This is a genomic window from Rhizobacter sp. P5_C2, assembly GCF_054049715.1.
Map to the genome: position 1 here is coordinate 1 of NZ_JBFULV010000043.1, position 54,450 is coordinate 54,450.

Genomic DNA, 54,450 nt, shown 5'->3' on the forward strand with positions numbered 1-54,450 from the left:
GCGCTGAGCAGCGGCGCGGTGCGGGCGCTCGGCGCCGCGGCCGTTGCCGCGCTGACGACCGACGAGATCGTCGCGATGAGCACCGCCCAGTTCGCCGCATTGACCAGCGCGCAGGCAGCCGGGCTCGACGCCACCCAGGTGGCGGCGATGGAGACGCAGGACCTGCGAGCCCTCAGCACCGCCGCCTTCCACGCGCTCGGCAGCGACCAGCTCGGAGTCTTGAGCACCCACCAGTTCGCCGCGCTGACGACGGCACAGATCGTCGCGCTGGGCACCGACCAGATCGCCGGGTTGAGCACCGACCACATCGCCGCACTGACGACCGCGCAGACGGTGGCGCTGGAGACGGCCGACATCGCCGCGATGTCGCTGCAGCAAGTGGCCGCGATCACGCCGGAGGATCTCGGCGTGATGACGGGCGCGCAGATCTCGGCGCTGCTGTCGGTGACGCCGATCGTGCTCGACCTGGCCGGCACCGGCATCCACACGAGCGCGGCGAGCCAGGGCGTGAGCTTCGACCTCGCAGCCACCGGCAGCGCATCGCGCAGCGGGTGGGTCGCGGAAGGCTCGGCGCTGCTGGCGCTGGACCGCAACCACGACGGCGTGATCAACGACGGCGGCGAGCTGTTCGGCATCGGCACCCGGCTGGCCGACGGCACGCGCGCGGCGAACGGCTATGCCGCACTGGGGCAGCTGGACGGCAACCACGACGGCGTGATCAGCGCCGCCGATGCCGCTTTCAAGGACTTGCGCGTGTGGGTCGACGCGAACCACGACGGCAAGACGGATGCGGGCGAGCTGAAATCGCTGGCGGACGTGGGGGTCGTGTCGCTGGACCTGCATGCGCTCACGGGCCGCCAGGTCGACCACGGGAACCTGCTGGGGCTGGTGTCGAGCGTGACGATGAGCGACGGCTCGCAGCACCAGATGGCGGATGTGTGGTTCGCGAAGGAGAAGGTCGCGGCGCCGACCGTGCAGTTGAACGAGTTGTTGGCGGCCCCGGCCGGCGAGGTACTGGCGCATGACGCCGCGCACCCGGCGACCGCGGTCGCCTCGGCACCGGCCGCCCACCTGCCCAACCCGGCCCTCAGCGCCGAACAGCATCGGCTGCTTGCCGAAGACGCCCAGCGCAACGGTCCGTTGATTTAAATCCCCCGCCGGTCAAGCAGCGGGTCTGGCGAAAGCCGAACGCTGGTGGGGAAGTTCGCGCAGGCGCATGCCCGCATGGGCGAAGGCTACCGGCAGGGTTACGCCGCCTTCACCGCGGCGGGCTTCGACCTCGCGGCCGGCGAGCTGCAGGCGCAGCGGCTGGTGGACGCGGTGGCGGTGTTTCGGTTGCCGGCGGTGGCTTGAGGCACCGCGTGCAGCAGCGTACTCAGTACATGTCCGCCAACCGCAAGGTATGCGCATTGCGCGAATCATCCACCGCCCGCACCACATGCCGCTCGTCGGCAATGGTCTGGAACAGGTCGATGCCCTTGGTCGCCTTGCCGCCTGAATCCTGGTCGCCGCGGTACGAGATGGTCGAGCGGGGTTGCCCGTTCATCATCTCGCCGTTGCACAGCGACAGGAACTCCCACGACGCCATCCGCGCCCCGGCCGCCCACGCGTCGCCGTCCTGGATGTCGCCGTCGTCGACCGCCCTGCACATCACCGACATGTAGCCGCTGTCGACCCCCGGCGCGAAGTTGGCCGGGTTCACATCCGAATGCGGGCAGTAGTAGCAGTCGATCGGCACCATCTTGAAGAGGCGGATCAGCGATTCGAGCATCGGCACCGAGTGGTACCAGAAGGTGTTCGTCTCGCGCTGCAGGTTGCCGCGGTGGTTGTATTCCAGCGTGTGGCCTTCGCGGCGCATCACGTTGGTCGACACGATCATCAGCCCGTTCTTCTTCAGCAGCGGCCGGATCCCCGCCAGCACGTGCATCGGCGAGAACACGTGGTACAGCACGCCCGACAGGTTGATGAAGTCGAAACCGCCCTCGTCCTTCAGCTTCACGCTCAGGTCGTACAGCAGCCCGATCTGCTTGAAGTCGAAGTTGACGCCGTAGATCGTCTTGATCGCGTTCATCTTCTTCTCGCAGTGCGGCAGCGCGTCGGTCGCCAGCACGCGCTTCGCGCCCTGGCGCGTCATCAGCGTCGGGATCAGGCCCTCCATGCTGCCGATGTCCAGGCAGTCCATGCCTTGCAGGTTCGCGTTGCGCAGCAGCATGCGCGGCATCATCGGCACGCGCGGCATGTGCGTGCCCTTGGTGATCAGCCCCGGCGCCAGCTCGACGTTGTAGTACCACCAGTCGTTGGCCACCGATGCGATGAGTTCGTCGTGCATGTTCTCGTCTCCTGGTTTGTTGGAAAGGCTGCTTGGTTCAAGCGGGTGCCTGCACCTGCCCGACGATCACCGCCGGGTTCCCGGCGATCACCGACAGCGGCGGTGCATCGAACTTCGGCGGCACCACCGTGCCGGCCGCGATCACGCTGCCGCGCCCGATGCGGCAGCCTTTCAGCAGCGTCACGCGGCTGCCGATGAACACCTCGTCCTCGATCACCACCGGCCGCGGCTGCTGGTCCGGCAGGTGCCGCTGGCCGAGCGCCAGCTGGTGCGCGTTGGAGTCCATCACCTGGAACTCCGAGCCGATCAGGCAGCGCCGGCCGATGTGGATGGCCGCGCCCTCGGACACGATCACCGCGCGGTTGTTGATCGTCGTGCCATCGCCGATCTCGATCAGCGATTGCGGCGTGCGCGCCTCGATGTAGCTGCACGAGTAGCTGCCCGGCGAGCGCGGCACGCCGAACACCACGGTGGGTGCCAGGCGGATGCGGCCTGCGCCCTTGAAGACGGTCGGCGTCAGCAGGTTGACGACGCGCGCGGCACCGTCCTGCGCCGCGGTGACCTCGACGGCCGCCTTGTCCGACACATGGAAGAAGTAGTGCACCAGCAGCGCCCGCACCCAGGTCTCGAGCTCGAACGGGTTGCTCTTCGAGATCCAGGTCTTGTAGCGATCGAGCTTCAGCATCATCGCGGCGTGCTCGGGGGCGTGCTCAGAAGCCGTGTGTCGCGAGGAAGTCGTTCCACGCGGCGATGAAGCGCTCTTCGGCGCCGGCCGTGCCCGCCGCCAGCTCGGGCAGCAGCGCGCAGAACGGCTGCATGTCGGGCTGGCTGCCGTAGCGCACGTTCAGCGCCGGCTGGATGATGCGGCAGCACTGCTGCAGCAGTTCGGTGCTCAGGCGGCCGATGCGGTGCCCGCCGACCGCCAGCGCGACGAAGCCCAGGTGCGCGCCCTTCATGAACGGGCTGTTGACGTTCGACGAGTTCTGCCCCGCGCTGATGCGGAAGTAGCCCAGGTGGTCCTGGATGTGGCACAGCGGGCGGCGGATGCTGGCCGCCACGAACGCGCCCAGGTCCCACAGCCCGGCATACGACACGTCGCCGAGCGCCGGCTTCAGCAGCAGGTCGGCGCAGTCGGCGCGAAAGATCGCGTTCGAGAACTCGCCGAAGTAGTTCTTGCACTCGGCCACCGTGCTCATGAACATCACGTCGTCGCTCAACGCGATCATCCGGCTGGCGTTGTGGGCGATCGCCGCCGGCACCGGCTGCCCGGTCATCGGATGGCCCAGCTCGTTGGCCACCCAGCGCCGGCTGACCGAGCACGAGAAGTTGGCCGACGCATGCGCCACCAGGTGGCGCTCGTAGAACTCGGGGTACATCACGTCGTCGTCGAGCATCACGTGCACCAGCTCGGAGCGGCCGTCCCACAGCCGCACCAGCTGCTTCAGGTTCTCGTACGCGCCGTTGCGCGGGCCCTCGTGGAACTCGATGTCCAGGCCCGCCAGCAGCGGCTTGTAGGGCTCGGAGAAGAAGACCTCGCGGAATTCGCCGTGCGGGCTGTCGTCGGAAATGATGACCTTCTGCGACGGCCGCGTCTGGTAGCGCAGCGAGTTCAGCAGGTCGAGGATGTAGCGGGTCTTGTAGGCGGGGATCAGCGTCGTGATGTTCATCGCGTTCAGCCCAGTGCCGCCACCGCGTTCACCGCTTCCTGCACCGCGTGGATCACCTGCTCGGTCTGCTCCACGCTCTGGGTCGGCCCGATCGGCAGGCTCAGCACCTGCGCGTGCATCGCCTCTGAAATCGGCAAGGCCCCTCGCTCGAGGCCCAGCGTGGCATACGCCGGCTGCAGGTGCGGCGCGACCGGATAGTGGATCACCGTGCCGATGCCGGCATCGGCCAGCCGCTTCGCGAGGGCATCGCGCTGGCGGTGCCGCACGACGAACAGGTGCCAGGCCGGCTCGGCCCAGGCCGGCACCACCGGCAGCACCAGGTCGAGCCCGGCCAGGCCTTGCAGGTAGCGCTGCGCGACCGCGGCGCGGTGCCTGTTGTCGGCTTCGAGCTTCGGCAGCTTGACGCGCAGCAGCGCGGCCTGCAGCTCGTCGAGCCGCGAGTTCCAGCCGATCACCTCGTTGTGGTACTTGACCTTCGAGCCGTAGTTGCGCAGCTCGCGCAGGCGCGCTGCGACGCCTTCGTCGTGCGTCGTGACGGCACCGCCGTCGCCGAGCGCGCCGAGGTTCTTGCCGGGGTAGAAGCTCCAGGCCACCGCATCACCGTGCGCGCCCAGGCGCTCGCCCTTGTAACGCGCGGCATGCGCTTGCGCACCGTCCTCGACGACCTTCAGGCCGTGACGGCGCGCGATCTCCAGAATGGGGCCCATGTCGGCCGGCTGGCCGTACAGGTGTACCGGCATGATGGCCTTGGTGCGCGGCGTGATGGCCGCCTCGAGCCGCGCCGGGTCGATGTTGTGCGTGCGCTCGTCGGGCTCGACCGGCACCGGCGTCGCGCCGACGTGCGTCACGGCCAGCCAGGTCGCGATGTAGGTGTTGGACGGCACGATCACCTCGTCACCGGCGCCGATGTCGAGCGCGCGCAGCGCGAGGCTCAGCGCCTCGAGCCCGTTGGCCACGCCCACGCAGTGCGCCGCGCCGCAGTAGGCCGCGTACTCCTGCTCGAAGCGCTTCAGCTCGTCGCCCATGATGTACCAGCCCGAATCGAGCACGCGCTCGAAAGCGGCCACCAGCTCGGCACGCTGCTGCAGCTGCACGGACTTCAGGTCGAGGAAGGGAACCATGTCAGATGCTCACCTTGAGAGGGTCGGGCAGGAAACGGGCATAGCGCTTCATCGCCTCACGGATCGCCGCGTTCGCCAGCGTGTACTCGATCTCGACATCGTCCTGCGAGACCCGCTGGGCGCCGAAGCGCTCGTGGAAGGCGCAGACGCGCTCATTCGCGAGGTTGACCTGAAAGTGCGCATTCGTAAAGCCCAGGGTATAGAGGGCATACGCGTAGACCATCAGCGCCGACTCGATCGCGGCCGACGACGGTGCCGCGTCCGACAGGATCCAGCTGCCCCAGCAGAAGCTGCCGTGGCCGTCGATCACGCGGGCGTCGTAGAGCCGCACGGTGCCGAGCTTGTCGCCGGCCAGGCTCTCGATCACGAAATAGGCCTCGCCGTCGCGCTGGGCGTAGGCGGCCAGCCAGGCCTGCTGGTCGGCCAGCGCGCCGGAGGTGCGCGACAGGTGGCGCGACTTGGTCTCGTCGGTGCGCAGCCCGAGGATGAACTCGGCGTCGGCGACCGCGGCATCGCGGAACACCAGCGTCTTGCCCTGCAGCCGCGCCGCCTTGCCCAGCCGCGGCGCGGTCATGCCGAAGCGACCAGGTCGGTGAAGACGCCGTAGTCGCGGATGTAGTCCGCCGCGTCGTAGTAGTCGGAGGCGAACACCATCAGCATCGCGTCCGGCGAGTACTTGTACTGCACGCCCCAGGTCATCGGCGGCAGGTACAGCCCGCGCTGCGGCGAATCGAGCACCACCTCGACGCGGCGCTTGCCGTCGTCGGCCACCACCGCGCAGCTGCCGCGCAGGCAGATCAGGAACTGGTGGCAGCGGTGGTGCGCATGCTCGCCGCGGATCTCGCGGCTGGGCACGCCGAACACCATGAAGTAGCGCAGCGGCTTGAACGGCACGTGGCGGTCGAACTCGCCGACCGTCAGGTCGCCGCGCAGGTCGTGGATCACCGGGAAGTGGTGCACCGTGACGCCGTGCACCGGCGTGGTCTCGATCTTGAAGCCGTTGGCGGCGCTCGGCAGGTGCAGCGCGCTCGCCGGGCCCTTGTCGGTGTCGACATAGCCGACGATCGCGGCCGGGTTGCCTTCGACGATCGCGCCCGGGGGCACCGAGCGCGTGACCACCGAGCCGGGGCGCACGACCGCCTTCGCGGCGATCGTCAGGCCGCCGTAGATCGTCGAGTTGGCTCCGATCCAGGCCTGGCGGCGCACCGTCGTGCCGACCGGCTCGTGGCCTTCGGCCTCGACGAACACGACGTTGGCGCCGATCTGGCAGCCGGCCTCGATGACCACGCCGCGGCAGATGTGGGCGCCGCTCTTGACGACGCAGTCGCCGTGCACATGGGCTTCCGGGTCGATGAAGGCCTGCGGATGCAGTGCGTGCGGTGCCAGCAGGCTGGTGTCGTTGGTTCCCATGGTGTCGGTGTCTTTCCGCGTGGTCCGGATCAGAGGAAGGTCATTGCAGCCAGGCGCCGATGCCCAGCCCGAGCGAGCGCAGCAGCGCATTCGCCTGCTCGCCGTCGTACAGCGCATTGACGTAGGCGACGCGCAGGCCGTAGTGGTCGCCCTCGGCGGCCATCACGTCGAACAGCGAACGGCGGCCGAGCTGCTGCCATTGCTGCAGCGTGAAGTTGCGCACCCGGTCGCTGTCGCGCAGCACCGAGATCACGCGCTGCGCGCGGTCGAAGGCGGAGGTGGCCTGCTCGTGCACCTCGCTCATGCGGAAGCGCCGGCCTTCCAGCGCGTCGGCGCGCTGCAGCCTGGCGGCCTCGGCACGCTTGCGCGCGGCGGCGCTGGAGTAATCGTTGCTGGCGTTGTAGAGCGGGATGTTGAAGCTCACGCCGGCCGACCAGTTGGTGCCGTCGCCGGCGCCCTTGGCCTTGCTGCCGCCCACCGTCCAGTTGACCTGCGGCTTCTGGCCGGCCACCACCGCGCGGGCGTAGCTGTCGGCCGCCTCGGCCTGCTGGTCGAGCTGGGCGATCTCGGCGGCGCGGTCGGCCTGGGCCAGCAGCTCGTCGAGCTTGGGCACGTCGAGCAGCACCGACGACAGGCCTTCGGTCGGCGGCAACCCGTCGCCGACGAAGCGGCGCAGCTTGACCTCGATCTGGCGCACCATCGACAGCGTCTGCACCTGCTGCAGGTCGGCCTGCTGCTGGTTCTTCTGCGCCTGCACCAGCTCGCTGGTGCGGCCCTTGTCGGCGCGCACGATGGTTTCCAGCGCCTCGACCAGGCAGCTCATCTTGCGCGAGTACTGCTGGTAGACCTGCGCCTGCATGCGGTAGCGGCTGCGGTCGAGCGCGAGCGACACGGTCGTCAGCGCGACCTGCTCCTGCGCGCTCAGCTGGCCCTGGCGCGCGGCCTCGGCCAGGTGGCTGCGCCAGTCGGTCAGCTGGGTGATGCGACCGCCGTCGAACAGCGGCGCGCTGATGCTGACGCCCAGGCGGGCCTGGTTGCCGCTGAGGGATTCGGTGTTGGGGGCCGACGTGCCGACGCGGCCCAGCGTGCCGGTCAAGCCGGCCTGCGGGCGGCTGGACATGCGGGTCTCGTCGACATCGGCCGCGGCCGCCTCGGCCAGCAGCCTGGCCGCGCCGATCGACTGGCTGCGCCGCACGGCCTCCTGGACCATCGATTGCAGCGACGCGCGCGGCCCGCCGGCATCGCCCGCCACCGGCCTGCCGCCGTAGCTGACGCTGGACTCCACACCTTCGTCATCGATGCAGCGGGCAACCGCAGGCAGCGCGACGGCGGTGGCCACCAGCACGCCGGCAAGGCGCAGGGTGTAGGACAGGCGGACGGTCATGACACGGGACTCCAGGAACGACCGCAGCTGCGGCACCCTGGAAGTACACCGCGGCAGGCCCGTGAGCGATGTCCGGAAAATGACCGGCTTTCGCTGCCAGTTCCGTTCGCCTGTCGCTTTGGACCGTAGACGGGCCGAAGAGCCGCCTCCTAAGCTGCGCGATCAATTCAGCCCCAGGACCCGCGGATGAGCACCAGGAACACAGAAGGCGATGCCGGCGACAACACCCTGACCGGCACCGCAGGCAGCGAGCAGTTCGACGGCGGCAAGGGCAGCGACACCTGCATCTACGCGGCGGGCGGCGGCCAGGACACCATCGCCGCCACCTACGACACCGCGGGCAACAAGGTCGACACGCTGCAGCTCAATGGCATCGCGTCCGCCGACCTGCAGTTCAGCCGGTCCGGCAACGACCTGGTGATCGGCTTCAAGGGCACGACGAGCGACAGCATCACGGTGAAGCTCTTCTTCCTCGGCAACGATCCGTACAACGATTTCAACCCGCTGCAGCGCATCACCTTCATGAGCGCGAACGGCAGCACCGCGCAAGACCCGCTCGACGGGCTCTCGATCGCGTCGATCATCACGGCCCTGACCACCGGCGGCAGCGGCGACGACGACCTGCGCGGCACCGCCGGCGCCGACACGCTGATCGGCGGCGCCGGCAACGACACCCTCACCGGCGGCGCCGGCAACGACGAATACCGGTTCAACCGCGGCGACGGCAAGGACCTGATCGCCGCCTCGTACGACTTGAGCAGCGCCCACACCGACACGCTGGCGCTCGGCACCGGCCTGTCGCGCAACGACCTCAGCTTCGCGAGCACCGGCAGCGGGGGAACCTCGCTGCTGATCCGCTTCGCCGGCTCGACCGACGAGATCACCGTCGAGAAGTTCCTCTACAACGACAGCGCGGTCAACACCTACGGCCCGTTGCAGTCCATCACCTTCGCCGACGACAAGGTCACCACGCTGAAAGGCGACTCGACGGCCCCGATGGACGTCGCCGCCATCCTGAAGGCGCTGTACGCCGGCACCGCCGGCGCGGACAACCAGCACGGCACCAGCGGCAACGACTCGATCACCGGCCTGGCCGGCGGCGACCTGATCGACGGGCGCGCCGGCGACGACACCCTGGTGGGCGGCGCGGGCGACGACACGCTCAACGGCGGCACCGGCAACGACGCGTACGACTACACCCGCGGCGACGGCAACGACCTGATCAAGCTGCAGAGCGACAGCAACGCCAACAAGAACAACATCCTGCACTTCGCCTCGGGCATCACGGCCGACGACGTCTCGCTCACCCGCTCGGGCAGCTCACTGCTCATCGGCATCAAGGGCGCCGGCACGATCCCGGCGAGCACGATCACCGTCGAAGGCTTCTCCTTCACCGCCGGCACCGACAACGGCTACAACCCGCTGCAGCAGATCATCTTCGACGGCACGCAGACCACCTGGACCTTCGCGATGCTGCAGGCCGCCGTGGCCGCGGCCGGCTCCGGCGGCACCAGCAACAGCCCCACCACCGGGGCGGACCAGCTCACCGGCACCACCGGGGCCGACACCCTGACCGGCGGCACCGGCAACGACACGATCACCGGCGGCCTGGGCGATGACACCTGTGTCTACCGCGCGGGCGACGGGCAGGACACGCTCCTCTCGACCCACGACACCACGCCCAGCAACACGCTGCAGCTGAACGGCATAGCGGCCACGGACCTGCTGCTGAGCCGCAGCGGCAGCGACCTCGTGATCGGTTTCAGCGGCAAGCCCGGCGACAGCATCACGGCGAAGCTCTTCTTCTTCAACGACGATCCGTACAACGACTACAACCCGCTGCAGAAGATCACCTTCATGAGCGCGGACGGCAAGACGCCCCAGACGCCGATCGCCGACTACGACATTGCCGAGCTGATCACGAAGATGAACACCGGCGGCACCGGCAACGACCGGCTGGTGGGCACCTCCGGCAACGACGTGATCTCCGGCGGCCTCGGCAACGACACCCTCATCGGCGGCAAGGGCAACGACAYGATCGAGTTCACCGTCGGCGACGGCCGGGACCTGATCACCTCGCTGACGCAGGACACGCAAGCCGACCGGCTGGACGTGCTGGAGATCCACACATCCCCCGTCGTGGGCGCCTCGAAGGTCACCGCCAACTCGCTGACCTTCGGCACCTCGGGCACCTCGCTCGTGATCAAGGTCGGCACGAACGGCGACCAGATCACGGTCGACAAGTTCCTCTACCAGGACGACACCGGCAACGGCTACAACCCGCTGCAGAAGATCGAGTTCGACGACGAAACCAGTCTCGATGTCGCCGGGATCCTCGCGCAGCTGTACAAAGGCAGCAGCAGCGCCGACACACTGCGCGGCACCGCCGGCGCCGACACCATCACCGCGCTGGCGGGCAACGACACCATCGATGGCCGCGGCGGCGACGACCGGATCGAGGGCGGTGCCGGCAACGACCTGATCGACGGCGGCAAGGGCAACGACAGCTACTGGTTCGGGCTGGGCGAGGGCGCGGACACGCTGCTGGGGGTCTACGACGACGCCAGCGGCAAGAGCAACACGCTGGTCTTCAGGGCGGGCATCGTGGAGAGCGACGTCAAGCTGACCCGCTCGGGTTCGGACCTGGTCATCACGCTGAACGCGTTCACCGCGACGAACAAGGAGTCGTTCACCGTCAAGAACTTCTCGTTCGCACTGAACAGCGATTCGACCTACAACCCGCTGCAAGCCATCACCTTCGACGGCGTCACGACGGGGACTGATGCGAAGGGCGACCCCATCAAGGCCAGCTGGACCCTCGCCGACATCCAGGGCAAGGTCGTCGCCTCGGGCAGCACGGGTTCGACCTCCGGCGACGACAGCGCCCAGACCCTCAAGGGCACCGATGCCGACGACCGGATCGACGGCGGCAAGGGCAACGACACCATCGACGGCGGCAAGGGCAACGACACCTGCGTGTTCGAGCAAGGCGACGGCTCGGACACGCTCTCGCTCAGCCGCGACACCACGGTCGGCCGGACCGACACGCTCGAGCTGAAGTACCTCCAGAGCAGCGAGGCCACGCTCACGCGCAGCGGCTCCGATCTCGTCATCGGCACGCCCACTGCCGGCGACCAAGTCACCGCGAAGGGCTTCTTCCTGCTCAACAACCCGTACAACGCCTACAACCCGCTGCAATCCATCGCCTTCAAGGACGCGACCAAGGACATCGCCTGGATCGTCGAGCAGACCGACACCGGCACGGGCGGCAGCGACAAGCTGGTCGGCACCACCGGTTCCGACACGCTGATCGGCCACAAGGGCAACGACACCCTGATCGGCGGCAAGGGCGACGACGTCTACCAGTTCAGCGTCGGCGACGGCCTGGACGTGATCACCGTCGATGCATCGGACAACACCGTCGGCCGCAACGACACCTTGCACATCGTCGACCCGCTCCTGTCGGCCGACAAGCTGGTGCTCGAAACCTCGGGGACCTCGCTGATCATCGGCCTCAGCGGAGACGCCACCGACCAGATCACCGTCGAGAACTTCCTGTACGGCGACACGGCGTCCAATCCGTACAACCCGCTGCAGACCATCAGCTTCGACAGCGCCGACAGCCACGGCAAGTTCAGCCTCGACCTCAGCGGCATCCTGGCGAAGCTGTATGGCGGCACCTCGGGGACGGACATCCTGCGCGGCACCGTCGACGCCGACAGCATCAGCGGCAGCTACGGCAACGACACGCTGGACGGCCGCGCCGGCAACGACACCTTGAAAGGCGGTGCGGGCAACGACACCCTCACCGGCGGCACCGGCGACAACACCTACGAGTTCGCGAACGGCGACGGCCAGGATTCGCTGATGGGCTACCGCGACACCGCGCCGGGCAAGAACAGCAGCTTGCAGCTCGACGACTACACCACCGACGACATCGTGCTGACGCAGTTGAAGGGTGCGCTGATCGTCGAGTTCAACAAGGTCGACAAGAGCAACACCGACAAGATCACGGTGAACAATTTCGACTTCACCGGCAGCGGCAGCGACTACAGCCCGGTGCAGAACATCGCCTTCAGCGGTTCGACCACCCCCTGGGGCATGGCCGACATCCTCGACCACATCACCGGCGTCGCGTCGACCGGCGACGAGGACGACAACCGGCTGGGCGGCACGGTGGGCAACGACACGCTGACCGGGCTGGACGGCGACGACACGCTGACCGGACTGGCCGGCAAGGACCTGCTGACCGGCGGCCTCGGGGACGACTCCATCAACGGCGGGCTGGGCGACGACACCTACGCGTTCAACAAGGGTGATGGGCAGGACACCCTGGCCGCGGGCGGGAACGCGACCGACACCAACACGCTCGCGTTCGGATCGGACGTCGCCAGCAGCGACCTGGCGTTGACCCGGATGGGAACCTCGCTGGTCATCTACCTGAACAAGACCGACACCGACAACACCGACCAGATCACGGTGGAGGACTTCAGCTTCAGCGCCGGCGACGGCAACACCTCGAGCCCGCTGCAGACCATCACGGTGGGCGGCGCCACCTGGGATCTCGCCACGATCCGCGGCAAGGTCGGCGGGATCAAGCGCACCGGCACCGACGGCGACGACACGGTGCGCGGCGCGGACCTGAACGACTCGCTCTACGGGGGCGCGGGCGACGACACGCTGTTCGGGTACGACGGCAAAGACACGTTGATCGGCGGAGCCGGCGACGATGTGATGTACGGAGGCGATGGCAACGACACGCTGTTGGGTCAGGGGGGGAACGACGTCCTCGACGGTGGCAAGGGCAATGACCAATATTTTTACTTCGGCGACGGGCAGGACACGCTGGCCGCCAGCGGCGACACGACCGACGAGGTCAATACGCTGGGCATCTCAAACAACAGCATCAGCAGCAGCAGCGTGCTGGTGACCAGGAAAGGAACGTCGCTGGTGATCTACATGGACAAGGACGACCTTGATGACACCAACCAGATCACGGTGGAGGACTTCAGCTTCAGCGCCGACGACGGCAACACCTCGAACCCACTGCAGATCATCCAATGGAGCGGCCACGGCTCCGACTGGAACCTCGCCAAGATCCGCACCGAGGTCTCCGGGCTTGATCGCATCGGCACCGATAGCGCGAACACCCTGCGCGGCGGAGACCTGAATGACACGCTCTCGGGCGGAAAGGGCGACGACACCCTGTTCGGCTATGGCGGCAATGATGTTCTGTGGGGCAGCAGCGGCAATGACCTGATCAACGGTGGCGACGGCGATGACACCTACAACTTCACTCCTGGGGATGGGGACGACGTCCTCGTCGACAGCGGTGGCGATGACACCTTGGACACCGACGTGTCGAAACGCCAAGTGTTTTTCAAGCAGGACGGCAACGATCTGGAAGTCTACGTTTACGGCGGCGCGGACGACTCCACCGCTGGAATCATCTGGATCGATGACTGGTACCTGGGTACCGCCCACCAGATCGAAAGCATTCTTGCAAAGGTCTCTGGCAAGACCGTGACCCTGAGTTCCACCGATGTGGCGTCTTTGGTCACCGCGATGGCGGATTTCGACCTGCCGGATACAGCCGGGGACCTTTCCACGACGACCGGCTACAACGACGTCCTGACAGCCATGAACAAATACTGGAAAAGCTAGGCGCATCGCACCATGACCATGGCCCACGACGCCGCACCGGCGCAGCTGCCCGCCCCCGCCCGCCCCGCCGACAGCGGCTTGGCCTGCCTGTTGATGATGGCCCGCCTGCACGGCGTGGCCGCCGACGGCGAGCAGCTCGCGCACGAGTTCGTCGACAGCGGCCGCAGCTTCGGCACGGCCGACATCCTGCAGGCCGCAGCACAGCTGCAGCTGAAGGCCAAGGCCGTCCGAACCACGCCCGAGCGGCTGGCCACCACCGCGCTGCCCGCCGTCGCCTGTGCGGCCCCTGCAGCAGACACCGCCGGCGCCGCCTCGCCGCACTACTTCATCATCGCGAAGGTCGACGGCGACCGGGTGCTGATCCACGACCCCGCGGTCGGCCGCCCGGAACTGCTGAGCCACGACGAGCTGCGTGCCCGTTGGTCCGGCGAGCTGATCCTGTTCGCGTCGCGCGTCTCGGCCGGCCGCGAATGGGGCAAGTTCGACTTCACCTGGTTCATCCCGTCGGTCGTGCGCCACCGCCGGCTGCTCGGCCAGGTGCTGCTGGTCAGCCTCGCGCTGCAGCTGTTCGCGCTGGTCACGCCGCTGTTCTTCCAGGTGGTGATGGACAAGGTGCTGGTGCACCGCGGCTTCACGACGCTCGACGTGATCGCGATCGGCCTGGGCACGGTGATGGTGTTCGAGGTCGCGCTGACGGCCTTGCGCAGCTACGTGTTCGCGCACACCACCAGCCGCATCGACGTCGAACTCGGCGCGCGGCTGTTCCGCCACCTGCTGGCGCTGCCGCTCGCCTACTTCCAGGCACGGCGCGTCGGCGATTCGGTGGCACGCGTGCGCGAGCTCGAGAACATCCGCAGCTTCCTGACCGGCAATGCGATCACCGTGGTGCTCGACCTGCTGTTCTCGGTCGTCTTCATCGCGGTGATGCTGTGCTACAGCGGCTGGCTGACGCTGATCGTGCTGGCCTCGCTGCCGTGCTACCTGCTGCTGTCGCTGGCCCTCACGCCGCTGCTGCGCGCGCGCCTGGCCGAGAAGTTCAACCGCGGTGCCGAGAACCAGGCCTTCCTGGTCGAGACGGTGAACGGCATCGACACCGTCAAGTCGATGGCGGTGGAGCCGCAGTGGACGCGCCGCTGGGACCAGCAGCTTGCCGCCTACGTGTCGGCGAGCTTCCGCACCACGACGATCGCGAGCCTCGCGCAGGGCGGCGTCTCGATGGTGTCGAAGGCGGTGACGCTCGCGACGCTGTACTTCGGCGCGCGGCTGGTCATCGACGGCAGCATGTCGGTCGGCCAGCTCGTCGTCTTCAACATGCTGGCCGGCCAGGTCGCGCAGCCGGTGATGCGGCTGGCCCAGCTGTGGACCGACTTCCAGCAGACCGGCGTGTCGATGCAGCGCCTCGGCGACATCCTCGACACCCACACCGAAAGCGGCGGCGCGCGCGGCAGCCTGCCGCGCGTCAGCGGCCGCATCACCTTCGACGACGTGCAGTTCCGCTACCGGCCCGACCGCGCGCCGGTGATCGAGAGTCTGTCGATCGACATCGCCGCCGGCGAGGTGATCGGCATCGTCGGCCGCTCCGGTTCGGGCAAGAGCACGCTCGCGAAGCTGCTGCAGCGGCTGTACGTGGCCGAGCGCGGGCGCGTGCTGATCGACGGCATCGACCTGTCGACCATCGAATCGAGTTCGCTGCGCCGCCAGATCGGCGTGGTGCTGCAGGACAACATGCTGTTCAACCGCAGCATCCGCGAGAACATCGCGCTGGCCGATGCGGGCGCGCCGCTCGACGCGGTGATCCAGGCCGCGACGCTGGCCGGCGCGCACGAGTTCATCACCGCGCTGCCCGAGGGCTACGACACGCTGGTCGGCGAGCATGGCTCGACGCTGTCGGGCGGGCAGCGCCAGCGGCTGGCGATCGCGCGCGCGCTGATGGGCAACCCGCGCATCCTGGTGTTCGACGAGGCGACCAGCGCGCTGGATGTCGAATCCGAGCGCATCGTGCACGACAACATGAAGGCGATCTGCCGCGGCCGCACCGTGATCATCATTGCGCACCGCTTGTCGGCGGTGCGCGATGCCCACCGCATCGTCGTGATGGACGAAGGCCGCATCGTCGAAGCCGGCCCGCATGCCGAGCTGCTGCAGCGCGAGGCCGGGCACTACGCGCGGCTGCACCGGCTGCAGCGCGGATGACGCCCCGCCCCCTCCGCAAGAAGGAATGCCGACCATGAAGACGCCCGTCCGCCTGCTGGCCTTCGGCGACCTGCTGCGCCGCTACGGCCGCGCGTCGCGGCTCGCGTGGGGCGCCCGCGCCGAGCTGGCGCCGCCGCGCCGGCTGCCGCACGAACTGCAGTTCCTGCCGGCCGCGCAATCGCTGCAGGAGACACCGCTGTCGCCGGCGCCGCATGTCGCGATCGGGCTGCTGCTCGGCTTCGCCGCGCTGGCGGTGGCCTGGGCCTGCATCGGGCGGCTCGACATCGTCGCRGTCGCGTCCGGCAAGGTGGTGCCGGCCGAAGGCAGCAAGCTGGTGCAATCGCTGGAGCCCGGCACGGTGCGCGCGATCCGCGTGACCGAAGGCCAGGCGGTGCGTGCCGGTGACCTGCTGATCGAGCTCGACCTGACGGCCACCCAGGCCGACCTCGACCGCACCGAAGGCGACCTGGCCGCGGCGCGGCTGCAGATCGCGCGCGGACAGGCGCTGCTCGACGCGGTGGCCAGCGGGCACGACGCGCCGCTGCAGCGCCCGCCGTCGGTCGGCGACGGCGACTTCGACGAGGCCCGCCGCATGCTGGCCGGCCAGATCGGCGAGCACCTCGCGCGGCTGGCCCGGCTCGACGCCGAGATGGCGCAGCGCGAGGCGAGCCGCCGCTCGACGCTCGAATCGGTGCACAAGCTGGAGCAGACCGTGCCGCTCGCGCGCCAGCGTGCGGCCGACCTGAAGGACCTGGTCGACAGGAACTTCGTTTCGCGGCACGGGTATCTCGACCGCGAACAGGCGCGCATCGAGCAGGAGGCCGACCTGGCCGCGCTGACGAGCCGCGTGGCCGAGGTCGACGCCAGCCTGCTGCAATCGCGCCGGCAGCGCGAGCAGCTGATCGCCGAGGCGCGGCGCGGCGCGCTCGACGGCATCACCGCGGCGCAGCAGAAGGCGGCGGCGCTGGAACAAGACCTGCGCAAGGCGGCCTCGCGCCGCGATGCCCAGCGGCTGCTCGCGCCGGTCGACGGCACGGTGCAGCAGCTGGCGGTGCACACGGTCGGTGGCGTCGTGACGGCGGCGCAGCCGCTGATGCTGGTGGTGCCGCGCGACATGCCGCTGGAGGTCGAGGCGATGATCGAGAACCGTGACATCGGCTTCATCGTGCCGGGCCAGTCGGCCGAGGTGAAGGTGGAGACGTTTCCGTACACGCGCTACGGCGTGCTGCACGCGCGCGTGGCGTCGGTGTCGAGCGATGCAATCAACGACGAGAAGCGCGGGTTGGTCTACTCGACGCGGGTGCGGCTGGACAAGGGCACGATCGAGGTCGACGGGCGCACGGTGGCGCTGAGTGCGGGGATGTCGGTGTCGGCCGAGGTGAAGATCGGCACGCGCCGGGTGATCGATTTCCTGCTGTCGCCGCTCATCGAGCACGCCGGCGAGAGCATGCGGGAGAGGTGAGCGGCTGGTTCTGGCGCGGCAAAGGCGTGAGCGGGGAGGCTGTGGCTCGCCGTCAGGTGCGGTCATCGCCCCTGGCGGGGCAATGACTACCCTCCGCTGACTGGTTTCATGGCCCGTCGCCGAAACTCCCTCCACTCACTTCGTTCGTTGTGGTCAAACAGTCGGTGACAGTCAGTTCACGATCGCGCTGCGCGCGGGGCCATGAAACCAGCCAGCTCCGGCGCCCCCTCCTTATTGGCGCTCCACAGCCTCCCCGCCCACGCCTTTGTGGCACCACCGCTTTTTGGGAGAGGTGACAAGCGAACAAGTGGGGGTTGAATCCCGGGTTGTCACCCGGGCTACGGGGGCCAAGCGAGCGGTCAGGTAGCCCGGATGCAATCCGGGGATCAACCTTCACTTTGGTGGTCAACCCCCAAAGGAGCACGGCGGTGTCGCAAAGGCGCGTGGGGGGAGGCCGTGGAGCGCCAATCAGGGCGGGTCGCCGGAGCTGACTGGTTTCGTGGCCCGCGTGCGCAGCACGCTTCGTGAACTGACTGTCGCCGACTGTTTGACCACAACGAACGCAGTGAGTGACGGGAGTTTCGGCGACGGGCCGCGAAACCAGTCAGCGGAGGGAAGTTCTCGCCCCGCCAGGGGCGAGGACCGACCCGACCGGCGCGCCACGGCCTCCCCCCACGCGCCTTTGCCACGCACCATCCAGCGAACCAGAATCACCGTTCGCGAAACGCCTCTTTCGACTTCAGCATCGGCCGCAGCAAGAAGCTCAGCACCGAGCGCTCGCCGGTGCGCACCTCCACCGAGCCCGTCATGCCCGGCAGCACCGTCAGCGGCTTGCCGCGCTCGCGCAGCGTCGAGCGGTCGGTGCGCAGCATCACGCGGTAGTAGGTCTGGTCCGGCGCGGCGGCCTTCTCGGTGTCGCCGAGCGCGTCCGGGCTGATGTACTCGATCTTGCCCTTCAGCCCGCCGTAGGTCGTGTAGTCGTAGGCCGCGAGCTTGACCTCTGCGGTCTGCCCGACCCGCAGGAAGCCGATCTCCGACGGCTTCACGCGCGCCTCGATCAGCACGCGCGAGGTGATCGGCACGATCTCCATCATCGCGGCGCCCGGGCTCACGACGCCACCCACCGTCACCGAGCGGATGTTCTTCACCAGCCCGCGCACCGGCGATTTCAGCACCGTGCGGCGCAGCACATCCTGCCGGCCGGCGAGCTGTTCCTCGATCTGCGCCAGGTCGGTCTGCACCCGCACGAGCTCGGTGCTCGCGTCCTGGCGAAAGCGGTTCACCCGCTCCTGCGATTGCAGGTGCAGGTCGTTGACCTGGCGGCGCAGCCGCATCACCTCGACCTCGGACATCAGCCCCTTCGCGGACATCGCCTCCGAGACGCCCAGCTCCTTCATCACCAGCTCGATGCTGCGGCCGTTCGAGCGCACCGCTTCATCGAGCCCGCGCTTGCGCGCGTTGAACGCATCGGTCTCCGATTCGACGACGCTGGACAGCGCCGACACGTCGGACGGGAACTGCAAGGCCCGGCCGTTCGCTTCGGCCGTCAGCCGCGCGACGGTGCCGCGCAGCGCGGCGCGCTTGACCTGGGCCTCGTTCTGCTGTGATTCGAAACGCGTCGGGTCGAGCTGCGCCAGCTCCTGCCCCTCCTGCACCTGCATGCCTTCGCGCACGAACAGCTCGCGCAGGATGCCGCCTTCGAGGCTCGCGATCACCTGCTCCTTGCCGTCGGGCACCACGCGGCCGTCGGCACGCGTGATCTCGTCGACGCGCGCGGTCGAGGCCCACGCGATCGCGACGATCACCGCGACGGCCATCAAGTACAGCGTCCAGGTCGCGCGCGACATGTCGTCCATCACCTGCGCGGCGCGGACCTCGCTGAGGAACTTGGCGTCGCCGGATTTCAGCTCGGCTTGTTGTTTCTTCTTGCCGAACATGGTCAGACCGCCGCCTCACGCTGAACGGGCTGCGAGGCCGGATGCAGATGCAGGTTGCTCGGCCCGTTGCCCTCCGGCGTCGCCGTCGCCGCCGGCTTCGCGCCCGACAGCGCCGCCAGTACCTGTGCCTTCGGCCCGTCGAGCACGACCTTGCCGCCGTCGACCACGATCACCCGCTGCGCCAGTTCCAGCACCGCCGGGCGGTGCGTCACCATGATCAGCGTGCGCTTGCCCGCCGCTTCATTCAGCTGGCGCAGGAACATCACTTCCGATTGCGCGTCCATCGAACTGGTCGGCTCGTCCATCAGCAAGATCTGCGGCTGCGTCGCGAGGCAGCGCGCCAGCGCGACCAATTGCCGCTGCCCGCCCGACAGCAGCCCGCCCATCTCGCCGACCGACAGCTCCCAGCCCTGCGGGTGCGACGCGACCACGCGGTCGAGCCCGGTCACGCGGGCCACCTCGGCCAGCCGTGCCGGGTCGACCGTCGCGCGGCCGAGCATCACGTTCTCGCGCAGCGTGCCGTTGAAGAGCCGCGGCTCCTGCGACACGAAGCCGACCTTCGCGCGGAAGTCGGCCGGATCGATCTGCCGCAGGTCGATGCCATCGACCTCGACCATGCCCTCGGTCGGCTGGTAGAGCCCCGCCAGCAGCCGCAGGATCGTCGACTTGCCGCTGCCGATGCGCCCGAGGATCACGACGCGCTCGCCCGGCTCGAACTTCAGGTTGATGCCCTTCAGCACCTTCGGCGCCGCGCCGTCGCCTCCCGTCGCCGGGTACGCGAAGTTCAGCTCGTGCAGGCCCAGCTTGCCGGTGATGCGGTGGTTCGCGATGTAGGTCTTGCCGCTCTCGCGCTCCACCGGCAGCGACATCATCTGGTCGAGCGCGGCCATCGCGGCGCGTGCGCCCTGGTAGCGCGTCGCGAGGCTGACCACGCTGCCCAGCGGCGCGATCGCGCGGCCGGCGAACATCACCGCGCCGATCAGCGCCCCGCCGCTGACCGCGCCCTCCTTGATCAGGTACACGCCCCACACCAGCATCACCAGCGTGATGGCTTGCTGCGCGGCGGCCGAGATGTTGTTGGTGAGGCCCGACAGCGCCCGCGCGCGCAGCGACGATTCGGCCGCGGCCGCGGTGGCATCTTCATAGCGGCGCAGGAACTGGCCTTGCGCGCCGGCCGCCTTCAGGTCTTCCAGCCCTTCGACCGCCTCGACCAGCACGCCCTGCAGGTCGGCCTGGAAATGCATGTTGGCGGCCATCGAGCGGCGCAGCGAACTCTGGATCGCCCAGGCCATGCCGAGGATCAGCGGGATCGCGAGCACGATCACCCAGCCGAGCGGCCCGCCGATGATGAAGACCATCGCGACGAACAGCGCGATGAACGGCAGGTCGCTGACGGCCGACAGCGTCGCACCGGCAAAGAAATCGCGCACCAGCTCGATCTGCGCCAGGTGGTGCGCGTACGAGCCGGCCGAGGCCGGGCGGTGCTCCATGCGCACGCCCAGCGTCTGGCGGAACAGCAGCGAGCCGATGATCAGGTCGGCCTTCTTGCCGGCCGCGTCGATCAGGTGGGTACGCAATTGGCGCGCGACCAGGTCGAACACCAGCGCCAGCGCCGCGCCGGTGGCCAGCGCCCACAGCGTGACGAAGGCCTGGTGCGGGATCACCTTGTCGTAGACCACCGAGGTGACGATGCCGGTCACCATCATCAGCACGTTGCTGAGCAGCGCCGCCAGCAGCGCCGAGCGGTAGTACGGCAGAAAGCGGCGCATCGTGCCCCACAGCCAGTGGCTGTTCGGGTCGCGCAGCGCCTCGTTGTGCTCGGCGTTCGGCGCCTGCACCTTGGGCGACGCGACGAACGCGATGCCGGTGTATTCGCCCGCCAGCTCGGCCTCGCTCGCCTTGCAGGTGTGCGATTCGGGGCCCGGCATCACCACGTCGTACGAGTCGGCCGAGAGGCGCTTGACGACGATGCAGGCGTCGCCGTTGCGCAGCAGCAGCACGGCCGGCAGCAGCAGCGCGTGGATCTCGGAAATCTTGCGCTGCACCAGCCCGGCATTGAAGCCGGCCTCGCGCATCGCGCGCACCGCCTGGTCAGGCCCGAGCGCGCCGGCCAGCGGCATGCCGGCCAGCAGCGACGCCGCCGAGCGCTCGCGGCCGTGGTGGCGCGTCAGCCAGACGATGGACTGCAGCAAGGCATCGTCCGGCGGCGCAGCGGCAGCGCCGCTGGCTCCGGGTTCGATGAAAGGCTCTTGCCGGTCCATGGGTCAGGAATGCTCGGGTTCAGCCGCGGTGCTGCAACGCGAGCCGCTCGAACTCGGTCTCGATATCGCGCACGAGGCCCGGCACGTCGAACAGCTTCGACTGTCGGCCGTGCTCGGCCAGGTAGCGCTTGTACGACGCGATGCGCGCCGGGTTGTGGCCCAGCTGCACGCCCAGGCGCTCGTAGTCGTCGATCGAGTTCGTGATCAGGTCGGGCAGGCCGACGGCGGACAGCAAGCTGCCGGCCATGCGCGCGATGTAGGTGCGGCCGGCGCAGGTGAGGATCGGCAGGCCCATCCACAGCGCGTCGCTCGCGGTCGTGCCGGCGTTGTACGGGAAGGTGTCGAGGAACAGGTCGGCCAGCGGGAAGCGCGCCAGGTAGTCGGCCGGCATCACCCGCGGCGCGAAGATCAGCCGCTCGCGCGCGATGCCGAACGCATCGGCCTGGCGCAGCATGTTCTCTTGCGACCATTCGTTGTCGGCCAGCAGCCACAGCACGCTGCGCGGCACCTGCTGCAGCATGCGCATCCAGCTGGCGAACACCGGCTCGGTGAACTTGTGGTTGTTGTTGAACGAGCAGAACACGAACGCGTCTTCCGGCAGCCCGTACTGCGCGCGCGTCGGCACCGCGCCGCTCTCGCGCTGGCGGTCGCTGACCTGGTAGCAGTGCGGCACGTACAGCGGCTTCTCGGTCATGTAGGGCAGCAGCTCGGGCGGCATCACGAAGCGGTCGGCCAGGATCCAGTCGACGCCCGGCAGGCCGGAGGTGGCCGGCAGGCCGAGGTAGCTGACCTGCACCGGCGCCGGGCGGTGGCCGAGGATGGCCGGCCGCGCGCCGTTGGTGATGCCCTGCAGGTCGACCAGCACGTCGATGCCGTGCTGCGCGATCAGCTGGGCGGCGGTCGCGTCGTCGACGCCGCCGAGCGGCACGAAGACGTCCATGGATTTGCGCAGGCGGGCGCGCAGCGGCGTGCCGTCTTCGCGCGACCAGCAGAAGCCGTGCACCTCGAAGCGGCTGCGGTCGTGCAGCTCCAGCAGTTCGGCCGTCAGCAGCCCGACCGCGTGCATGCACAGGTCGCCCGACAGGTAGCCGACCCTGATGCGGCCGGTGCGCGGCGGGCGGCCGGCATGCACCGGCACGGCCGGCGGCTTCGGCACGCGGGTGTGCACGAAGCGCTGGGCGGCCATCAGCTGCACGGCAGGGTCGTCGCTCAGGCCGAGCGTGGCCAGCGGCGAGGTGCCTACCATCAGCTGGTTCGGCGTGACCTCGCCCACCGCCTGGTAGACCGGCCATTCGCACTGCTTCTGGCGGATGTGCACGTAGTGCTGCAGCACGTCGGACTGGTCGGCCTTCAGTTCGAGGCTCTTCACCAGGCTGGCTTCGGATTCGGCGAAGCGGCGCTGCATTTCCAGCAGCCGCGCCAGGTTGTTCAGCGCATGCAGCCGGATCTCTTTCAGGCCCTGTGGGTTCGATTCGGTGATGTCGACGACGGCGCGCCATTCGGCCAACGCCTCTTCGGGGCGGCCGAGGTGCTCCAGCTGGTGGCCCAGGTTCAGGCGCGCCTGCGGGAAATCGGCATGGAAGGCCAGCGCCCGGCGGTAGGCCTGCTCGGCCTCGGCATGGCGGTTCAGCAGCCCGAGCACGGTGCCCCAGTTGAAGCAGGCGACGTGGCGCCACGGCGATTCGGTGTGGGCGATCCAGTTTTCGTAGAGCTGCGCCGAGGCCTCGGCCAGGCCGCGCTGGGCGAGCTGCTGGGCGCGGTCGAGCAGCTCGTTGAGCTGCATCCCGCCGGAACGGGCATGCGCGATTTCGCGCTCCACCTCGGCGGGGGTCGCGGCGGCGGTGGGCGAGGCGGGGCGGTTGTCCATGCGTGGGGCGTGCGTTGGGGCCGGAGGATATCGGTTCGCCCCATTGTGGGCAGGGCCGGCCCCGGCCGGTCAGGGCAATAAGCGCAGGAATACCGCTCACTTCGCGCCGTGCCCCCGCTGGCCGGTCGGCGCCGGGCTCTCCCTAGGGAGCGAGGGCATGGGGTTTTCGTGAGCCGTGTCACGGTTCTTGCAGCGCCCGGGGGCACAATCGTTCGACCCGACCCTTGCGATGACCCCTTACGGAGAGCTGCCCATGGCCCAAGACGACAAGTCCACCAAGAAGTCCCCCCGGAAGTCCGCCCCCGACCACGCCTTCTCGAACACGCTGAAGACGCTGAAGACCGGTTCGGGCAAGGCCGGGCAGTATTTCTCGCTGCCGGAACTGGCCAAGACCCACCCCAACGTCAACCAGCTGCCGATCTCGATCCGCATCGTGCTCGAGTCGGTGCTGCGCAACTGCGACGGCAAGAAGGTCACGGCGGAGCACGTCGCCCAGCTCGCCGACTGGCAGCCGACGGCCGAGCGCGTCGACGAGATCCCGTTCGTCGTCGCCCGCGTCGTGCTGCAGGATTTCACCGGCGTGCCGCTGCTGGCCGACCTGGCCGCGATGCGCAGCGTCGCCGCGGCGATGGGCAAGAACCCGAAGACCATCGAGCCGCTGGTGCCGGTCGACCTGGTCGTCGACCATTCGGTGATGGTCGACTACTACGGCACGAAGAACGCGCTCGACCTGAACATGAAGCTCGAGTTCCAGCGCAACAACGAGCGCTACGAGTTCATGAAATGGGGCATGCAGGCCTTCGACACCTTCGGCGTCGTGCCGCCCGGCTTCGGCATCGTGCACCAGGTGAACCTCGAATACCTGGCGCGCGGCGTGCACCAGAAGGACGGCATCTACTACCCCGATTCGCTGGTCGGCACCGACAGCCACACGACGATGATCAACGGCATCGGCGTGGTCGGCTGGGGTGTCGGCGGCATCGAGGCCGAGGCCGGCATGCTCGGCCAGCCGGTCTACTTCCTGACGCCCGACGTGGTCGGCCTGGAACTCACCGGCCAGCTGCGCGAAGGCGTGACGGCCACCGACCTGGTGCTCACCGTCACCGAGCTGCTGCGCCGCGAGAAGGTGGTCGGCAAGTTCGTCGAGTTCTTCGGCGAAGGCACCAGCACGCTGTCGCTGCCCGACCGCGCGACCATCGCCAACATGGCACCCGAGTACGGCGCGACGATGGGCTTCTTCCCGGTCGACGGCAAGACCATCGAGTACTTCAAGGGCACCGGCCGCACCAAGGCCGAGATCGATGCGTTCGAGAGCTACTTCAAGGCGCAGGGCATGTTCGGCGTGCCGAAGTCGGGCGACATCCACTTCTCGAAGGAGGTCTCGCTCGACCTGTCGACGGTGACGCCGTCGCTGGCCGGCCCGAAGCGCCCGCAGGACCGCATCGAGCTCGGCAAGATGAAGAGCGAGTTCACCGAGCTGTTCAGCAAGCCGACCTCGGCCAACGGCTTCAACCAGCCGGCCGAGAAGCTGCACCAGGTGTTCACGACCAAAGACGGCCTGGAAGTGCGCAACGGCGACGTGCTGATCGCCGCGATCACCTCGTGCACCAACACCTCGAACCCGGCCGTGCTGCTGGCCGCCGGGCTGCTGGCCAAGAAGGCGGTGGAAGCCGGCCTGACGGTGGCCAAGCACATCAAGACCTCGCTCGCGCCCGGCTCGCGCATCGTCACCGAATACCTTGAGAAGACCGGCCTCACGCCCTACCTCGACAAGCTCGGCTTCAACCTGGCCGGCTACGGCTGCACCACCTGCATCGGCAATGCCGGCGACCTGACGCCCGAGCTGAACGAGCTGATCACGAAGAACGACCTGGTGTGCGCCGCGGTGCTGTCGGGCAATCGCAACTTCGAGGCGCGCATCCATCCGAACCTGAAGGCGAATTTCCTGGCGTCGCCGCCGCTGGTGGTGGCCTACGCGATCGCCGGCAACGCGACGCGCGACCTGATGACCGAGCCGGTGGGCAAGGGCAAGGGCGGGCGCGACATCTACCTGGGCGACATCTGGCCGAGCGCCGACGAGATCGCCAAGCTGATGAAGTTCGCGATGAACGCCGATGCCTACCGCGACAACTACGAGAAGATCGACCGCAAGCCCGGCAAGCTGTGGGAGAAGATCAAGGGCGTGAAGGGCGAGACCTACACCTGGCCGCACAGCACCTACATCGCGAAGCCGCCGTTCTTCGACGATTTCCACATGACGCCGGCGCTGGCCGATGCGGGCGTCAAGGGCGCGCGCGCGATGGCGCTGTTCGGCGACTCGATCACCACCGACCACATCTCGCCGGCCGGCTCGATCAAGGAGGCCTCGCCGGCCGGCAAGTGGCTGAAGGAGAACGGCGTGCTGAAGGCCGACTTCAACAGCTACGGCTCGCGCCGCGGCAACCACGACGTGATGGTGCGCGGCACCTTCGCCAACGTGCGGATCAAGAACCTGATGATCCCGGCCGAGGCCGACGGCAGCCGCGAGGAAGGCGGCGTGACGCGCTTCCAGCCGGGCAACGAGAAGATGTTCATCTACGACGCGGCGATGAAGTACATGGCGCAGAACACGCCGACCATGGTGTTCGCCGGCGAGGAGTACGGCACCGGTTCGTCGCGCGACTGGGCGGCCAAGGGCACGCAGTTGCTGGGCATCAAGGCGGTGGTGGCGCGCAGCTACGAGCGCATCCACCGGTCCAACCTGGTGGGCATGGGCGTGCTGCCGCTGCAGTTCCGCGGCACCGACTCATGGCAGTCGCTGGGCATCACCGGCGACGAGACCTTCGACGTGCTGCTGGGCGCCGACCTGAAGCCGCAGCAAGAGGCCACGCTGGTGATCAAGCGGGTGGACGGCACCACGCACGACGTGAAGCTGACGCTGCGGATCGATACGCCGATCGAGGTGGATTACTACAAGCACGGAGGGATTCTTCCATTCGTGCTGAGGCAACTGCTGGCGGCTTGATCGCTTGAGCTTGGCGAAGGCGCGCGGGGGGAGGCCGTGGCGCGCCGGTCGGGTCGGTCTTCGCCCCTCTCGGGGCGAAGACTTCCCTCCGCTGACTGGTTTCATGGCCCGTCGCCGAAACTCCCGCCACTCACTTCGTTCGTTGTGGTCAAACAGTCGGCGACAGTCAGTTCACGATCGCGCTGCGCGCGGGGCCATCAAACCAGCCAGCTCCGGCGACCCGCCCTGATTGGCGCTCCACAGCCTCCCCCCACGCGCCTTCGGGCACCGCACTGCTACTTTGGGGGGTGACAAGCCGAAAGTGAGGGTTGATCCCCGGCAACGAGCCTCGTAGCCCGGATGCCAATCCGGGTTCAACCGGCCTTGAGCGCTTGCGCGAATACTTGCTCTGAGAACCCGACAGTCACGTGACCGTCTGGCCAGCGCACCACCGGTCGCTTGATCGTGCTGGGCTGCGCCTGCATCACCGCACGCGCCGAGGCCGCATCGGTCACGCCGGCCTTGGTCGCGTCATCGAGCCCGCGCCACGTGTTGCCCTTGCGATTGAGCAGCGTCTCCCAGTCGACCTGCTGCAGCCAGCCGTCGATCAGCGCATCCGGCACGCCCTCTTTCTTGAAGTCGCGGAACTGCACCTCGGCGCCCTGCCCGGCCAGCCACTGGCGGGCCTTCTTGACGGTGTCGCAGTTCGGGATGCCATGAAGAGAAATCGCGGGAGTCAGGCTCATGTCCGGCTGTCGCTGTCGTGGTCGTTGTAGTCGCACATCGGGTCGATGCCGTACCCGGTCTCGACCACCTTGCCATCATCGCCGACGCTGACCTGGAACCACTGGCAGAACGGCGTCCAGTAGCGGTACGACCACACCGTCAGGTGCTGCCGGCCGATGTGCTGCTGCTGCGCTGGATGGCCGAACTCGAACAGGATCTGCTCGCCCGGCGTGCCGACCATCACCGCATTGAAGCGCGCCTCGGTCAGCACCTGCTGCCAGCCTCTCAAGCGGCCCTGCGCATCGAGGTCGAGCATGTAGGTGTGCTTGCCGAACGGACCGCGCGCGTACTCGAGCCGCTTGCCGCCGCCGGGCAACGGGTACTCGCCGGTCGGCGGACCCATGCGCTCGGTGATCGCGCTCACTGTCGCCCCCGGGGTCAGGCCGCCAGGGTCGTAGCCGGCGCAGCCGGCGAGCACCACTGCCAGCAGCCATGCGAAACGAATCCTCACATCGAACCCCAGCTTCAGAACCAGCCAGCCTTTTGCGCGCCCGCCAACAACGCGGTCGCCAGTTCGGCCATCTGCTTGTTGACTTCCTTCGACGGCGCGGTGGTCGCGCGGCCCGTCCACAGCAGCTTGCCGCTGCGCACGTCGGTGATGCTGGTCTCGGCCGCATACCCGACCGTTGCATTGCCCCCGCCGCCCACTGGCGTCGACATGCCGACACCGAGCCCGACGCCGGAGCCGAAGGTGCCGAGCCCGAAGCCGAGGCTCACGCCGCTGTCGGGGCGCGACAACGAGGTCATCGCCCGCGTGCGCAGCACCGCGGTGGCGCCGCGCTCGCGGGCGATGGCGACGTACTCGCCGGTGGGCTTGGAAGCACTGGCGGCAGTGCCGGCGATGTTGCGGTCGGCGTCGTCGAAGGCCACCGCCGTCGCGCCGCGCGCGGTGACCTCGGAGCGCATCTGGTCCTGGCAGATCTGGCGCAGCGGCGCCTCGTCGGCATCGCACACCACCAGCACCTTGGCGCCTTGCAGCGACGTGGGTGCCGCGGCCGGATCGCTCCATTGAGAATCGAGGCGGGTGGTCGATGCGCACCCCGCTGCGGCCAGCAGCACCAGCGAGCCGCACAGCCCGGCCATCCGCGTGATCTTCACCATCATGTCGCTCCTGCATAGAAGAGGCGGCCAGTGCATGCACTGACCGCCAAGGGACCGCCGAATTCGGAGGAGCATTACCAGCGGCCCAACCCCGAAGTCATGCTACGGCGGGGGCTTGGGGCACGGTGTAGGACGAAATCCCGATCTGTCCTAGGCGCCGCGGCAAGCATCGCCGACGCCGGAGATTGTGCGTCAGAGCCCCAGGCGCGGACGGCGTGGGGCCGTGGCGACCGGCGTGCGCGCAGGCAAGTCGGCGTCGGCCTCGATCTCGCGCACGACCGCCGGTGTCTCGATCGCGACAGGCTCGCCGCGCAAGAACCATTCGGGCGCCCGCGCCAGCAACCAGGCCAGTGCGAGGAAGAGCCCGAAGCCGATCACCGCGAACGCCACCATCATCACCGCGTGCTCCCACGGGTCGGTAAAGAAGCCGAACGTGATCGCCGACGTTGCGGCGACCCCCGCGGCCCGCCAGCGGCCGGTGGCGCCGAGCATCCCGCCCAGTGCCACGCCATAGCTGCAGAGGAAGATCAGCGCCAGCAGCAGCTGGGGCAGTCCCATGTGGCGAAGGCTTTGGTGCAGGTCCGACATGGTTTTCAGCGTATTCGCGCGCTGTCGGTTTGCGTGTAGGAAGAAAGCTCGATATTTCAGAGCTGTAACTGACGTAGCTGCCGAGCAACAGGCGCTTTGCGCAACATCGCACGGCCGCGGTCGGTCAGCGTCAGAACGCCGTCGGCTTCACTGAGCAGGCCCTGCACGCAATAGGCCTGCACGAGGTCCTCGCTGAGGGCATTGCCGTGCTTCTCGTACAGGAACTGCATCGCCTGGTCGAAGGCAGGAAGGTAGCTGGTGTCCATTCAGGGGCCCCATCGTTGGCGGATGGCCCACTTTACGGACGCACACTTTGTTGCGACATCGCGCATTCGAGGGGGTTGATTCCCCTCAGGGCGAGGCTGTTGCCGGCGCGCTACGGCGGCGCGACGGCGCCGTACCAGCGCTGCAGCGCGAGCTGCCCGTGGCGCTCGCGCGAGTCGGGCGACGGCAGCCAGCGCTTCCAGCTCGCCGCAGCGCGCGCGAGGAAATCGAGCAGCGCCATGTGCTGGCGCAGCACGCGCTGCTGACGGTGCGCGATCAGCGGGTTGAAGATGCCGTGGCGCGAGAACAGCTGGCGCGGATTCTTCTTGACCCACAGCCACGAGCCCATCTCCAGCGTCAGCGGCAGCAGCAGGCGCTGCGGCAAGGCCGACGCGCGCTGGTAGAGGTGGTCCCACAGGTCGCCGTGCGCGAGGTACTGGCGGCTCTGCGGCTCGAACACATAGCGGTTGTTCGGATGCGACTGCTGGAAGATGCCGTGCAGCGCGTCCATCTCGGGCAGGTGAGCCATCGGCGCGCGCGTGTGGGCATACGGAAACCACAGCCGGTCGCGCAGCCCGAAGCCCGAGTGGCAATCGACCGCGAGGCTGAACGGCCGCGCGAGCAGTTCTTCTTCGACCACCTGGCACAGCGCGGCGCTCTCGGGCTGCATCGGCGCGCCGGCCGGGCCGCGGTACCACGGCAGTGATGCACTGAGGCGCTGGCCGCCGAGCAGGAAGGGCACGCGGTCCTGCGCATCGACCGGTGCGTTGCGCATCAGGTCGACGCCTTGCGGATTGGCCCGCGTACCGCGCGCAATGCCGCCGGGGTTGACGACCGGCATGAAGACCATGCGCACGCCGTCGAGCTGGCGGTGCAGCGACTCGTCCCAGCGCAGCCGCATCACCAGGCTGCGCAGGTGCGCCATCACGACCGCCGAGCCGATGCGCTCCAGCCCGTGCACGCCGCCGAAGAAGCCGACCGCGGGGATGTCGGGCGCCGGGTTGCCGAGCGCCACCGAGATCACCGGCAGGCACGGGGCGCCGTCGCCCGCGCCCGCGTCGACCTCGCACAGCACCCGCGCGCTCAGGTGCGAGCCGCCCTCGTCGATCAGGCGCTGCAGTTCGATCAGTTCGGTCGGTGTTTGCAAGGAATGCCGGGCTCGCGGTGCCGGCGGAGGATAACGCGGGCGGCGTGCGCGGTCTGCCATCAAACCGTCATGCAGGCTTGCTACGGTGCCGCATCGTCAACTCAGGAGACGCCGATGAACGGCATCATCCGCAGGTTCCCGGTGCGGCCGGGACTCGCATGGCAGATCGGCGTCGCGGTCGCGAGCAGCCTGCTGTGGGGCGCGATCGAACTGGCCGCGCTGTGCAGGGCACGCTGGACGCGCAGGTGATCCGGGAGGATGCCGCTGCCGACCGGCTGGAAGCGCCTGGCGGGCAAAAGAAAAACCCCGGAGAGCATCGACGCTCTCCGGGGTTTCTTGTGTTGGTGGGCCCCGACAGATTCGAACTGTCGACCAACGGATTAAGAGTCCGCTGCTCTACCAACTGAGCTAGGAGCCCTCTGACTGAAACTGACCAAAACTGGTGGGCTGTGCAGGACTTGAACCTGCGACCAACGGATTAAAAGTCCGCTGCTCTACCAACTGAGCTAACAACCCAGCAAGCCCATGACTATAGCATGCCTCGCAGGGTCATCCTTGAATCACGCTCGTGCGATGTTTGAACATCTTTCACGAGCACTGCCTCAACTCAGCGGAGCCCTGATTGTAGCCCGATTTCGAGCGCTTCAGACGCCAGCACCAGTCCAAAAGTTGCGGTGACGACCACGGTCGAGCCGTAGCCGTGGCAGTTCAGGCTGCCGTCGGTCGCGGTGGTGTCGACACCACAGGCATCGCCATCGGCGGCCGGCATCACCACCGCCTCGCGCGAGAACACGCAGCGCACGCCGATCGCGCCGCTGCGGGCTGCTCCGTGGTGCTTGCGCAGGCGCTGCCTCAGCGACGCGAGCAAGGGGTCGTGCGTGACGTTCGCGAGGTCGTCGACCTCCACCGCCTGCGGTCGGCGCTTGCCGCCGGCGGCACCCGCCATCACCAGCGGCGTGCGCGTCGCGATCGCCCACTGCGCCAGCGCGAGCTTGGCCTGCACCTGGTCGCAGGCGTCGATCACCGCATCGACCGGGCCCGGCAGCAGCGCGGGCCAGTTCTCGGCGGTGACGAAATCGTCGACCAGCCGCACCTCGCAGCCGGGGTGGATGTCGGCGATGCGCTCGCGCAAGGCCTCGCCCTTCGCCTGGCCGAGCGTCGCGCCGGTCGCCTGCACCTGGCGGTTGATGTTCGACTCGGACACGTGGTCCATGTCGATCAGCACCAGCGACGCAACACCGCTGCGCGCGAGCGCCTCGGCCGTCCAGGAGCCGACGCCCCCGAGCCCCACCACCGCGACGCGCAACGCGCGCAGCCGCTGGTAGCCGGCGTCGCCGTACAGGCGGCGCAGGCCGCCGAAGCGGCGCTCCAGGTCGGGCTCCAGCGGATCGAGCGCGAGCAGATCGAGCACAGGCAAGTCGTTGACGGCGTTCACGGCAGACTCACTGTCACTTCATCGACGCCAACCGCTCCTTGGCAGCCTCGGCCGCCTCGGATTTCGGATACGTCTTCAGCAGGTCATCGAGCGTGCGCTTCGCGCCTTTCGCGTCCTTCAGCTCGAGCTGGCAGTTCGCGATCGACAGCAGCGCCTCGGGCGCGCGCGGGCTCTGCGGCGCGACCTTCAGCAACTCGCGGAACGACGCGGTGGCCTCGCGGTACTCGCGCTTGCCGTACTGCGCATTGCCGAGCCAGAACAGCGCCACGTCGTTGTAGCCGCTGGCCGGGTAGCGCTGGCGGAACGCGACGAAGGCCGATGCCGCGCCGGGGAAATCGCCCTTGCGCATCACGGCCATCGCATCGTCGAACTGCTTCTTCTCTTCAGGATCGACGAGGAACTCCTTGTCGTCCATCGTGACCTTCTGCGGTTCGAGCTTGCGGATGCGGTCGTCCACGCCCTGCGCGATGTCCTTCTGCCGGCGCTGCAGCTCGGACACGTCGCGCGTGAGCTGCTCGTTCTGGCCGACCAGCTTGGCCGCATCGCTGCGCATCAGCTCGATCTGCGTGTTCAGGTCGAGCAGGCTGCGCTTCAGCTTGCCGATTTCTTCGAGCAGCTGCGCGTTCATCTCGGCCTGGCGCTGCGCCTGCTGCTTGTTGCTTTCTTCGAGCTTGCCGCGCAGGTCGAGGATGGCCCGGCGCGCCTCGTCGTCGTCGAACAGCCCGGCGTGCGCGGCCGGCGCCGCCACCAGGGCGACAACCGCCAGCAGCGGCGCCCACCAGGCGCCGCCGAACCGTCCGCGAAGAATCGATTGCATGCCCGGCCTCACGATCACTTGGTGGCGAATTCAGCGCGGCGGTTCTTGGCCCACGCCGCTTCGTCGCTGCCCTGCACCGCCGGACGCTCCTTGCCGAAGCTGACGGCCTCGACCTGCGTCTGCGACACGCCCAGCAGCTCGAGCGACTTGACGACCGCTTCGGCGCGCTTCTGGCCGAGCGCCAGGTTGTACTCGCGGCCGCCGCGTTCGTCGGTGTGGCCTTCGACGGCGATCTTCTTCGACTTGTTGGCCGACAGGTTCTTCGCCTGCGCCTCGACCGTCGGGCGGAACTCGTCCTTCACGACGTAGCTGTCGTAGTCGAAGTAGATGACGCTGCTGGCCGGTGCCGGCGCGTTCTTCGTCAGGTCGACGCTCGCGACCTGCGATTGCGAGGTGCCGGCGTTGTTGGCGCCGCTGTTCGACGAGCTGGTGCCGGTCGAGCGGTTCTCGACCGGGGCCTGCTTGTCGTCGAGCTTGACGCCGGAAGCACAGCCCGCCAGGACGGCGGAAGTCAGAGCAGCGAGAAGGGTGAAACGTGTTGCTTTCATGGTGTTGAAACTCCTGGTCGTGTTGTTGTCGAGAAAGAATGCGTCGGCCGTTTTTCTAGCGGCCGTACGGGCCCCACATGGGCTCGCGGACATCGGCGGCTGTCGACACCAGCTTCGCCTTGATCTTGCCGTCCAGCGTGGTGGTCATCAGCACGTCGCGCCCTTGCGCGCGCGAGGCGTAGATGATCAGCCGGCCGTTCGGCGCAAAACTCGGGCTTTCGTCGTCGCTGGTGTCGCTGAGGGCCAGCGGCGTCGCGCCCGGGTTGGTCAGGTCCATCAGGTACAGCCGGAAGGCGTTGCCCTGGCGGGAAATGTAGGCGAGGTTGCGGCCGTCCGGGCTGAGCGACGGGCTGATGTTGTAGTTGCCCGAGAACGTGACGCGCTCGACCGCGCCGCCGCCGAGCGCCGTGCGGTACACCTGCGGGCCGCCCCCGCGGTCGCTGACGAAGTACAGCGTGCGGCCGTCGGGCGTGAACACCGGTTCGGTGTCGATCGCCTGGCTGGTGGTGATGCGCTTCGGCTCGCCGCCGTTGCGGCCCATCAGGTAGAGCTGCGAGATGCCGTCGCGGCTCAGCGTGAGGGCCAGCGACTGCGAGTCGGGCGACCAGGCCGGCGCGCTGTTCGAGCCGCGGAAGTTCGCGATCATGCGGCGCTCGCCGGTGGCGACGCTCTGCACGTAGACGATGGCCTTCTGCTTCTCGAACGACACATACGCCAGTTCCTGGCCGTTCGGCGCCCACGCCGGCGAGATGATCGGCTCGGGGCTGTTCAGCGCGACCTGGCCGCCTTCGCCGTCGGCGTCGGCGATGCGCAATGCATAGCGGCTGCCGGTGCGGGTGACATAGGCGATGCGGGTCGAGAACACGCCCTTGTCGCCGGTCAGCTTCTCGTAGACGTAGTCGGCGATGCGGTGCGCGGCCAGCCGCAGGTCGGCCGGCTGCACCGCATTGCTCTGGCCGCCGAGCTCCTGGCCCTTGACGATGTCCCAGAGCTTGAAGCGCACGTCGAAGCGGCCGTCGGAGAGGCGGGTCACCGAGCCGGCCACCAGCGCGTCGGCGCTGCGGCCACGCCATTCGGCCATCACCGGCTGCGCGGTCTCGTCGATCGCCACGCTGTTGTCGATGCCGCGGAACACGCCGGCGCGCTCCAGGTCGGCCCGGATGATGGCCGACAGCGCCTGCGTGGTCTTGTCTTCATCGCGGAACTTGGCGATCGCGATCGGCACCTGCGTGGCGCCGACCCCGGCGATCTCCACGCGGAATTGCGCAAAAGCCGGGACGGTGGCCGGCCCGCACAAGGCGAGGCCGGAGGCAGCGGAAAATTGACGTCGGTTCAGCATCCAGTGTCCTGATCTCAAATTGTGGTCTTGGTTCCAGCAGCGTCCACGAACGCCATTTTCAGGTATCGGTAATAGGTGCCTTCGGCGTTGTAGACCGCCAGCACGAAACCCAGCCGCCCGTCCAGGAAGCCCCGCCGCAGCAGGTAGGCCCTGAAGAACGCCCACGCTCCATGGGCAAGCGCCGTACCCAGCCCGCCGCCGCGGCCGGCACGCACCTTGTCGACGGCGCGGCCGCTGCTGTAGCGGTTCATCTTGTCCAGCGCGTCGTGCAGCGTCGGCATGGTCTCGTGCAGCAGGTCGCCGGGAAGGCGCCCGACCGGGCCTTGCACGTCGAGCCGCTCGTGCACCAGGTCGTCGGTGAAGCGGGCACGCCCGCGCAGGAACAGGCGCGTGACCCGGTCAGGGTACCAGTCGCCATGCCGCATCCACTGTCCGCAGAAACGCGACAGGCGTGACAACTGGTAGCCTGACGGACCTTCCGCGCCGTCCGCGCCCGGCGCCACCGCCGCCCGGATCGCCGCCGCGAGCGCCTCGCTGACCCGTTCGTCGGCGTCCAGGCTCAGCACCCAGTGCCCTTGTGCGAGCTCGAGCGCCCGGTTCTTCTGCCGGCCGAAGCCGGGCCAGTCGTCGGTGCGGGTCACGCGGGCGCCGAGCGCGGCGGCCTGCTCGCGGGTGTCGTCGGTGCTGCCGGAGTCGACGACGATCCATTCGTCGGCGAACGCGACGCTCTTCAGGCAATCCGCGATCTGGTGGCCTTCGTTGTGCGTGATGACGATGACCGACAGGTTCGGAGCGGGCATGGAGGGCGGTTGGTGCGTGCAGCGCGAGGTGCCGGGATTGTAGGCAGTGCCGGCGAACGATAATGCGCCCGGAATGAGCACCCCCACCCTGCCCCTGAAAGAGCGCCTGAAGCGCCTGGCCCCTTATTTCGCCGACAGCGGCAAGGGCTTCGTCCTGATGATCGTCGGCTCGATCGTCGGCGCGCTGACCGAACCGGTGATCCCGGCGCTGATGAAGCCGCTGCTCGACAAGGGCTTCACCGCCGACGGCATTCCGCTGTGGACGGTGCCGGTGGCGATCATCGGGCTGTTCCTGATCCGCGGCGTCGCCGGGCTGATCGCGCAGTACGGCCTGGCCTGGTCGGCCAACCGCGGCACGCAGGCGCTGCGCACCGCGATGTTCCAGCGCCTGATGACGGTGCAGCCGACGCTGTTCAGCCACAGCACCGCCAGCAGCCTGACCAACACCCTCACCTACGAGGTGCAGAGCGGCGCCGGCCTGCTGGTCGGCTCGGTGATGACGCTGGTGCGCGATTCGGCCACGCTGATCGCGCTGCTGGCCTACCTGCTGTGGGTGAACTGGCAGCTGACGCTGTTCGTCGGCGTGCTGGTGCCGGCGGTCGCCTTCGTGATGCGCAAGCTCAGCAAGCGCCTGCACCGCCTGACGGTCGAGGGCCAGCGCGCCACCGACCAGCTCGCCTACGTGGTCGAGGAGAACGTGCTGGCCTGGCGCATCGTGCGCCTGCACGGCGCCGAGGCCGGCCAGGCCGGACGCTTCCGCGCGCTCAGCGACACGCTGCGCCGGCTGTCGATCAAGTCGACGATGGCCGCCGCGACGATGACGCCGGTGACCCAGATGATCGCCGCCTGCGGCCTGTCGGCGGTGATCGTCGCGGCGCTGTGGCAGAGCACCCATGCCGGCAGCACCGCCGGCAGCTTCGCGGCCTTCATCACCAGCATGCTGATGCTGCTGGCGCCGATCAAGCACCTGTCGGAGGTGGCCGGGCCGATCACCCGCGGGCTGGCGGCGCTGGAACGCGGCGTCGCGCTGATCACCGATGCACCGGTCGAGGAAGGCGGCAGCCACGACCCCGGGCGCGCCCAGGGCCGCATCGAGATGCGCCACGTCGGCCTGCGCTACAAGACCGACCACGCGCCGGCACTGGCCGACGTGAACCTGCGGCTGAACATCGGCGAGACGGTCGCGCTGGTCGGACCGTCGGGCGCCGGCAAGACGACGCTGGTCAACCTGCTGCCGCGCTTCCTGGAACCGACCGAGGGCGAGCTGCTGCTCGACGACCGGCCGGTCCGCGAATGGAACGTCGCCGCGCTGCGCCGGCAGTTCGCGCTGGTGAGCCAGGACGTGGTGCTGTTCAACGACACCGTGGCGGCCAACGTGGCGCTGGGCGACACCGGGCCGGACGACGCTCGCACCATCGATGTCGCCCGCGTGCGCGAGGCGCTGCGCGCGGCCAACCTGCTGAAGTTCGTCGAGGAGATGCCGCAGGGGCTGGACTCGCTGATCGGCCACAACGGCAACCAGCTGTCGGGCGGCCAGCGGCAACGGCTCGCGATCGCACGCGCGATCTACAAGGACGCGCCGATCCTGATCCTCGACGAAGCGACGTCGGCCCTCGATTCCGAATCCGAGCGCCTGGTGCAGGAGGCGCTCGACCGGCTGATGAAGGGCCGCACCAGCCTCGTGATCGCGCACCGGCTGTCGACCATCAAGGCCGCCGACCGCGTGCTGGTGCTCGAGGCCGGCCGCGTCGTCGAACAAGGCACGCATGCCGAGCTGCTGGCCCAGGGCGGGCTGTTCGCGCACCTGCATTCACTCCAGTTCCGCACCCCCCACGCCGCGCCATCGGAGACCCGAGGATGACCCGACTGAGCATCATCACCGCCGTGCACAACCAGCTGGAGATGAACCGCTGGTTCGTCGAGCACCTGCAGCGCTGCACGCGCATGCCGTCGGAGCTGATCATCATCGACAACGCGTCGACCGACGGCTCGGCCGAGTTCTTCGAATCGGTCGGCGCCAAGGTCATCCGCAACGCGCAGAACTTCTCCTACCCGTACACACAGAACCAGGGCATCAAGGCCGCGCAGGGCGACTGGCTGGCCTTCCTGAACAACGACATCGTCGTGCCGCCGGACTGGGACACGCGCCTCGTCGCCAACGCCGAGCTGCACGGGCTGGATGCGCTGACGGTGTGCGGCATCGAGCGCGTCGAGACGCCCGAGGCCACGCACACGCTGCGCCGGCGCTGGAAGCGGGCCTCGCTGCCGGTGCGGTTCTTCGGCGCGAAGCAGCCCTGGCTCGGCATGTCGCACCGCTGGATGTACGGCGACTGGGAGCGCTTCTGCCGCCATCGCGCCGAGCAGTTCGAAGGCCTGGTGATCGAGGGCTACGTCGGCAATTCGGTGCTGATGAACCGGCGCGCGATCGACCGCATCGGGCTGTGGGACGAGCGCATCCAGGCCGCCGATGCCGACCTGTTCCTGCGCGCCAAGAAGCGCGCGGTCGAGGTCGGCGACATCCGCCCGCTGCACATCGCGCTCGACGTGTTCGTGCACCACTACATCCGCGTGACGCTGCGCGCGCGCCCGCCGGCCTTCGCCGACGCCGCGCGCCTGATCCCGATGGAGAAGAAGTGGAGCGCGGCCGAGGTGGCGCGGCTGGCGGCGCACACGCTATGACGGCCGCCGTTCCGGCCTCCATCAGCGGCTTCACGTTCCTGCGCAACGGCGTCAAGCTCGGCTTCCCGTTCGAAGCGTCGGTGCGCTCGCTGCTGCCGCTGGTCGACGAGTTCGTGATCGCGGTCGGCCGCGGCGAGGACGACACCCGCGCGCGGCTGCTGGCGATCGGCGACCCGAAGATCCGGCTGATCGACACCGTCTGGAACGAGCGCATGGAATCGCGCGGCTTCGTCTACGCGCAGCAGAAGATGATCGCGCAGTACGCCTGCACCGGCGACTGGGCCTTTTACCTCGAAGGCGACGAGGTGCTGCACGAGGGCGAACTGGCGGCGATCCGCGCATCGGTCGAGCGCCACCACGCCGACCGCCGCATCGAGGCGCTGGTGTTCGACTACCTGCACTTCTACGGCTCGCCGCACTGGCTGGCGACCAGCCCCGCCTGGTACCGGCGCGAATGCCGGCTGATCCGCAACACGATCCGCAGCTACGCGCCCGACGGCCAGTTCTGGGTCGTGATGGACAAGCACCGCCGCGGCCGCCACCCGAACGCGGCGCTGGCGAACGCCCACATCTACCACTACGGCCACGTGCGCCGCACCGACTACATGCAGGCCAAGCTCGACCAGGTGAGCAAGTACTGGTCGCACGGCGCGCCGACGGTGCACTACGGCAACATCGATCCGCAGTCGCTGGTGCCGTACACCGGCACGCACCCGGCGCTGATGGCCGACTGGCTGCGCGACGAGGCCGAGCAGCACTTCGCGCCCGACCCGGCGCACGTGCTCACCAGCCGCGAGCGCAAGCACCGTTGGTCGATGAAGGTCGAGCGGCTGCTGGGCCTGGATCTCAGCCGCAAGCACTATCGCCTGATCACGTCCCCGTGACCACGCCTGCCCGCCACGTCGGCATCAGCCTCGGCATGATCGATTCGCTGAGCGACGGACTCGGCGAGTTTTCGACGCAGATCTGCGAGCACGTCGCGCGCATCGCACCGACCTGGCGCGAACAGCACGGCGTGCGCTTCCACCTGCACATGCCCGCCCGCTGGCACGGCCGCTTCGGCGACCAGGTCGGCTACCTCGCGACGAGCAAGCTGCAGGGCTACTGGCACTGGCAAGGAAATTGGCAACACCGGCGGCGCTTCGACGTCTGGCACGGGCTGAACCAGCTCGGCCGCATCATCCCGCCGCTCGGCACGCGGCGTTCGCTGCTGACCATCCACGACCTGAACCCGGTCTACCACGACAGCGAGCCGCAGGCCCGCAAGGCGCTCGACAAGCTGCGCCGCCGGCTGCGCCGGTTCGACGAGGTGACGACGCTGACGCACCACGTCGAGGGCGACATCCGCCGGCACCTCGGCTGGACCGGCCCGATCAGCGTGATCCCGAACGGCGCCCGCGACCTGAACACCCATGCCCAGGACGCCGTGCCCGGCATCGTGCCGGGCCGCTACCTGCTGCACCTGAGCCGCATGGCGGCCTCGAAGAACCCGCAGAGCCTGGTCGACATGGCCGCACTGTGGCCGCAGCAGGCGCTGGTGCTGGCCGGGCCGCGCACCGGTGATTCGGACCGGCTGGCGGCGCAGGTGCGCGAGCGCGGCCTCTCGAACGTGACGGTGGTGCAGGAGGTGAGCGATGCGCAGAAGACCTGGCTGTACGCGCACTGCCAGGCCTTCGTGTTCCCGTCGCTGACCGAAGGCTTCGGGCTGCCGCCGCTGGAGGCGATGCACTTCGGCAAGCCGGTGTTCCTGTCGCGACTGACCAGCCTGCCGGAGGTCGGCGGCACGCACGCCGGCTACTTCGACAGCTTCGAGCCGCAGGCAATGCGCCGCACCATCGAGACCGAGACGCCGCGCCTGCTGCGCGAAGGCCTGGCGATCCGTGCACATGCCGCGCAATTCCGCTGGGACCGCGCGGCCGAGGCCTACCTCGCGATCTACCAGCGCCTGCTCGGCACGACCGTCAGCGCGACGCCGCGTTGAGGCAGGCGAGCGCCGCGGCGAGCACCGCGTCGGGGTCGATGTCGTCGACCTGCACCGGGCCGTGCAGGCAGGTCGTGCGGTTGGCCGACGTGACGCGCAAGGCCGGCAGGATCTCGCCCGCGAACAGCGCGACCACCGGCGTGTCGGTGGTGTGGGCCACGTGCAGCAGCCCGCCGTCGGCGCACAGCGCGAGCGCGCAGCGGCCGATCAGCTCCTGCACCTCGCCGAGGCTGTGGCGCCCGACGCGGTCGATCAGCGGCAGGCCGATCTCGGCGGCGACGATCGCGTCGCGCATCGCGAGGCCGTTGTCGGCGCCGACCAGCACCACATGCGGCACCCGGCCGGTCGCCGCCAGGCCCCGCAGCACGTCGGTCCAGCGGGTGTAGGTGCGCCAGTCGCGCACGCCGCCCAGCGCGACGGCGATGGCGCCCGGCGGGATCGCCAGCGCGGCGATCGCGTCATGCTCGGCATGCGACGGCTGCATCGTCGGACGGGCCATCGTCTCGAGCGCAGCGCCCGGCAAGCCCATCAGCTGGGCCAGCCGGTAGAAGCCGAACAGCGTGCGGTTGAACTCCGGGCCGGTGTAGCAGCCCTGCACGTGCACGAACGGCACGCGGCGGAAATGCTGCAGCTTGTCGCGCACCGAGCGCGACGACATGCTGTGCAGCATCACCAGGTCGTAGCCGCCGGCGGGCAGGTCGCGCGCCGACGAGGCGACGTTGGCGAACACCGCATCGCTGCGGTACAGCGGCAGCAGGTGCGCTTCGGTCAGCAGGTCGAGCCGCGCGCCGCGCCGGTGCAGCAGCACCCGCGCCGCCAGGTCCATCAGCGAATCGCCGACCTGCGGCGTGCCCTGGTGGATCCACAGGATGCGCCGGTGCACCGCCGGATCGATGCGCTCGCGCCGCAGGCCCGACTGCCCGTGCAGCGCGAGGTTCAACTCACGCATCGCACGGCGGCGCGCGGCCTGCCAGGGGGAATGGCTCGCGGCGTACTGCGCGGCCGAACTGGGCAAGGGCCAGTCGAACGGTGGCTGCCACGTGGCCTCGCCGTAGCGGCGGATGCGTTCGACGATCACGACAACGCGGCGCGCGGCGAGGCGGTCGGCACCAGCACCGCCGCCGCACCGGTGCCGACCACGCAGCGGAACACGTGGTCGGCCACATCGGTCCAGCGGCGCAGCGCGGCGGCGCGGATCGCCGCCTCGCGGCGCGCGACCAGAGCCGGGTCGGCCAGCGCGGCGAGCAGCCTGGCGGCGATGTCGGCCGGGTCGTGCGGATCGACATAGTCGATCAGGTCGCCGCACACCTCCGGCACCGACGACGCCTTCGACGCGACGCAGTACTTGCCGAACCAGGCCGACTCGCCCACCGGCAGGCCCCAGCCTTCGTAGAGGCTCGGGTAGGCGGTGAACAGACAGTGGCCGTACAGCCAGGCCAGGTCGTGGTCGCTCGGCGATTCGACGATGCGCACCTTGCCTGCGAGCCCCGGCGACTTCATCAGCGACAGGAATTCCTCGATGTGCCAGCCGTGGCGGCCGGCGAACACCAGGTCGGGCGCGCGCTCGCCGAGCCGATCGATCACCTGCTGCCAGGCGCGCAGCAGGCCGACGCCGTTCTTGCGATTCTCGAGCGTGCCGACGCACAGCACGAAAGGCGCCGACGGCAGGCGCGCCTCGGCCGAGGCCGGCATCGGCACCCGCGCATTGCGCTCGAAGCCGTCGAGTTCGTGCGCGAGCGGCACGACGGCGATGTCCCAGTGCGCGGCATCGCTGCCGATGTACTCGCGCAGGTCGCGCGCCGTCCACGCCGAGATGCACAGCGCGCGCGGCCGCAGCGCGACGATCTGGTCCAGCCAGCCGGTGAACTCGCGGATGCGCTCCGGCGCGAAGAGCGCCTGGCAGGTCTGCGGGATCAGGTCGTAGACCATCTGCACCACGTCGCCGCCGCGCGCACGGTGCTCGCGCGCCAGTTGCAGCGTCTCGGCGTTGTCGATGCTCAGGATCACCTGGCGCGAACCGGACGGCAGCGCCTTCACCTCGTGCAGCGCGAGCGGTGCGACCTGCACCGGCCTCGCCAGCCCCATCGCGGCCAGGCGCTGCGGCAACCAGCGTGCGGACACATGCACGTCGAGCTTCTTCCAGGCGCGCAAGGCCTTGTTGCCGTCGAAGCGGCGCAGGTAGTTCTTGATGGTGCGCTCGCGCGGCAGGTAGCGGTGCGGCGCTTCCAGGCCCAGGCGCTGCAGCAGCGTCGAGGCGTCGAATTCGTCGTCCGCGAACAGCGACGACGGATCGAACTCGACCATGCCCCGCGCGGCCGAATGGTGGAAGATGCAGCGCACGACCTCGCCGCCGTGCGTACGGCTCAGGTGCGAGATCAGGTTGAAGTGCACCCGCGGGATGCCGGCCACGCGGTCGTGGCTGCCGGCAAACCGGACGATGTCGGTGATGTCGAAGTAGACGCGCTCGCCCATCCCGTTCCCTTCAGAGCAGCACGATGTCGTACAGCTCCGGCGACCCCGCCGCTTCGGACTGCAGCGAGATCGGCTTGCCGATGAAATCGCTCAGGCCGGCCAGGTGCTGGCTTTCTTCGTCGAGCAGCATCTCGACCACCGAGGGCGCCGCGATCACGCGGAATTCCTTCGGGTTGAACTGCCGCGCCTCGCGCAGGATCTCGCGCAGGATGTCGTAGCAGACGCTGCGCGGGGTCTTCACCTGGCCCTTGCCGCCGCAGGTCGGGCACGGCTCGCACAGCATGTGCGCGAGCGACTCGCGCGTGCGCTTGCGCGTCATCTCGACCAACCCGAGCTGCGTGAAGCCGCTCACCGTGATCTTGGTGCGGTCGCGCGCCAGCTGCTTGCGCAGTTCGCCGAGCACCGTGCCCTGGTGCTCTTCGCGCGCCATGTCGATGAAGTCGATGATGATGATGCCGCCCAGGTTGCGCAGCCGCAGCTGGCGCGCGATCGCCTGCGTGGCCTCGAGGTTGGTCTTGAAGATGGTGTCGTCGAAGTTGCGCGCGCCGACGTACCCGCCGGTGTTCACGTCGATCGTGGTCAGCGCCTCGGTCTGGTCGATGATCAGGTAGCCGCCCGACTTCAGGTCGACGCGCCGCGCCAGCGCCTTCGCGATTTCCTCGTCGATGTTGTACAGGTCGAAGATCGGCCGCTCGCCCTTGTAGTGCTGCAGCTTGCCGACCGAGCCCGGCGTGTACTCGGCGCCGAACGCCACCAGCTGCTCGTGCTGCATCAGCGAATCGATGCGGATGGATTGGGTCGCGTCGTTCACCAGGTCGCGCAGCACGCGCTCGACCAGGCTCAGGTCCTGGTGCAGCAGCGTGCCCGGCGGCGACTTGAAGCTGCGCTCGCGGATCGCGGTCCAGGTCTTGCGCAGGTAGGCGATGTCGTCGCCCAGCTCGGTGTCGGTCGCGTCCTCGGCGTTGGTGCGCAGGATGAAGCCCCCGCCCGCATAGGCCGTGGCCGGCGGCTGGCCGGCCTCGGTCTTGCCGGTCAGCTCGTTCATGCGGGTGCGCAGCTGGTCGCGCAGCTCGTGCGAGCCGATCTTCTGCGAGATGCCGATGTGGTCGTCCTGCGGCAGGAACACCAGCATGCGCCCGGCGATGCTGATCTGCGTGGACAGCCGCGCGCCCTTGGTGCCGATCGGGTCCTTGATGACCTGCACCGTCAGCGTCTGGCCTTCGAACACCAGCCGCTCGATCGGCGGCGGCGGCGCGGCGCCGGGCGCGTGGTCGTTGCGCGGGCTGCTGCCGATCACGTGCACGTCGGCCACGTGCAGGAACGCCGCGCGCTCGAGCCCGATGTCGATGAAGGCCGACTGCATGCCCGGCAGCACGCGGGCCACGCGGCCGGCGTAGATGTTGCCGACGAGGCCGCGCTCGAGCGTGCGTTCGAGGTGGAGTTCCTGCACCGCGCCGTTCTCGACGATCGCGACACGGGTCTCTTGGGGTGCCCAGTTGATGAGGATGTCTTGCATGGGCGCTCTTGTTGTGGCGGCGCCGTCAGAACCTGACGCGCGCTTGTCTCAGCAGTTGGGCCGTTTCGTACAGGGGCAAACCCATGATACCGGAGTGACTGCCGGCGATGCGCCGTATCCAGCCGGCCATCGCGCTCTGGATCGCGTACGAGCCGGCCTTGCCGAACGGCTCGCCGCTCGCGATGTAGGCCTCGATCCACGCGGTTGGCAGCGGCGCCACCTCGACGCGCGAGACGTTGACCAGCAGTTCGCGCCGCCGGCCATGCGCCAGCGCCACCGCGGTCAGCACGCGATGCGTGCGGCCCGACAGCAACCCGAGCACGCGGCGCGCATCGTCGGCATCGGCCGGCTTGCCGAGGATGCGGCGCCCGACCGCGACGGTGGTGTCCGAGCACAGGATCGGCGCGGCCGGCAGCCCGCGTGCCGCATGGCGCTTGCGCGCGGCGGCCAGCTTGGCGAGGGTCACGCGCTCGACGTAGTCGGCCGGCAGTTCGCCGGGCCGCTCGGCCTCGAGCGCCTCGGCGTCTTCGTCGGCGCCGGGCAGCAGCAGCTCGTGGCGCACGCCGATCTGGTCGAGCAGTTGGCGGCGGCGCGGGCTCTGCGACGCGAGGTAGATGAAATCGTGCATTCGAGGGTGCAGCGCGCTATTCGCGGTGGTAGGGGTGGTTCACCGTCAGCGTCCAGGCGCGGTACAGCGCCTCGGCCAGCAGCACCCGCGCGAAGGCGTGTGGCAGCGTCAGGTCGGACAGGCGCATCGTCTCGTCGGCACTGCGCTTCAGGTCAGCATCGAGCCCGTCGGGGCCGCCGATCACGAAGGCCACGTCGCGCCCGTCGGGCAGCCAGGCCTTCATGCGGGCCGCCAGCTGCACGCTGGTCAGGCGATCGCCGCGCTCGTCGAGCACGACGCGGCGCACGCCCTTCGGCAGTGCCGCCTCGATGCGCGCGGCCTCGGCCGCCATCATCTGCTCGGCGGTGCGCGAGCCGCGGGTCTCGGCCTTGACGGCCTTCAGCTCGAGGCGCATCTCCGGGGGAAAGCGCTTCGCGAAGTCGTCATAGGCCGTCTCGGCCCATGACGGCTGGCGCTGGCCGACGGCGACCAGCAGCAGCTTCACGCGCGCGAGGTCTTCTTCGCCGGTGCCTTCTTGGCGGGTGCCGTCTTCGCAGGAGCCTTCTTGGCAGGTGCCGTCCTGGACGGAGCCGCCTTGACGGGCGCCCTCGTCGCCGGCGCCTTGCGGGCTGCGACCGGCTTGGCGGCGACCTTCCTGGCGGCACCCTTGGCCGGTGCCGCCTTGGCCGCGACCTTCTTCGCCGGTGCGGCGCTCTTCACGCCGACCGTGCGGGTCACGTTGCCGGATTTCGCCGGGGCCGCCTTGCGGGCCGGGGCCTTCGCCGGAGCCGCCCTGCCGGCCACCGTCTTGGCAGCGACCTTGCGGGCCGGCGCCTTGGCCGCAGGAGTCCTGGTCGCCGGTGCCTTGGCGGGCGCTGCCTTGGCAGTCGTCCGGGTCGCCGTCGGCTTCGCGGCCGCGGTCTTCGCCGGCGCCTTGCCACCCGCCGCCTTCTTCGCCGGTGCCTTCTTCGCCTCCGGCTCCTCGGCCTTCACGAGCCGGACCGGCGCCGCGTCGACCTTGAGCTTGATCGGCTTGTCGCCCCAGATCTCCTCGAGGTGGTAGTACTCGCGGATCGACGGTTGCATCACGTGGACCACGGCGGCGCCGCAGTCGACGATGATCCATTCGCCGTTGTCCTCGCCCTCGGTGCGCAACACCGGGAAGCCGCCCGATTTCACCGCATCACGCACGCTGGCTGCGAGGGCCTTGGTCTGGCGGTTCGAGGTGCCCGAAGCGATGATCACGCGCTCGAAGAGCGGTGAAAGATGCTCGGTGTTGAAGACCAGGATGTTCTGTGCCTTCACGTCTTCCAGACCATCGACGATGGCGCGCTGCAGTTTTCGGATGTCCATTCAACTCCTGAGATCGCCTCTGTATAGGGCGTATTGGGCAATATAGCGCGCCACGGGGGCGGGCACCAGATCGTCGACCGCAAGTCCCCGGGCCACGCGGGCACGGATCTCGGTCGACGACACGTCCATCATCGGCAGCGGCACCGCCCGGTGCGGCAGGGCCTGCACCTCGCGGCTCGCCGCCATCGTCACGCCGGGCCGGTTCGCGACCGCGAGCGTGACACGCTGTAGCAGATCCTGCCAGCGCAGCCAGCTGTGCAGCCTGGCGTACTGGTCCTGGCCGATCACCAGATACCACTCGACGCCCGGCTCGGCGGCCTGCAGTTCGCGCACGGTGTCGAAGGTGTAGCTCGCACCGCTGCGGCGCAATTCGCAGTCTTCGAGCGAGAAGCGCGGCTCGTCGGCGATCGCCAGCCGCACCATCGCCTCGCGGTGCACGGCGGGCGTCAGGTCGCGGTGTTTCTGCCATTGGCGACCGGCCGGCACCCAGCGCAATTCGTCGAGTTCGAGTTGCGACAACGCCACACGGGCCAGCGCCACATGCGCGATGTGCACCGGATCGAAGCTGCCGCCGAACAGCGCAATGCGTTTCAAGCGGGGTTCTCGTCGGCCCACGCGCGCGGGCGCAGGAAGTCGGTGTACAGCCGCGCCTCGGGCGTGCCGGCCTCGGGCGACCAGTTGTAGCGCCACTTCACGAGCGGCGGCATCGACATCAGGATCGATTCGGTGCGCCCGCCCGACTGCAGCCCGAACAGCGTGCCGCGGTCGAACACCAGGTTGAACTCGACATAGCGGCCACGCCGGTAGGCCTGGAAATCGCGCTCGGTCTCTCCGAAGGCCAGCGCCTTGCGACGCTGCACGATCGGCAAATACGCCGGCACGAACGCATCGCCCACCGCCCGCATCATCTCGAAGCTGCGCTCGAAGCCGAGCTCGGAGAAATCGTCGAAGAACACGCCGCCGATGCCGCGCGGCTCGTTGCGGTGCTTCAGGAAGAAATACTCGTCGCACCACTGCTTGAAGCGCGGGTACTTGTCGTCGCCAAAGGGCGCGAGCGCGTCGCGGTTGACACGGTGGAAGTGCCGCGCGTCGTCTTCGAAGCCGTAGTACGGCGTCAGGTCCATGCCGCCGCCGAACCAGGTGACCGGCGCGCCGCCGGCCGGCAGCGCGGCCAGCATGCGCACGTTCATGTGCACGGTCGGCACGAACGGGTTGCGCGGGTGGAAGACGAGCGAGACACCCATCGCCTCGAACGGCGCCCCGGCCAGCTCGGGCCGGTGCTGCGTCGCCGACGGCGGCAGCACCTTGCCCTTCACGTGCGAAAAGCTGCAGCCACCGCGCTCGAGCAGCCCGCCCTCTTCCACCAGCCGCGACAGGCCCTCGCCCTCGAGCTTGCCGCCGGGCTCGCGCACCCAGTGGTCGGTGACGAAGGGATCGCCGCCTTCGGCCTCCATCGCGCCGATGATGCGCGACTGCAAGCCCAGCAGATACGCGCGGACCGCGCCGGTGTCGCTCATCGCTTGATGGCCCGGTGGCCGATGTCGCGCCGGAACTGCATGCCGTCGAAGTGGATGCCCTGCAGCGCCTCGTAGGCACGCTGCTGCGCCATCTTGGCCGAATCGCCGAGCGCGGTGACGCACAGCACGCGCCCGCCCGAGGTCACGACGCCGCCCTTCGCCGGCGCGGTGCCGGCATGGAACACCATCGCATCCGGCTGCTCGGCCGGCAGCCCGGTGATGGCGTCGCCCTTGCGCGGGTCGAGCGGGTAGCCGCCGGCCGCCATCACGACGCCGAGTGCCACGCGCCGGTCCCATTGCAGCTCGACCTGGTCGAGCGTGCCGTCGGTCGCGGCCATCATCACGTCGAACAGGTCGCTCTTGAGCCGCATCATGATCGGCTGCGTCTCGGGGTCGCCCAGCCGGGTGTTGAACTCGATCGTCTTCGGCGCGCCTTCGTCGTCGATCATCAGCCCGGCGTACAGGAAGCCGGTGAACGGCACGCCGTCGCGCGCCATGCCGGCGATGGTCGGCAGGATGATCTCGTGCATCACCGTGGCATGCACGTTCGGCGTGACGACCGGTGCCGGCGAGTACGCGCCCATGCCGCCGGTGTTCGGGCCGACGTCGGCGTCCTGCAGCCGCTTGTGGTCCTGGCTGGTGGCGAGCGGCAGCACGTTCTTGCCGTCGCACATCACGATGAAGCTGGCTTCCTCGCCCTGCAGGAACTCCTCGATCACGACGCGGGCGACGCCGGCGTTGTGCTGCACGCCGAGGCGGTTGTTCTTGCCATCACCGGCAACGGCACCGAGGATCCAGTCGATCGCCTCGTGCGCCTCGGCCAGCGTCATCGCGACGACCACGCCCTTGCCGGCCGCGAGGCCGTCGGCCTTGATCACGATCGGCGCGCCGTGCTTGTCGACGTGCGCATGCGCCGCCTTCGGGTCGTCGAAGGTCGCGTACAGCGCGGTCGGGATGCCGTGGCGCTGCATGAAGTCCTTCGCGAACGCCTTCGAGCTCTCGAGCTGCGCCGCCGCCTGCGTCGGGCCGAACACGCGCAGCCCACGCGCGCGGAATTCATCGACCACGCCAGCCGCGAGCGGGCCCTCGGGGCCGACCACCGTCAGCGCGATCTTCTCGGCCACCGCGAAGTCGGCGAGCGCCTTCACGTCGGTGATCGCCACGTTCTTCAGCCGCGCGTCGAGCGCGGTACCGCCATTGCCGGGCGCGACGTAGACCACCTGCACCTTCGATGACTGCGCGAGCTTCCAGGCCATCGCGTGCTCGCGTCCGCCGGAGCCGATCACCAATACTTTCATTCTGTTCACCACGTCCTTGCGATAAATGATCCGGATGCCCGTCCTCAGCCGGCCAGCAGGGCGGACAGCCGCGCCCCGAGCAAGGGCCAGTCGAGGTGGCGGCGCGCGTAGCCGTGCCCCTCGCGGCCCCGCTGCTGCAGGCGCTCGGGCGACTGCAGCAAGCCCTCGATGGCCGCCGGAAAGTCGTCGATTGTCGCAATTTCCAGCGCCGCCATCGCCTCGGGCGGCAGCCCGCGCGCACCGAACACCGTGCTGACCACCGGAATGCCCAGCGTCAGGTACTCCAGCAGCTTCATGTTGATGCCGGAGCCGCTGGTGATCGGGTTCAGCGCCACCGTCGTGCGGCGCAGCTGCGCCTCGAGGTCGTCGACGAAGCCGAGCGCCTCCACGTTCGGCGGCAGCTGCTTCGGCAGGCGAAGGCAGCAGCTGCCGATCAGGCGGAACCGCACCTGAGGCAGGCGCGGCGCGATGCGCGTGGCCACCGCCAGCGCGGCCTCGTTGTTGGCCGGCCAGTCGGAGCCGACGAAGGTGGCCACCGGCGGCTCCACGGCCTCGCGCAGCATCGGCTGCACCGGCACCGAGGCGCCCTTGAACCCGAGGTGCAGCCGCTTCGGGTCGACACCGAATTCGGTGGTGTAGGCCTCGGCATCGATCGGCGAGCAGGCGAGCAGCACGTCGGCGCGCCGGCTCAGCGAGCGCTCGGCCTCGCACATCGCCTGCAGGCTGCGGGCGTCCAGCGTGCCGGCGGCCAGGCGTTCGCGCAGCAGCTGCCGCTCGAAGTTCTGCGAGTCGTAGACCACCTGCTGGGTCGCCGGGATGCGTGGCGCCAGCACCGGCCAGATCCACGGCGTCGCGAAGATCACCGTCGGCGACGACGCGGCGGAGGCGGCGAGTGCGTCGACGATGCTGCGGGTGCGCGCGGTGCGCAGCAGGTTGCGGGTCGGCCCGTCGCGGTACAGCAGCTTCGGGGCGATCAGCGCGTTGCGCCACGACTTCGCGGCGCGCCCGCCGATGCGCTGGTAGCGCAGGCCGTTCGGGTAGGTGCCTTCGTCGATGCCAGTGGCGCCCGGCTCCAGGAACACGTAGCGGCAGGGCCGCACCTGGTTCAGCGCGCCGAACAGGTGGTACGTGGCCTTCTGGCCGCCGGTCTTCACCGGGTAGAGGTCGCCGATGCCGAACACCGGGATGCTGCCGGCACTCACCACGTCATCACCTGCCTGCGGATGAAGGGCCGCACGAACAGCTGGTAGATGAACTTCCGGTAGGCGTAGCGGTGCAGCCAGTGGACGATGCCGCGCTCCTCGACCTGCCGGGCCAGCGCGGTGGGCGCGGCGCGGGCCGCCCCGAGGTTGGACTGTGCCGCCAGTTCGGACAGGCCCACGCAGTACGGCACCACCGCGCGGATGGTGGCCAGCTTCTCGCGGCGGAACTCGTCCCAGATGTCGGCCGGCAGCCGCACCGGCCGCAGGCCGTGCAGCAGCGAGCGTGCGGCGGCCTGGTTGATCACGTAGGCATGCGCGCCCCAGGTGCCGTCGAGCACCGGCGCCAGCAGATGGCCGGCGTCGAGCCGGCGCGACGCGAAATAGGACGTGAGCTTCACGCAGTTGAGCAGCACCACCAAGGGCGTGTCGACCTGCATCAGCGGCTCGATCGCCGCCAGCACCTGCGGCAGCGCATCGCCCGGCCTCGCATCGTCTTCGAGCACCAGCGCACACGCCAGCCCGCGCTCGACCACCTGCTGGTACACGCCCAGGTGGCTGAGCGCGCAGCCGATCTCTCCGCGCGTCATCGGATGGCGGCAGCGTGCGGCGGCCGCGGCGTCGTAGGCGTGACCGATCGCCTCGTCGGTCAGTGCGTCGCCCAGGACGGCGGGGAACAGCTCGTGATCAAGCCCCTGCCGCTGCAGCCCGGCGGTGATCTGCTCGCGCCGCGCCACATCCTTGACAAGGTTGATGACGAAACATTGCATCAGACCATCACGGCGTTGTGGAAGACATCCTGCGTGTCGTCCAGGTCTTCGATCACGTCGAGCAGCTTCTGCATGCGCTGCGCGTCTTCGCCGGCCAGCTCGATGGTGTTCTCGGCGCGCATCGTGACCTCGGCCACGTCGGGCTTCAGGCCCGCGCCTTCGAGTGCGGCCTTGACCGCCTCGAAGTCGACCGGCGTGCACAGCACCTCGATCGCGCCGTCGTCGTCGGTCACCACGTCTTCAGCCCCGGCTTCGAGGGCGACTTCCATCACCTTGTCTTCGCTGGCACCCGGCGCGAACACGAATTGGCCGCAATGCTTGAACTGGAAGGCCACCGAGCCTTCGGTGCCGAGGTTGCCGCCGTACTTGCTGAACGCATGGCGGATCTCGGCGACGGTGCGCACCCGGTTGTCGGTCATGCAGTCGACGATCACCGCGGCGCCGCCGATGCCGTAGCCCTCGTACCTGATTTCCTCGTAGCTGACGCCTTCGAGGTTGCCGGTGGCCTTGTCGATGTTCTTCTTGACGGTGTCGGCCGGCATGTTGGCGGCCTTGGCCTTCTCGACCGCCAGCCGAAGCCGCGGATTTTCCTTGACGTCGCCGCCGCCCTGTCGTGCGGCGACCATGATCTCGCGGATCACGCGGGTCCAGATCTTGCCGCGTTTTTCATCCTGACGCCCCTTACGGTGCTGGATGTTGGCCCATTTCGAATGTCCGGCCATGAAGGCTCCTCTGAAGGCCCACGCCGGCAGCCGGGTGGGCAATGTTCTTGGATAGACTGCAATTTTACTTGTCCGCCCACCGGAGACCCCCATGGCCGAGCCGATCCTGATCGCGAAGCACGACAAGGCCGAGTGTTTCCTGCTGCCGGCACTGGCCAATCGGCATGGCCTGATCACCGGCGCCACCGGCACCGGCAAGACGATCACGCTGCAGACGCTGGCCGAAAACTTCAGCAAACTGGGCGTTCCGGTCTTCATGGCCGACGTGAAGGGCGACCTGACCGGCATCACGCAGGCCGGCAAGGTGAGCGACAAGCTGGCCGCGCTGCTGAAGGAGCGCGGGCTGGACGCGCCGGCCTCGGCCGCCTGCCCCGCCACGCTGTGGGACGTGTTCGGCGAGCACGGCCACCCGGTGCGCGCCACCATCAGCGACATGGGCCCGCTGCTGCTGGCCCGCATGCTGGCGCTCAACGAGACGCAGGCCGGCGTGCTGAACCTGGTGTTCAAGATCGCCGACGACAACGGGCTGCTGCTGCTCGACCTGAAAGACCTGCGCGCGATGCTGCAGCACGTCGGCGAGAACGCCAGCCAGTTCACCACCGAATACGGCAACGTCAGCGCGGCCAGCGTCGGCGCGATCCAGCGCGGGCTGCTGCAGATCGATGAGCAGGGCGGCGACAGGTTCTTCGGCGAGCCGATGCTGAACATCAGCGATTTCATGCAGACCGTCGACGGCCAGGGCGTCGTCAACGTGCTCAGCGCCGACAAGCTGATGAACGCGCCGCGCCTGTACGCGAGCTTCCTGCTGTGGATGCTGTCCGAGCTGTTCGAGCAACTGCCCGAGGTCGGCGACCTGGAGCAGCCGAAGCTGGTGTTCTTCTTCGACGAGGCGCACCTGTTGTTCAAGGACGCGCCGGCCGCGCTGGTCGAGCGCATCGAGCTCGTCGTGCGGCTGGTACGCAGCAAGGGCGTCGGCGTCTACTTCGTGACGCAGAACCCGCTCGACATCCCCGACACCGTGCTGGCCCAGCTCGGCAACCGGGTGCAGCATGCCCTGCGCGCGTTCACGCCGCGCGACCAGAAGGCGGTCAAGTCGGCGGCCAGCACGATGCGGGCGAACCCGGGGCTCGACATCGAGACGGCGATCACCGAACTGGCGGTCGGCGAAGCCCTGGTCAGCCTGCTCGACGAGAAGGGCCGGCCGAGCGTCACGCAGCGCGTGTTCGTGTTGCCGCCGGGCAGCCAGATCGGGCCGATCACGCCGCAGCAGCGCCAGGCGCTGGTCGCGAGTTCGCTGGTGGCGGGTGTGTACGAGAAGGCGGTCGACCGGGAGTCGGCCTACGAGAAGCTGAAGGGGCGCGGCGTGGCGAGCGCGGATGCGGGGCGCACGGCGCCGTCGTCGTCCTCACCTTCAACCACGCAGATGCCGACGCCGACTGCCGGCCAGCCGGCTGAAGCCGGGGCCGGCTGGGGCGGCATGCTCAACGACGTGCTGTTCGGCAGCACCGGCCCGCGCGGCGGCAAGCACGACGGGCTCGCGCAGACGATGGCGAAGTCGGCGGTGCGCACGATCGGCACCAGTGTCGGCCGCGAGCTGATCCGCGGCGTGCTCGGCAGCCTGATGGGCGGCAGCAAGCGCCGCTGAACGCCTACGGCAGCACGCTGAGCTTCACGCCCGGCACGGAAGTGACCCGCGCCTCGCTCGTCACGCTGCCGATGATGCCGTTCGCGAAGAAGCTGTTCTGCGTGTCCGGCTCCAGCGCCGCGATCACCAGGTTGGCGAGCGGCTGGCTCAGCGGCACGTAGTAGCTGCCGATCGGCACGTCCATCAGCGCCTGCGTCAGCTGCACCTGCGCATGCACGACCGCGCCGCCGTCGGCGATGGTGCCGCGCACGTCCTGGCGCGCACCGCTCTGGCGGCTCGTCTCGGCATACACCTCGCCCTGCATCACGCCCATCGCGGCGACCTGCTCGACGCGCACGCCCAGCGTACGCAGGCGCATCACCGCGTCGCTCTGGTCGGCGGCCAGCCAGTAGCCGCAGGCGCGCGGGCGGGTCTTCAGCGGCTGCAGCTCGAGCGCCGAATCCCAGTTGACCACCAGCGCCTTGTCGGCGCCGGTCGCCGGGTCGATCATCTGCAGCGTGTACTCGCTGGGCGTCGGGCCGGCCTCGACCACCGCGTCGCCCTGGCAGGCCTTCGCGGCCACCTCGGCATCCACATACTGGCGCAGCTTCACCAGGTCGGCCGAGCGGTCGGCCGCGCTGCGCAGGAAGCTGTCGAGCGCGACCACGTGCGTCTGCACGCGGCGCTTCAGGTGCAGGCGGCCGATGCCGACGCCGCGCGTCTCGATCAGGATGCTGACCGCGTTCTTCAGCCCGTTCACGTTGCGCCCGGTGTCGGGTTGCGTGCCGCCCATCGAGATCTTCTTGTCGTTCACGTCGACCGAGGTGGTGTAGTACCACTCGGCGCTGAGGCCCTGCTGCTTCAGGCTCGCGAGCATCGGCTGGCGGAACCATTCCTCCGAGGCCTTGGTGATGAACTCCGGCAGGTTGGCGGTGGTCGCGTACTGCACCAGCGCATCGAAGCGCTGCAGCGCGCCGAACTTCTCGAGGAAGCGGCCGACCACCGTGTACTCGTGCGAATCGACGACCAGCACCGGCTGGAAGTCGCGCACCAGCCGCGCCTGGGCCTGCGCCTCGGGGGTGCGCAGCAGCAGGTGGTCGCGGTTGGCGTCGATGCCGCTGGCAGTGACGCGCCGCTGCGCCTGCGCGCCGTCCGGGTTGGCGCGCGGCAGGATCACGACGTTGACGCGGTCCAGCAAGTCCTGCAGGCTGCCGCCGGCGAGTTCGCGCGCGAGCACGATCAGCGCCTCGCTGCCGGCCGGCTCGTCGCCATGCTGCTGGCCGACCAGCAGCACCGTCGGCCGGCCGCTCTTCAGCACCGCGGCGGGCGACATGTCGGGGTTGCGGGTGAACAGCAGCGCCTCCAGCGGCACGCCCGCCTGCGAGCTGCCCAGCGGCAGCAGCGTCGCATTGCGGCCGCCGTGCACGATCTCGCGCAGCACCGCCTGCAGCTCGGCATTGGTCGTGAACCCCGGGTGGCCGGGCTGGAAGGCCGGTGTGCGGAAATCGACCGCGGGCTCCGGGAAGCGGGCGGCGACCGCGTCGTTGTAGGGCGCGGGCTGCAACGCGTCGGCCGACGGCGCGGGGGTCGGCGCCGCAGCGGTCGGGGC

45 protein-coding genes, 2 tRNA genes and 1 pseudogene are annotated in these 54,450 nt (G+C 69.0%); 12 read left to right on the forward strand and 36 right to left on the reverse strand.

Annotated features, from left to right (window positions below):
- Positions 1-1,149 (forward strand): annotated as a pseudogene (locus ACXJLU_RS17215) (heme utilization protein); the annotation flags it as partial.
- Between the two features lie 45 nt (positions 1,150-1,194).
- On the forward strand, positions 1,195-1,353 hold the full coding sequence (locus ACXJLU_RS17220) for a hypothetical protein (RefSeq protein ID WP_457332991.1): 159 nt from the start codon (positions 1,195-1,197) through the stop codon (positions 1,351-1,353).
- Between the two features lie 22 nt (positions 1,354-1,375).
- Here ACXJLU_RS17220 and ACXJLU_RS17225 read toward each other — a convergent pair whose 3' ends face one another.
- The 7 genes from ACXJLU_RS17225 to ACXJLU_RS17255 are packed head-to-tail and all read right to left on the reverse strand — an operon-like array spanning position 1,376 to position 7,911.
- Complete coding sequence (locus ACXJLU_RS17225; protein ID WP_056811835.1) at positions 1,376-2,329, reverse strand: class I SAM-dependent methyltransferase; 954 nt, start codon at positions 2,327-2,329, stop codon at positions 1,376-1,378.
- A gap of 37 nt (positions 2,330-2,366) precedes the next feature.
- On the reverse strand, positions 2,367-3,017 hold the full coding sequence (locus ACXJLU_RS17230) for an acyltransferase (RefSeq protein ID WP_457332993.1): 651 nt from the start codon (positions 3,015-3,017) through the stop codon (positions 2,367-2,369).
- A 22-nt stretch (positions 3,018-3,039) separates the two neighbouring features.
- Entirely contained in the window at positions 3,040-3,996 is a 957-nt protein-coding gene (locus ACXJLU_RS17235; protein WP_073465422.1) for a glycosyltransferase family A protein, read from the reverse strand.
- 5 nt (positions 3,997-4,001) lie between these two features.
- On the reverse strand, positions 4,002-5,117 hold the full coding sequence (locus ACXJLU_RS17240) for a DegT/DnrJ/EryC1/StrS family aminotransferase (protein ID WP_457332995.1): 1,116 nt from the start codon (positions 5,115-5,117) through the stop codon (positions 4,002-4,004).
- A gap of 1 nt (position 5,118) precedes the next feature.
- A complete protein-coding gene (locus ACXJLU_RS17245) occupies positions 5,119-5,691 on the reverse strand; it encodes a GNAT family N-acetyltransferase (RefSeq protein WP_457332997.1) in 573 nt (190 codons plus the stop codon).
- Positions 5,688-6,527 carry a WxcM-like domain-containing protein gene (locus ACXJLU_RS17250; RefSeq protein WP_457332999.1) on the reverse strand — a complete coding sequence of 280 codons (840 nt, stop codon included), beginning with the start codon at positions 6,525-6,527 and terminating at the stop codon, positions 5,688-5,690. Before ACXJLU_RS17250 ends, ACXJLU_RS17245 begins: the two co-directional genes overlap by 4 nt.
- A 40-nt stretch (positions 6,528-6,567) precedes the next feature.
- Positions 6,568-7,911: a TolC family protein gene (locus ACXJLU_RS17255; protein ID WP_457333001.1), complete on the reverse strand. Its 1,344-nt coding sequence runs from the start codon at positions 7,909-7,911 to the stop codon at positions 6,568-6,570.
- 186 nt (positions 7,912-8,097) lie between these two features.
- Here ACXJLU_RS17255 and ACXJLU_RS17260 point away from each other — a divergent pair, with 186 nt between their 5' ends.
- Genes ACXJLU_RS17260 through ACXJLU_RS17270 form a run of 3 tightly spaced genes read left to right on the forward strand, consistent with a single transcriptional unit; the run spans position 8,098 to position 17,230 of the window.
- Positions 8,098-13,575, forward strand: a complete 5,478-nt coding sequence (locus ACXJLU_RS17260) for a beta strand repeat-containing protein (protein WP_457333003.1) — start codon at positions 8,098-8,100, stop codon at positions 13,573-13,575.
- An 18-nt stretch (positions 13,576-13,593) separates the two neighbouring features.
- Complete coding sequence (locus tag ACXJLU_RS17265) at positions 13,594-15,768, forward strand: type I secretion system permease/ATPase (RefSeq protein ID WP_457333061.1); 2,175 nt, start codon at positions 13,594-13,596, stop codon at positions 15,766-15,768.
- A 34-nt stretch (positions 15,769-15,802) separates the two neighbouring features.
- On the forward strand, positions 15,803-17,230 hold the full coding sequence (locus ACXJLU_RS17270; protein WP_457333004.1) for an HlyD family type I secretion periplasmic adaptor subunit: 1,428 nt from the start codon (positions 15,803-15,805) through the stop codon (positions 17,228-17,230).
- 710 nt (positions 17,231-17,940) lie between these two features.
- Here ACXJLU_RS17270 and ACXJLU_RS17275 read toward each other — a convergent pair.
- The 3 genes from ACXJLU_RS17275 to ACXJLU_RS17285 are packed head-to-tail and all read right to left on the reverse strand — an operon-like array spanning position 17,941 to position 23,295.
- A complete protein-coding gene (locus ACXJLU_RS17275) occupies positions 17,941-19,167 on the reverse strand; it encodes an HlyD family type I secretion periplasmic adaptor subunit (protein ID WP_073467122.1) in 1,227 nt (408 codons plus the stop codon).
- Between the two features lie 2 nt (positions 19,168-19,169).
- Positions 19,170-21,428 carry a type I secretion system permease/ATPase gene (locus ACXJLU_RS17280; RefSeq protein ID WP_457333007.1) on the reverse strand — a complete coding sequence of 753 codons (2,259 nt, stop codon included), beginning with the start codon at positions 21,426-21,428 and terminating at the stop codon, positions 19,170-19,172.
- 19 nt (positions 21,429-21,447) lie between these two features.
- Complete coding sequence (locus ACXJLU_RS17285) at positions 21,448-23,295, reverse strand: O-linked N-acetylglucosamine transferase, SPINDLY family protein (RefSeq protein WP_457333009.1); 1,848 nt, start codon at positions 23,293-23,295, stop codon at positions 21,448-21,450.
- 253 nt (positions 23,296-23,548) lie between these two features.
- Here ACXJLU_RS17285 and acnA point away from each other — a divergent pair, with 253 nt between their 5' ends.
- Positions 23,549-26,299 (forward strand): aconitate hydratase AcnA, encoded by a 2,751-nt coding sequence (acnA, locus tag ACXJLU_RS17290; protein ID WP_457333011.1) that lies wholly within the window; start codon positions 23,549-23,551, stop codon positions 26,297-26,299.
- Positions 26,300-26,652: 353 nt separating this feature from the next.
- On the opposite strand, the gene ACXJLU_RS17295 is transcribed toward acnA, so the two are convergent.
- From ACXJLU_RS17295 to ACXJLU_RS17320, 6 genes are all read right to left on the reverse strand, one after another.
- Positions 26,653-27,024: an arsenate reductase gene (locus tag ACXJLU_RS17295; RefSeq protein ID WP_457333013.1), complete on the reverse strand. Its 372-nt coding sequence runs from the start codon at positions 27,022-27,024 to the stop codon at positions 26,653-26,655.
- Positions 27,021-27,515: a hypothetical protein gene (locus tag ACXJLU_RS17300; RefSeq protein WP_457333015.1), complete on the reverse strand. Its 495-nt coding sequence runs from the start codon at positions 27,513-27,515 to the stop codon at positions 27,021-27,023. The genes ACXJLU_RS17295 and ACXJLU_RS17300 overlap by 4 nt, the downstream gene beginning before the upstream one ends.
- 14 nt (positions 27,516-27,529) lie before the next feature.
- Positions 27,530-28,165 carry a hypothetical protein gene (locus ACXJLU_RS17305; RefSeq protein WP_457333016.1) on the reverse strand — a complete coding sequence of 212 codons (636 nt, stop codon included), beginning with the start codon at positions 28,163-28,165 and terminating at the stop codon, positions 27,530-27,532.
- A gap of 192 nt (positions 28,166-28,357) precedes the next feature.
- A complete protein-coding gene (locus ACXJLU_RS17310; protein WP_457333019.1) occupies positions 28,358-28,723 on the reverse strand; it encodes a hypothetical protein in 366 nt (121 codons plus the stop codon).
- Positions 28,724-28,809: 86 nt separating this feature from the next.
- Positions 28,810-29,019: a hypothetical protein gene (locus ACXJLU_RS17315; protein ID WP_073467129.1), complete on the reverse strand. Its 210-nt coding sequence runs from the start codon at positions 29,017-29,019 to the stop codon at positions 28,810-28,812.
- Positions 29,020-29,129: 110 nt separating this feature from the next.
- On the reverse strand, positions 29,130-30,164 hold the full coding sequence (locus ACXJLU_RS17320) for a M14 family zinc carboxypeptidase (protein WP_457333021.1): 1,035 nt from the start codon (positions 30,162-30,164) through the stop codon (positions 29,130-29,132).
- 114 nt (positions 30,165-30,278) lie between these two features.
- On the opposite strand from ACXJLU_RS17320, the gene ACXJLU_RS17325 reads away from it, so the two are divergent.
- Complete coding sequence (locus ACXJLU_RS17325; RefSeq protein ID WP_255376875.1) at positions 30,279-30,413, forward strand: hypothetical protein; 135 nt, start codon at positions 30,279-30,281, stop codon at positions 30,411-30,413.
- A gap of 93 nt (positions 30,414-30,506) precedes the next feature.
- On the opposite strand, the gene ACXJLU_RS17330 is transcribed toward ACXJLU_RS17325, so the two are convergent.
- The 7 genes from ACXJLU_RS17330 to ACXJLU_RS17360 all read right to left on the reverse strand — a co-directional run bounded on the left by ACXJLU_RS17330 (position 30,507) and on the right by ACXJLU_RS17360 (position 35,103).
- Positions 30,507-30,582 (reverse strand) — tRNA-Lys (locus ACXJLU_RS17330).
- Positions 30,583-30,604: 22 nt separating this feature from the next.
- A tRNA-Lys gene (locus ACXJLU_RS17335) sits at positions 30,605-30,680 on the reverse strand.
- A 91-nt stretch (positions 30,681-30,771) separates the two neighbouring features.
- Positions 30,772-31,599: a tRNA threonylcarbamoyladenosine dehydratase gene (locus tag ACXJLU_RS17340; protein ID WP_457333023.1), complete on the reverse strand. Its 828-nt coding sequence runs from the start codon at positions 31,597-31,599 to the stop codon at positions 30,772-30,774.
- Positions 31,600-31,612: 13 nt separating this feature from the next.
- On the reverse strand, positions 31,613-32,416 hold the full coding sequence (ybgF, locus tag ACXJLU_RS17345) for a tol-pal system protein YbgF (protein WP_073467131.1): 804 nt from the start codon (positions 32,414-32,416) through the stop codon (positions 31,613-31,615).
- A 14-nt stretch (positions 32,417-32,430) separates the two neighbouring features.
- On the reverse strand, positions 32,431-32,964 hold the full coding sequence (pal, locus tag ACXJLU_RS17350; RefSeq protein WP_073467132.1) for a peptidoglycan-associated lipoprotein Pal: 534 nt from the start codon (positions 32,962-32,964) through the stop codon (positions 32,431-32,433).
- A gap of 55 nt (positions 32,965-33,019) precedes the next feature.
- Positions 33,020-34,303, reverse strand: coding sequence for a Tol-Pal system beta propeller repeat protein TolB (gene tolB / locus ACXJLU_RS17355; RefSeq protein WP_457333026.1), 1,284 nt, complete (start codon positions 34,301-34,303; stop codon positions 33,020-33,022).
- A gap of 14 nt (positions 34,304-34,317) precedes the next feature.
- Entirely contained in the window at positions 34,318-35,103 is a 786-nt protein-coding gene (locus ACXJLU_RS17360) for a glycosyltransferase family 2 protein (protein ID WP_457333027.1), read from the reverse strand.
- Between the two features lie 73 nt (positions 35,104-35,176).
- Here ACXJLU_RS17360 and msbA point away from each other — a divergent pair, with 73 nt between their 5' ends.
- Genes msbA through ACXJLU_RS17380 form a run of 4 tightly spaced genes read left to right on the forward strand, consistent with a single transcriptional unit; the run spans position 35,177 to position 39,763 of the window.
- Complete coding sequence (msbA, locus tag ACXJLU_RS17365) at positions 35,177-36,964, forward strand: lipid A export permease/ATP-binding protein MsbA (RefSeq protein WP_457333029.1); 1,788 nt, start codon at positions 35,177-35,179, stop codon at positions 36,962-36,964.
- A complete protein-coding gene (locus tag ACXJLU_RS17370) occupies positions 36,961-37,782 on the forward strand; it encodes a glycosyltransferase family 2 protein (protein ID WP_457333031.1) in 822 nt (273 codons plus the stop codon). Before msbA ends, ACXJLU_RS17370 begins: the two co-directional genes overlap by 4 nt.
- Entirely contained in the window at positions 37,779-38,666 is an 888-nt protein-coding gene (locus ACXJLU_RS17375) for a glycosyltransferase (RefSeq protein WP_457333033.1), read from the forward strand. The genes ACXJLU_RS17370 and ACXJLU_RS17375 overlap by 4 nt, the downstream gene beginning before the upstream one ends.
- Positions 38,663-39,763 carry a glycosyltransferase family 4 protein gene (locus ACXJLU_RS17380; RefSeq protein ID WP_457333035.1) on the forward strand — a complete coding sequence of 367 codons (1,101 nt, stop codon included), beginning with the start codon at positions 38,663-38,665 and terminating at the stop codon, positions 39,761-39,763. The genes ACXJLU_RS17375 and ACXJLU_RS17380 overlap by 4 nt, the downstream gene beginning before the upstream one ends.
- Here ACXJLU_RS17380 and ACXJLU_RS17385 read toward each other — a convergent pair.
- From ACXJLU_RS17385 to ACXJLU_RS17440, 12 genes are read right to left on the reverse strand one after another with little or no spacing between them, the layout of a single operon-like run.
- Positions 39,744-40,841 (reverse strand): glycosyltransferase family 9 protein, encoded by a 1,098-nt coding sequence (locus ACXJLU_RS17385; RefSeq protein ID WP_457333037.1) that lies wholly within the window; start codon positions 40,839-40,841, stop codon positions 39,744-39,746. The genes ACXJLU_RS17380 and ACXJLU_RS17385 overlap by 20 nt on opposite strands.
- Positions 40,838-42,235, reverse strand: a complete 1,398-nt coding sequence (locus ACXJLU_RS17390) for a glycosyltransferase family 4 protein (RefSeq protein WP_457333039.1) — start codon at positions 42,233-42,235, stop codon at positions 40,838-40,840. Before ACXJLU_RS17390 ends, ACXJLU_RS17385 begins: the two co-directional genes overlap by 4 nt.
- A 10-nt stretch (positions 42,236-42,245) precedes the next feature.
- Positions 42,246-43,751, reverse strand: a complete 1,506-nt coding sequence (gene rng, locus ACXJLU_RS17395) for a ribonuclease G (protein WP_457333041.1) — start codon at positions 43,749-43,751, stop codon at positions 42,246-42,248.
- Positions 43,752-43,776: 25 nt separating this feature from the next.
- A complete protein-coding gene (locus ACXJLU_RS17400; protein WP_457333043.1) occupies positions 43,777-44,379 on the reverse strand; it encodes a Maf family protein in 603 nt (200 codons plus the stop codon).
- Positions 44,380-44,395: 16 nt separating this feature from the next.
- Positions 44,396-44,863, reverse strand: a complete 468-nt coding sequence (rlmH, locus tag ACXJLU_RS17405) for a 23S rRNA (pseudouridine(1915)-N(3))-methyltransferase RlmH (protein WP_073467143.1) — start codon at positions 44,861-44,863, stop codon at positions 44,396-44,398.
- Positions 44,860-45,711 carry a ribosome silencing factor gene (rsfS, locus tag ACXJLU_RS17410; protein WP_457333045.1) on the reverse strand — a complete coding sequence of 284 codons (852 nt, stop codon included), beginning with the start codon at positions 45,709-45,711 and terminating at the stop codon, positions 44,860-44,862. The genes rlmH and rsfS overlap by 4 nt, the downstream gene beginning before the upstream one ends.
- The gene (gene nadD / locus ACXJLU_RS17415) at positions 45,712-46,305 is read right to left on the reverse strand and encodes a nicotinate-nucleotide adenylyltransferase (protein WP_457333047.1); all 594 of its coding nucleotides are present in this window, start codon (positions 46,303-46,305) and stop codon (positions 45,712-45,714) included. It abuts the gene before it with no gap.
- Complete coding sequence (gene hemF, locus ACXJLU_RS17420; protein WP_457333049.1) at positions 46,302-47,228, reverse strand: oxygen-dependent coproporphyrinogen oxidase; 927 nt, start codon at positions 47,226-47,228, stop codon at positions 46,302-46,304. Before hemF ends, nadD begins: the two co-directional genes overlap by 4 nt.
- A complete protein-coding gene (gene purD, locus ACXJLU_RS17425) occupies positions 47,225-48,526 on the reverse strand; it encodes a phosphoribosylamine--glycine ligase (RefSeq protein ID WP_073467147.1) in 1,302 nt (433 codons plus the stop codon). Before purD ends, hemF begins: the two co-directional genes overlap by 4 nt.
- 44 nt (positions 48,527-48,570) lie before the next feature.
- Positions 48,571-49,728: a glycosyltransferase gene (locus tag ACXJLU_RS17430; RefSeq protein WP_457333051.1), complete on the reverse strand. Its 1,158-nt coding sequence runs from the start codon at positions 49,726-49,728 to the stop codon at positions 48,571-48,573.
- The gene (locus ACXJLU_RS17435; RefSeq protein WP_457333053.1) at positions 49,725-50,495 is read right to left on the reverse strand and encodes a glycosyltransferase family 25 protein; all 771 of its coding nucleotides are present in this window, start codon (positions 50,493-50,495) and stop codon (positions 49,725-49,727) included. Before ACXJLU_RS17435 ends, ACXJLU_RS17430 begins: the two co-directional genes overlap by 4 nt.
- Positions 50,495-51,217 carry a YebC/PmpR family DNA-binding transcriptional regulator gene (locus ACXJLU_RS17440; RefSeq protein WP_457333055.1) on the reverse strand — a complete coding sequence of 241 codons (723 nt, stop codon included), beginning with the start codon at positions 51,215-51,217 and terminating at the stop codon, positions 50,495-50,497. Before ACXJLU_RS17440 ends, ACXJLU_RS17435 begins: the two co-directional genes overlap by 1 nt.
- Before the next feature lie 91 nt (positions 51,218-51,308).
- Between ACXJLU_RS17440 and ACXJLU_RS17445 the strand changes: the two genes are divergently transcribed.
- Positions 51,309-52,862: a helicase HerA-like domain-containing protein gene (locus ACXJLU_RS17445; protein WP_457333057.1), complete on the forward strand. Its 1,554-nt coding sequence runs from the start codon at positions 51,309-51,311 to the stop codon at positions 52,860-52,862.
- A gap of 4 nt (positions 52,863-52,866) precedes the next feature.
- Here the strand turns inward: ACXJLU_RS17445 and ACXJLU_RS17450 are convergent.
- Positions 52,867-54,450, reverse strand: a 1,584-nt coding sequence (locus tag ACXJLU_RS17450) for a M14 family metallopeptidase (RefSeq protein WP_457333059.1), incomplete at its 5' end; no start/stop codon positions are given.

Excerpts from the sequence above, each read along its gene's own strand:
- ACXJLU_RS17225 (WP_056811835.1), bottom strand. The coding sequence starts at position 2,329 with ATGCACGACGAACTCATCGCATCGGTGGCCAACGACTGGTGGTACTAC.
- ACXJLU_RS17230 (WP_457332993.1), bottom strand. The coding sequence starts at position 3,017 with ATGATGCTGAAGCTCGATCGCTACAAGACCTGGATCTCGAAGAGCAAC.
- ACXJLU_RS17235 (WP_073465422.1), bottom strand. The coding sequence starts at position 3,996 with ATGAACATCACGACGCTGATCCCCGCCTACAAGACCCGCTACATCCTC.
- ACXJLU_RS17240 (WP_457332995.1), bottom strand. The coding sequence starts at position 5,117 with ATGGTTCCCTTCCTCGACCTGAAGTCCGTGCAGCTGCAGCAGCGTGCC.
- ACXJLU_RS17245 (WP_457332997.1), bottom strand. The coding sequence starts at position 5,691 with ATGACCGCGCCGCGGCTGGGCAAGGCGGCGCGGCTGCAGGGCAAGACG.
- ACXJLU_RS17250 (WP_457332999.1), bottom strand. The coding sequence starts at position 6,527 with ATGGGAACCAACGACACCAGCCTGCTGGCACCGCACGCACTGCATCCG.
- ACXJLU_RS17255 (WP_457333001.1), bottom strand. The coding sequence starts at position 7,911 with ATGACCGTCCGCCTGTCCTACACCCTGCGCCTTGCCGGCGTGCTGGTG.
- ACXJLU_RS17265 (WP_457333061.1), top strand. The coding sequence starts at position 13,594 with ATGGCCCACGACGCCGCACCGGCGCAGCTGCCCGCCCCCGCCCGCCCC.
- ACXJLU_RS17275 (WP_073467122.1), bottom strand. The coding sequence starts at position 19,167 with ATGTTCGGCAAGAAGAAACAACAAGCCGAGCTGAAATCCGGCGACGCC.
- ACXJLU_RS17280 (WP_457333007.1), bottom strand. The coding sequence starts at position 21,428 with ATGGACCGGCAAGAGCCTTTCATCGAACCCGGAGCCAGCGGCGCTGCC.
- ACXJLU_RS17285 (WP_457333009.1), bottom strand. The coding sequence starts at position 23,295 with ATGGACAACCGCCCCGCCTCGCCCACCGCCGCCGCGACCCCCGCCGAG.
- acnA (WP_457333011.1), top strand. The coding sequence starts at position 23,549 with ATGGCCCAAGACGACAAGTCCACCAAGAAGTCCCCCCGGAAGTCCGCC.
- ACXJLU_RS17295 (WP_457333013.1), bottom strand. The coding sequence starts at position 27,024 with ATGAGCCTGACTCCCGCGATTTCTCTTCATGGCATCCCGAACTGCGAC.
- ACXJLU_RS17305 (WP_457333016.1), bottom strand. The coding sequence starts at position 28,165 with ATGGTGAAGATCACGCGGATGGCCGGGCTGTGCGGCTCGCTGGTGCTG.
- ACXJLU_RS17310 (WP_457333019.1), bottom strand. The coding sequence starts at position 28,723 with ATGGGACTGCCCCAGCTGCTGCTGGCGCTGATCTTCCTCTGCAGCTAT.
- ACXJLU_RS17315 (WP_073467129.1), bottom strand. The coding sequence starts at position 29,019 with ATGGACACCAGCTACCTTCCTGCCTTCGACCAGGCGATGCAGTTCCTG.
- ACXJLU_RS17325 (WP_255376875.1), top strand. The coding sequence starts at position 30,279 with ATGAACGGCATCATCCGCAGGTTCCCGGTGCGGCCGGGACTCGCATGG.
- ybgF (WP_073467131.1), bottom strand. The coding sequence starts at position 32,416 with ATGCAATCGATTCTTCGCGGACGGTTCGGCGGCGCCTGGTGGGCGCCG.
- pal (WP_073467132.1), bottom strand. The coding sequence starts at position 32,964 with ATGAAAGCAACACGTTTCACCCTTCTCGCTGCTCTGACTTCCGCCGTC.
- tolB (WP_457333026.1), bottom strand. The coding sequence starts at position 34,303 with ATGCTGAACCGACGTCAATTTTCCGCTGCCTCCGGCCTCGCCTTGTGC.
- ACXJLU_RS17360 (WP_457333027.1), bottom strand. The coding sequence starts at position 35,103 with ATGCCCGCTCCGAACCTGTCGGTCATCGTCATCACGCACAACGAAGGC.
- msbA (WP_457333029.1), top strand. The coding sequence starts at position 35,177 with ATGAGCACCCCCACCCTGCCCCTGAAAGAGCGCCTGAAGCGCCTGGCC.
- ACXJLU_RS17370 (WP_457333031.1), top strand. The coding sequence starts at position 36,961 with ATGACCCGACTGAGCATCATCACCGCCGTGCACAACCAGCTGGAGATG.
- ACXJLU_RS17375 (WP_457333033.1), top strand. The coding sequence starts at position 37,779 with ATGACGGCCGCCGTTCCGGCCTCCATCAGCGGCTTCACGTTCCTGCGC.
- ACXJLU_RS17390 (WP_457333039.1), bottom strand. The coding sequence starts at position 42,235 with ATGGGCGAGCGCGTCTACTTCGACATCACCGACATCGTCCGGTTTGCC.
- rng (WP_457333041.1), bottom strand. The coding sequence starts at position 43,751 with ATGCAAGACATCCTCATCAACTGGGCACCCCAAGAGACCCGTGTCGCG.
- ACXJLU_RS17400 (WP_457333043.1), bottom strand. The coding sequence starts at position 44,379 with ATGCACGATTTCATCTACCTCGCGTCGCAGAGCCCGCGCCGCCGCCAA.
- rsfS (WP_457333045.1), bottom strand. The coding sequence starts at position 45,711 with ATGGACATCCGAAAACTGCAGCGCGCCATCGTCGATGGTCTGGAAGAC.
- hemF (WP_457333049.1), bottom strand. The coding sequence starts at position 47,228 with ATGAGCGACACCGGCGCGGTCCGCGCGTATCTGCTGGGCTTGCAGTCG.
- purD (WP_073467147.1), bottom strand. The coding sequence starts at position 48,526 with ATGAAAGTATTGGTGATCGGCTCCGGCGGACGCGAGCACGCGATGGCC.
- ACXJLU_RS17435 (WP_457333053.1), bottom strand. The coding sequence starts at position 50,495 with ATGCAATGTTTCGTCATCAACCTTGTCAAGGATGTGGCGCGGCGCGAG.
- ACXJLU_RS17440 (WP_457333055.1), bottom strand. The coding sequence starts at position 51,217 with ATGGCCGGACATTCGAAATGGGCCAACATCCAGCACCGTAAGGGGCGT.
- ACXJLU_RS17445 (WP_457333057.1), top strand. The coding sequence starts at position 51,309 with ATGGCCGAGCCGATCCTGATCGCGAAGCACGACAAGGCCGAGTGTTTC.